Below are 48,550 nucleotides of genomic sequence, written 5' to 3' on the forward strand. Positions count from 1 at the left end.
TGTGGAGTGTTGAGATGTGGAGGCGGAACCCGGAGTTGAACCGAGGTAGACGGATTTGCAATCCGCTGCATAGCCACTCTGCCATTCCGCCAAACATAATCAAAACTGGAGCGAGTAACGAGGCTCGAACTCGTGACCTCGACCTTGGCAAGGTCGCGCTCTACCAACTGAGCTATACTCGCTTTTTGATTTAAAGGACATACTGCCCTCTCAACACGGACGCATTCTACAGAAGTTATGATATGCGTCAATAAAAAAAATGAATGTTTTTAATCGTTTGCTTATTTTTTATCTAAAGCGCTCTATTTATAAACATTTTACTTAAGATTTAATCAATTCTGATCTGGCTGCATAAAGGTATGACAGCATTGATGTCACCGTTAATAACGTTGCAATAGCCAGAAGACCGTAACTCAACATGATCATCCATGGTGCATATTGCCAAATCAAACCTATTATGGCTAACATTTGAGCTGCAGTCTTGATTTTCCCCATACTTGATACAGCCACACTACTTCTTTTTCCTTGTTCAGCCATCCACTCTCTTAATGCGGATATGACAATCTCCCTACTAATAATGATCACCGTTGCACAGGTTACAAATATGTTTTGGTAATAAGTCGCCAGCATTACGAGTGCAACACTTACCATAACTTTATCCGCTACGGGATCTAAGAACGCACCAAACGGCGTCGACTGCTGAAGTTTACGTGCTAAATAGCCATCGAGGATATCCGTTACTGCCGCTAACCAAAATATAAAAGCGGCGGCAAAAAATGCCCATGAATAAGGTAAGTAAAACAAAACTGCAAATACAGGGATGAGTAACAACCTAAACGTTGTCAGTGTGTTTGGAATATTCCACATAACTACTTAGTGAGATCTTTTTTGTATGTTCGCATGAATGATTAAGCTTTGTCATGCAAATGGTTAAATATCTTTTCAGCCGTTTGCGGGCTGATCCCAGGAACTTGCTTTAATTGATGGATATTAGCAGCTTTAACCCCTTGCATACCACCTAGGTATTTGAGCAAAGCTTGTCTGCGTTTTTGACCTACTCCTTCTATTTCTTCTAATAACGATTGAGTCCGTTGTTTTTGACGCTTATTTCTATGTCCAGCTATCGCAAAACGGTGGGACTCATCACGAATATGTTGAATAAGGTGTAATGCGGGTGAGTCCGAAGCAATATTAACCGTTCGTCTACCGCCATCAATTAGCAATGTTTCCAGACCCGGTTTACGGCCTTCTCCTTTAGCAACACCAATCAGTAACGGTGTTTTTTCTAATGTCCAGTTTTCAAAAAAGGCTTCAGCCCTACCAAGTTGACCTTTACCACCATCGATAAAAATCACATCTGGTACTTTCTCTTCATCTTTTAATTTTCCATAACGCTTAGTTAATGCAAAACTCATAGCTGCATAATCATCACCAGGCGTAATCCCTTCAACATTAAAACGCCGATACTCCTTATTATTGGGGCCTTGTCCATCAAATACCACACAAGATGCGACCGTGTTTTCTCCCATGGTATGGCTTATATCAAAGCACTCCATTCTTTTAATATCACTTAGCTGCAATGCATCTTTAAGCAACGCGTATCGCTTATTAATAGAATCTTGCGCACTTTGTTTAACCGCAATGCTATTTGCTGCATTTTTATTTGCTAACGCTAAGTACTGTGCTCGTTCCCCTCGAATTAGTGCTTTTAATTGTACCTTTCGCTGTGAAACCTCGCTCAAAGCGGATGCTAATTCGCTCTGCTCTTGAAGCTCGAAAGGCAAAATAATTTCTTTTGCAATGCGACTAGTGGCACCACTGCCCAGATAATACTGCCCAATAAAAGCAGTCAAGATCTCATCTGTTTGGGAGTCTTTTGGTACTTTGGGAAAGTACGTTTTTGTACCCAGTATTTTATGATCACGGATCATCAACATATGAACAGCGTTCAAACCATTTTGCTGTACAAAGCCAACAACATCCATTTCAGCAAAATTACCGGCTACCGACTGCTGTTCTTGCATCTGTCTCAGCAACGCGATTTGGTCACGTACTTTCGCTGCAAGCTCAAAGTCCAAGGCCATACTCGCCTTTTCCATTCTCAGCACTAACTTTGCAATAATTTGCTGAGATTTGCCGTTTAAAAATTGGCGTGCCATATCGACTTGATCACGATACTCATCATCACTTACTTTTCCCACACATGGTGCGGAACATCGTTTTAGCTGGTGCTGTAAACAAGGCCGGCTGCGTGCCCTATAATATGCATCTTCACATTGACGAACGGGGAAGATCTTTTGCATTAGTCTTAAGCTTTCAGATACCGCTGCACTACTGGGAAATGGGCCAAAATACTCTCCTTTATACTTTCTACTTCCACGATGAAATGCTAACCGTGGATGTACATGGCCACTTAAGAATATGTAAGGGTATGACTTATCGTCTCGCAGCAAAATATTATAACGAGGTTGGTATTTCTTTATTAGATTATTTTCAAGCAGTAATGCTTCTGTTTCAGTATTAGTTAAGGTAATTTCAATGTTGCAAATATTACCTACTAACACACGTGTTTTAGTATCAGGAATATTTGCGCGGAAATAGCTCGATACGCGCTTCTTTAGATTTTTAGCCTTACCAACATAGATAACCTGATGCTCATTATCGTACATACGATAAACACCAGGTTCCGTTGATAATGTTTTTAGAAATGCTTTGTGATCAAAAAAAGCCATTTAAGCAAGCGATCAGTGCGTCGTATCTATGTCAATCATTTTATGGCGAATTGCTAAGTGGGTCAATTCAACATCCCCCCCGACATTTAGCTTTTCAAACATACGATAGCGATAACTATTCACCGTTTTAGAGCTCAAATTCAAACGCTCCGCGATATCCTGTGCTTTATCACCTTTGGTTATCATAAGCATGATCTGTAGCTCACGCTCAGACAGCGACTGAAAAGGGTTTTCATCATTTCGGCCACTAAATTGCGCCAATGCAATTTGCTGTGCAATTTCTGGGGCTATATACCTTTGTCCTGCATTGACTGCACGTATCGCATTGATCATCTCGTCAGGTCCAGCTCCTTTGGTCAAATAACCATGAGCACCAATTTGCATTACTTTACTTGGGAATGGGTCTTCACAATGCACCGTTAACACAATAACCTTCACATCAGGACAATATCGACAAATCTTTTTAGTCGCTTCTAGCCCGCCAATACCAGGCATATTCATATCCATTAATACGATATCTGGCTCACTTTGGCGACAATACGCCACAGCTTCCTCGCCAGTTTTAGCCTCTGCGACCACTTTAAAACCGCGTACATCATCTAATATACGCTTAATACCTGTTCTCACAAGTTCATGATCATCAACTAAAAGTACGTTAATCAATGGCTGACCCTCTTAATTAATTCTTTGATATTTACACATTTTCAATGCAACTTGTTGAGAGTACCACATAAATTTACAAAGCATACTAAACAAAGTTACATCTAGAGATAAAAATACTAAAAAGAAATGAAAAAGACTAGGCTTCATACTCCCAGTCTTAATATTTGGTAATTAGATCTTACGATTTATCTGAAAACCGATTAACCCAAAGCGCAATGACACCATCACCCGTTACATTACACGCAGTACCAAAACTATCTTGCGCAAGGTACAGTGCTATCATTAAAGCCACAGCCGCTTCATTAAAGCCAAGCATCGAAGTTAAAAGCCCTAATGCCGACATCACGGCCCCACCAGGCGCTCCTGGTGCTGCAATCATAACAATGCCCAACATAAAAATAAATGGCAGCATAGATAACAAAGGAGGTACAGTCATATCAGGAGACAATAACATAACAGCCATTGCACAGGTCACTATCGTAATCGTTGAGCCTGATAAATGAATAGTGGCACACAGGGGGACTGAGAAGTTCGCAACTTCTTCTTTTACACCATTCGCTTTACTGGCCTTTAATGATACGGGAATAGTGGCGGCGCTCGACATTGTACCGATTGCTGTAAAATACGCAGGTAGCATATTACGTATTAACTCTAACGGGCTGCGCTTTAATACAATACCACTGACAATATACAACACACTCAACCATAACCAATGCATAACAATAGCTGCAACTAATACTATACCGAATGTACTTAATGTATCAGCAACCGTTCCAGCCACCGCCATTTCAGCAAATACCCCTGCAATATAAAATGGTAAGGCTGGAATAATCACCTTCGCCAAGAGAGCATCAATTATATCCCGCCCTTGGTCCGTAACATCTTTCAAGGTCTGTAAGTTAAGTTGACTTATACCTATTCCAAAGATAAACGCTGTCGCTAACGCAGTCATCACGCCCATTAAAGGTGTAACTTCCAACGCAATTAGGCTTTTTATTTCTGTCGAAGTCGCAGCTTCGTATGTAATCGCACCATCAAAGAATGGAATAAATGCGTTAACTACCAGCACAGCCAATGTACCTGCAATCACTGTTGAACCATATGCAAACCCCACCGTTTTACCAAGTAAATGACCGGAGCCCTTAGGCAGTCCTGCAATACCTGAGGCGATAAAAAATAAAATGATCAAGGGGATGGTGAAGCTAATAAGCTGACCAATAATGACTTTTGCAGTGTAAAGCAACTCTATTAATATAATTGGGAGATAAAAACCCGCTGCAATTCCGCCTAAAATACCGGCGATAAGCTTTAAGATTAACGACATAAAATTTCTCAAACTAGAACGATGATGTTTTTTACCATGTTTTCACATGAAAATGTTATAAATTCGGTGTTCTACGAAAGTAAATTGTGATTACCAGTCATTGCCCCACTCTAATCTCATAAAAATGCACCCTGCCGCGTGTCGATTGTTAATTAGAGTCGTATAATATTTAATAGGGATATACTTATGTGCAATTTCTATGTTTAAAATGATAAAAAAAACGCTTATAGCAGTGCCTATCTTATTGTCGGCGAGCTGTTTAGCTCAAACATCTCCTGATCAACTTCCTTATATTAATCAATCAGCAAAAATTGACGGCAATCTAAACGATCCAGCTTGGAAACACGCCAAAAAAATTACCATTAATAATGTCACTTGGCCATACGAAAATGAGGCTAGCCCAGTTGAAACGTCAGTATTAGTGTACGAAAATGGTACATCATTATTTCTCGGCTTTGAAGCCTCAGACCCAGACCCTTCGGTGATACGAGCATTCTATCGAGATAGGGACCGCGCATGGAGCGATGATCTGGTTGGCATAAAAATTGATTCATTTAACAACAGTCGAAGCGCATATCAATTTTTCATCAACCCACTGGGAGTTCAACAGGACTCAATTGAAAATGAACTCACCAATAGTGAAAGTACGTCTTGGGATGGCATTTGGGATAGTGCAGGACAAATCCATGATACAGGCTACACCGTTGAAGTAGAACTTCCGCTGCGAGTACTTAATTTTGATGATAGTCAAACCATCAAAACAATGGCCATGGAGTTTGTGCGATTTTATCCTAGAAACGAGCGCCTTCGTCTATCCAATATGCAAATCACTCATGCAAATAGTTGCTGGATATGCCAAATGCCAAAATACAAGGGGTTTGAGCAGGCTAAGCAAGGGAATAATCTCGCCATTATTCCCTCTCTTGTTTTAAGTAAATCTGAAACACGAGAGATTGATGGTGCTGATATAGAAGATTGGCAGAACGACAATAATACCGAACCAGGTTTAGACCTAAAATGGGCAATAACACCTGATATGACATTAAACGCAACACTCAACCCTGATTTTTCTCAAGTTGAAACTGATACTGGGCAATTAAGTGTTAATAATAGTTTTAGCCTATTCTTTCCTGAGAAACGCGCTTTTTTCTTAGACAATAGTGACTATTTCTCATCATATTCTAACCTGATCCACACCCGTAACATTGCAGCACCAGATTACGGTGTGAAATTTACGAGTAACAAGCAAGGTCATACTTTCGCTGGGTTTATAGCGAATGATGAACATTTAAATGTTATGGTCCCAGGCAACCTTGGCTCTAACGTCGTCACATTAGAACAAGAAAGTGACAATGCTGCTTTTCGTTACCGGTATGATCTAGATAATACCCTCTCGATTGGTACGACCGCGACACTAAGGCAAAGCGGTGACTATGAGAATAAGCTAATTAGCATTGATAGTAAGTACCAACCAACCTCAAGTGATACACTAAAGGTGCAATTATTTTCATCTGATACCGAGTATTCTCAAGCTTTTATCGATGAACTATGTGATGGTGAAGACGGTGACTGTGACACAATAACCGCCCCCCCCTGCCAGCAATTTAAAGACTGTGATTATAACGAAAGTGTTCTGAGAACATTAAACAAACAAAGTACCTATGGCACAGGTTACCTTGTTAATTATGAGCATAACCAAAAACACTGGCGTGTATTTTCTAGCTACCGCAGTCATGGTGCTGGGCTACGTTCTGACTTAGGGTTTATGTCACAGGTTGATTTTAACAAGTTCGTTGCAGGACTTGAGTACCGTTGGTACGGCGCTGAGCAGAGTTGGTGGAATCGCGCTCGATGGTATTCAGATTGGGATATCACACATAATGATGATGGAGAGTTACTAGAAAAAGAAATCCAAAGTAACTTCGTCATTGATGGGCCGCTTCAAAGTGTCATCGATTTTGGTGTTGACCACCGGAAACGCACTGGACTTAGACACGACAAAACACAACTTCGTATTGATGGAAATACGGATCTTTTCACCGAGAATCGGGTTTGGACCTATATGGAGTTTAAACCCATCTCAGGAGTATTTGCTGGCTTAAACCTACGAACAGGAAATAAAGTTGATTTGGCCAATAATCGTATCGGTCAGGAGTATTTTGCTCGCCCAACCATCCATGTTAATTTAGGGAAACACTTTGAGGTCCGCTTTAGACATACTTATGAAAATTTAAAGGCCGAAGGTGATGATGTATATACGGCCAACCTAACGGATGTTCGGCTCACTTATCAATTTAATATTAACAGTTATCTTCGGTTTGCCATCATTCGCACCGACATTGACCGAAATACACACAACTACATAGATAATGATATCGATGCAACGTATAAAGGGCTAAGTTCACAGCTACTATACTCATACAAAATTAATCCTCAAACGGTGTTTTTTGCTGGTTATTCAGATAATGGCTATCAAGACGACGACCTTGAAACCCTAACCAAAGACAATAAAACCTTTTTCGCTAAATTTAGTTACGCATGGTTAATGTAGGAATAATAAACAGTTTTTTTATTTCGTTTAGCTATAAGCAATTTTAATATATCTTATAGCCATTCTTTACTTCTTTTTTCATTTAAGCCAAGTAAAGTGTGGCAATAAGTAAACCTAAAGTACCTAAGGGAACACAATGTCTAAAATTTTCGCTGATAACACACACACGATAGGTCAAACTCCAATCGTGAAACTTAACCGAGTGACAGGTGGTAATGTATACGCCAAAATAGAAGCACGTAACCCAAGCTTTAGTGTTAAGTGTCGTATCGGTTCATCAATGATTTGGGAAGCTGAAAAATCAGGTTTGTTAACCGAAGGCAAAGAGCTAATTGAGCCTACCTCTGGCAATACAGGTATTGCACTTGCTTTTGTGGCTGCAGCACGTGGCTACAAACTCACTCTAACAATGCCAAATACCATGAGCTTAGAGCGCCGTAAATTGCTTAAAGCATTAGGTGCTAATTTAGTATTAACTGAAGGCGCTAAAGGCATGAAGGGGGCTATCGATAAAGCCAATGAAATTCAGGCTAGTGACCCTAGTAAATATGTTTTATTACAACAATTTGAAAATCCAGCTAACCCCAAAATTCACTTTGAAACTACCGGCCCAGAAATCTTTGAAACGATGGAAGGTAAAGTTGACTACTTTGTTGCTGGAGTAGGCACTGGCGGCACTATATCTGGTACTTCTCGTTATTTAAAGCAAGAAAAAGGCCTTGATGTAAAAGCGATTGCTGTTGAACCAACAGACTCGCCAGTCATTACACAAACACTTGCAGGTGACGAAGTTAAACCGGGCCCACACAAAATTCAAGGTATTGGAGCTGGGTTCATTCCTGGTAACCTAGACTTAGAACTTATCGATGGCACTGAACTTGTTTCAAACGAAGATGCGATTGCTATGGCACATCAACTTATGAAAGACGAAGGTATTTTGGTCGGAATTTCATCTGGTGCAGCTGTTGTCGCAGCTAAACGCATTGCTGAAAAGCCAGAAAATGCAGACAAAAATATTGTCGTTATTTTACCTAGCGCAACAGAGCGTTACTTATCTAGCCCTATGTTTGCTGATGAGTTCTCTGATCAAGAACTTGTACAATAATTACAAATTCACAATAAAAAAACCGGCTTAAAGCCGGTTTTTTTATTCCCCCTACATTTACACACTTCATTCAATGAATAATAAGGAAAATTTACCTACACTTGTTTATATAATTAATGATCACGGCATTCCACTATGCGTTGGATTCTTATTCTTAGTTTTTGCTTTTTTCATCTTTATGCCCATGCAGCAATTAACGTTGGTTACTTTAAAAACGCCAAATACCACCTAGTGCAGGGGTCTAAGCATAAGACCGGCTATCTATACAATGCCGAAGCAACGAAAGGGCAACTACATATTGTCACATTAGACTGGCCCCCCTACATAAGTAACGCATTATGCAACAAAGGGAGGGTGTTTCAATTTGCAGTATCGCTGCTCGCCGAGCAAGGCTATAGTATTTTCATTGAATTTTTGCCATGGGCACGTGCCGTCAGAGCTGTAGAGCTTGGTAAAGCCGATATCTTAATGCCTGAGTATTATATTGAAGATTCGGCCCCCTCTGATTACGTCAAAGACAAAACGCGCCGAGAAGTATTAGCACTGTCCAACTCATTTTCAGGTGGTGAGATTGGTTTTCTCAAGCGTAAAGGCGATCCAGACCGGTTTAGTGGTAATTTAAGCTCTCTTAAAGGTGAGAAAATAGGCGTCGTACGCGGGTACCAAAATACCCCTGAGTTCGATGCCATGATGGACAACAACGAGTTTGCAATCGTAGAAGCTGTTGATGATTTACAGTTAGTCAAGCTACTCGTGGGCGGTAGAGTAAACCTCATTATAGGAGATCCAACGGTATTGCGATTTACCGTAAATTATTCTGACTTATCAAAACCAGAAAAGGTCACTTTATTGAGAAATATTGATGATGAGACAAAACCAATTAAATACAACCATCTTTATTTTGCACTCAGTAAAAATAAACCTAAGTGGCGCACTGTCCTTTCCGATATCAATCGCGCTTTATATATGTTTGAAAATAGTGAAGAAACAAACCGTATAATAGAAATGGGTAGCTCTGAGTGTTTCTAGGAAAAAATATCTGAGATAAAAAACATAAAGGGAGCAGTATCACTCCCCTTTTTATCACAAAGATAGTACATATTACCCAATATCGTCTTGGCCGCTTATCCGTGCTTGCCGCTCTTGCTCTTCTAACATAGCTGCATTGATTTCCTCTAATACAGAGCCGACATCGGCAGCTTGGAAATCATCTTCATATAAACCTGTCAAAGCTGAGTTTTCAGTCAGACTCCCTTCTTCAAATAATGCCCATATTTCTTTTGCATAATTAGTTTGCAGTAAAGCTGGCGCATATTCACCGTAGTAGCGACGCATATTATTTACATCTCGTTCGAACATAGCTTGGGCACTATTGTTGGCCGCAGCATTCACCGCTTGTGGTAAATCAATAATTACAGGGCCTGAATCATCCACTAACACATTAAATTCAGAAAGGTCTCCATGTATCAGGCCTGTGCAAAGCATCAGTCGAATATAATGGACCATCAGAGTGTACTGTCTAATGGCTTCTTCTTCTGACAAACTTATCGCACCAAGTTGTGGTGCTACGTTACCTTCTGCATCAGAAACTAACTCCATAAGTAGCACACCATCGACACAACAATAGGTTGCAGGCACACGTACATTGGCTGCCGCCAAGCGTGACAAAGCATCAACTTCTGCATTTTGCCATATTTCTTCTTCGAGCTGACGACCATAGTTTGAGCGTTTACCCATTGCCCTAGCTTGGCGTCCTCCCCTTACTTTTCGACCTTCTTGATATTGTGCCGCCTTTTTAAAACTACGTTTCATTGCATCTTTATACACTTTGGCACAACGAATATGCTCACCGCAGCGCACAACAAAAACATCAGCCTCTTTGCCGCTCATTAGCCGGCTTATGACCGCATCAATTAAACCATCATCAACAAGTGGTTGTAGGCGTTTAGGTATTTTCACGGGGTCCCTGTTTAGTTTGATTAATAAACTTAGTTAGTGGTTTTGTCGCAAGGCGATACTTACCGAAATTAACAAATACACTAAAAAGTAACTATGACTCCTAGTGCAATACTCATCGTATCATTACTTTATTGCTAAAGGGTAGACATCGTCTCTAATTCTAAAAATAAGTGCGATTTTAGGTAACAAACAATCTCTTTATGGTTTCAAAACCAACACATCTAACGACCTATTTTAGAGGCAATGTAAAAAGGGCCATATTAGGCCCTTTCATGCACTCTTTTCATTGTTATAAATTACTTTGTACTTTTTTAAACAAATCTTGAACCCGCTCATGGGGTTCTCTCGTCATGGAACTCACCAAGATTATCGTCAATGCAGAAACAATAAAGCCTGGAACAATTTCATAAATATGACTACTTAAGCTTTGCCCTGCAATTTCAATTGGCGCATAAATCCAAATTAATACTGTTACAGCACCAGATATCATACCTGCAAGTGCCCCAGCAAAATTCATTCTTTGCCAGAACAAGCTTAATAACACAAGAGGTCCAAATGCTGCACCAAAACCTGCCCACGCATTACTGACCAAATCGAGTATTGAACTGTTTCTATCATAGGCTAAATAAATCGCGAGTATCGCAACTGCAGCAACACTAATGCGCCCAACCAAGACAAGCTCTTTGTCCGTTGCATTTCGATTTATGAATATTTTATAAAAGTCTTCAGTTAATGAGCTCGAACTAACTAAAAGTTGTGACGAGATTGTGCTCATAATTGCCGCTAATATTGCAGCCAATAAAAACCCTGCTATGAGCGGGTGAAATAGGAGTTCAGACAACACTAAAAAAATGGTCTCTGGGTCATTCACAACAATACCATTCTCATGTGTGTAAGCTGCACCAAACACACCTGTCGCAACCGCACCCAGTGCAGCAATGATCATCCAACTCATTCCTATACGACGTGCAGTTGGCATATCTTTCACACTTTTTACTGACATAAAGCGCACTATAATATGGGGTTGACCAAAATAACCCAACCCCCAAGACATCGCAGAAATAATCCCAATTGCGCCACCAGCGCCTATCCACGTAAGCATTTGTGGATTAACCGCCTCAAGCGTAGATGATAGCGGGTTATCTAATAATGAATATGTCACGGCAGGGACCAATATTAATGCGATAAACATAATACAGCCTTGTACGAAGTCGGTTAAGCTAACAGCTAAGAAGCCTCCAAATAAGGTATATAAAACCACAACACCTGTAGTGATATACAGCCCAGATTCATAACTCATCCCAAACGAGTTTTCGAACAACTTACCACCAGCCACCACACCAGATGATGTATAAAGCGTAAAAAACACGATAATCACCAGCGCAGATACAATACGTAACGCATTACCTTTATCTTCAAATCGATTAGCAAAATAATCAGGGATCGTAATAGCATCATTGGCAAGCTCGGTATAAACCCGCAATCGAGGTGCAACCAGTAAATAATTTAACCAAGCACCGATAACCAAACCAATCGCAATCCACGTACTGCTAAACCCTGTCACGAACATTGCCCCAGGCAAGCCCATTAATATCCAGCCACTCATATCAGATGCACCTGCAGATAAAGCGGCAACACTTGGTGATAGACTACGGCCACCTAACATATAACCTGATACATCACTTGTCGATTTACGGTAAGCATATAAACCTATGCCCAACATAACTGCAAAATACAGTACTAATGAAATAATCGTACCTAATTCCAAAGCTATCTCCTTCAATGAGAGCACTCTTGTCAATGATAATTATCCAACAACCGTCTTTCTGATTGTCATTAAATAGAGCACTTTATTAGTTTTGCGTGACTATAACACGTCTACTTCCTCTACCCCAGTACAGCATGGTTACCCTACAAATATCCAGTTGAAAAACCTAAATGAGCCACTAAATTAATACCAAAAGACGAAACAATCATAAAAAAATAATGAATTACTACGCAACATCACTTATATTGAAATTATAGTTGTATTAAAAGAGACCTGTTGTAGATGTATTTTTATGCTGCCCGCCAACCTATTTTAGACATCAATAAAGAATTAGTAGGCTATGAACTGCTTTTTCGTGACGGAGTTGACAATGTTTTTCCAAATATTGACGGGGACGAAGCAACATCTCGCTTAATTGAAGGAAGCCAATTCAATTTTGGATTAGATGATTTAACAGACAATAAGCCCGCCTATATCAACTTTACCCTTGAAACGTTATTAAAAGGCTACCCAACCATGCTCAGCCGAGAGCAGATTGTGGTTGAAATTCTAGAAACCGTGCAGCCAGGAAAGCGGCTGCTGGCCGCCGTACAAGATCTCAAAGATAAAGGCTATACAATCGCCCTAGATGACTATCAACATCAAAAAGTATGGCGACACTTCTATCCATTTATTGATCAAATTAAAGTTGACTTCCTTGCCACATCACACGCAGAAATACTAGAAATTATCGATGCGACTAAAGGCTTCAACAACATAAAACTAGTTGCTGAAAAAGTCGAAACATATGAGCAGTACCAGCAAGCGATTGATTGGGGGTTTAGCTTATTTCAAGGTTTCTTTTTTGCTAAACCTGAAATGGTACAAAGTAAAGCCCTCCCACCTTCAGAAATGGCCCTCGCGGAACTACTGTATGAAACGTCCAGTGTCGATGTCGATTTACAAAGAATAACCGCTGTTTTTGAACGTGATGTTAACTTATCTTATAAACTTTTAAGATATTCTAACTCTGCTGCATTTAAGCGTAGAGCAGAAATAAGTACGATTAAGCAAGCGCTTGTAGTACTTGGTAACGCAGAGTTAAAAAAGTTTCTGTCACTATTGTTCGCTGCACAGGTCTCTGCTGAAAAGCCAATGGAGCTTATTAAGCTATCACTAACCCGAGCTCATTTTTGTGAACTGTTAGCAACCAAAAGAAATGATAAGCACAATATAGGCACCGCATTTCTATCGGGTATGATGTCGCTGATGGACGCCATACTTGACGAAACCATGGACAGTGTGATGAGTAAACTACCTCTGGTTATCGAAATAAAAGATGCGTTACTCAATGGCGATGGAGTGCTCGCCACATACTTATCAATTGCGATGGATTATGAACAAGCGCAATGGGAAAAAGCACAACAAACCTGTGCAGACCTAAAGTTAGACTCGACCTGCTTACCTGAAATTTATAGTGATGCAGTCAATTGGAGTAACGAACAAATGCAAGTCATCGAGCGCTAACGCGCTCATACTTAACCCTCCTCGTATATATGCTTTTTTATGGCCATTGCCCCTCTTAACTGCAACCAAGCAGACCAACCAGTTATATTCTTTAGCGTAACAATACCCTATATTGACCTACATCAAAATTACTGCAAAACCAGTCTTGATGCGACAATCTGTCACACTCCAAACTGACGCTAAACATATAAAATCCATCACAATTTAATGACTGAGACTCAATGATGGAAAAAACTCTAATTAGCCTTGCACTATTAACCTCTCTCAATGCAGCTGCTAACTACGACGATATAGAGCGTATTGTGGTTGTTGCTCCTATGCATTCACCATTAGATATTAAAACTAATCCAAAACTGCCTCGTCAACCTCTTCCTGCGCAAGATGGGGCTGATTTACTCACCAGTATCGCTGGATTTTCATTAATAAAAAAAGGATCGGCTAGTAGCGATCCAGTATTTAGGGGCATGGCAGGATCTCGGTTGAATATCGTCAGCAACGGTGGCCTTACGCTTGGAGGGTGTGGCAATAGAATGGACCCGCCAACCGCTTACATTACCCCACAGTCTTACGATACATTGACAGTGATAAAGGGGCCGCAAACTGTTTTATATGGTTCAGGCAATAGTGCTGCAACCGTGGTATTTGAACGTACGTTAGAACGCTTAGATAAGCCGCGGGTCGATGGGTTTGCCAATATTGTATTCGCTAGTGCAAATCGAAGCGGCCTAAACACGGATATTAAAGCAGGTTCCTCTGAGTATTATGTCCGATTTTCTGGCAGCTATAATCGCGCAGATGATTTTTCAGACGGTGACAATAATGTGATTCATTCACAATATAAACGTTGGAATGCTGACTCCGAGTTTGCTTACACACCTGCCGATGACAAAATAATCAGCATTACTTATGGCCGCAGTGATGGCGAAGCGGCTTACGCTGACCGTATGATGGATGGCAGTTTATTCGATAGGACTCACACCACAATACGCACCGATTGGGCGATTAACCACAATATAATCACCAATGTTGAAGCACAGTGGTATTACAATAATATAGACCACGTTATGGACAACTATAGCTTAAGACCCTTCGTACCTAACATGATGATGAAAACGCCCACAGCTTCGAACCCTGACCGCCGAACACAAGGGGGTAAACTTCTATTTGATGCCAATTTAAATGAGGACCATACCGTCAAATTCGGGGTCGATCACCAGCAAGATCGTCACCGTAATAGAGTCAGTCGTAAACAGTTTGAGATATCATACGACACTCTGCCGCGCTCAATTGATGGAGAATTTGAAAAGACCGGTGTATTTGCTGAATATGAATATAGTTTAGATAAAAACCAACAAGTGGTGACTGGTTTACGTTTAGATCATTGGCAAGCAACAGATGAACGACAAAGTATTTCATCTATGATGAAAACAATGCCAAACCCGAGCGCCTCATTAACCCGTAGAGATAACCTTTGGAGCGGCTTTGCTCGGTTCCAACAGCAAAGTCATGATAGTAGCTACTTTATTGGCTTCGGCCACACAGAACGATTTCCTGATTACTGGGAATTGTTAGGCGGCAGCCGTCAAGGTCCTGACAGTCTAAGTGCATTTCATACAAACATAGAAAAAACCAATCAATTTGATATCGGTCTACTTCACCAACGTACACAATGGCAAGGTTCCGTCTCTGTTTTCTATAGTCAAATTGACGATTATATTTTAACAGACAATCTGTTCAATCAGGGTTCTATGAATAATAAAGTGACCCGCAATGTCGATGCTCAAACTTACGGTTTTGAAGCTGACGTGAGCTATGACCTCACTAAAAATTGGATATCCGGAGCCAGCATCAACTACGTGCGTGCTAGTAACTTATCTGATCACCTGCCTTTGGCACAACAGCCCCCATTGCAAGCTCGATTTACCTTAGATTATCAGCGCCAAAATTGGCATATCGGTGTACTTTGGCGCATTGTTGCTGCCCAACATAGAGTCGCTGTTGGACAAGGTAATATTGCGGGGCAAGACTTCGGAGAATCTGCTGGTTTTGGCACTCTAGCATTGAACGCGAGCTATAGTCAGTCCGACAGCCTTGATTGGACATTAGGTGTCGATAACGTACTTGATAAAACTTACAGTGAACATTTAAGCAAATCAGGCACTGCCGTCAGTGGCTACCCACAAATTGATAAAATAAATGAAGCAGGCATAACACTGTGGGCCAATGTTAACTGGCGTTTCTGATACGCTTTGTATTGACGGTGTTCTTTGCCTTTACCTAATGGTGTGCCTTGATACAATAAAGGCACACTTACTCTTGGGTTGAACACAACATATGCACGATCAACAGGCTCTGCTAAAAGCCATTAATACTAAAATGCCATTTGGCAAGTATGCAGGTACTCCTTTACTCCTTTTACCTGAACCCTATGTTGTTTGGTTTAAGAGCAAAGGCTTTCCTCAAGGAATATTAGGTGAACAACTCGCAATGATTTACGAAGTAAAGTTGAATGGACTTGAGCAGGTACTCATGCCATTACTTTCGTCTAAATAACTCTATTTATTGATCCAGTTTATTTACGGCTTTTTTACTGATTGCTTTTGCACCAGCCGTTTACCCAATTTATGCGGTAACAACGCTCCAACAGCCAAGAGCATTGGTTTACCGTAAATGGCAATCAGTGAGTCGTGCCCCGCGTCATATTTGCCAACCCCTATCGAAATATGCGGTGCCTGTGATGCGCGAATTAACGACCCGAACATCCGGTCCCAAATCGCCAATGCTGAGCCTAAATTTGTATCAAAATGCTGGGGGTTATCACTGTGATGAATTTGATGTTGAGCAGGACTGATAAACCAATTCTCTAGTCTATCACCCCAAGTAAAACGAATGTGCGAATGCCTGAGGTTGGCACCAAAAATATTAAATATAAATACAAATGCATTTGCTCCAAGAATGTCATACATACTGAGTCCGGTCCCAAAAAAATGGTAACCTAAGCCCACCACAATGCCTTGAGTTAACGCCATTCGACATGCATAAAAATAACTTTCAATCGGATGAGAACGATAAATTGTAAATGGTGTCAGGACTTTCGCTGAATGATGTACCTTATGTATTTCCCATAAAAATGGCACTTTATGGAGTGCTAAGTGTAATAAAAATCGAGTCAAATCATCGACGATAAATAACATCAAGGTAAAAACAGCTATAATCACGCCACTTGGCCATGCTAAGTGTAATGGCGCACCAAATAATGCCTCCAACGTGTCAGTAATAAAAATAGCAACCGGTACCATCGTCAATACGATTGGCGCAAATGTCGCAGCTTTAATTAAGGTATTCGTGACAAGAAGTACATAATCTAACCGTGCACTTTGACACAGCCACACTTTTTTAGGAAATAAAAACTTCGCAAAACCGCGACCGGATCGCACCTGTTCGCTCGCTAGGTACACCGGTATTGCCATCACAATCGCACTGAGCAAATAAGGTATGTAGATTCGCTTATTCGCATCAATTAAATAGTGCGGTAATCCTACAATAGCTTGCCACAACTGCTCTAGCATTATACTCCCCTAACATACCTTCAAAAAAGGGCCAACTAAGTGGCCCTATTATAAAATGGTATTACATCTAAATATCAAAATGCGTATTTGTACCCTACTGAAACCTGTCTCGGTTTACCCGGACGTGCTCCATATGGACGTCTGCTGACAATGTCCACATTATCAAATACATTATCTACTTTCGCATAAACGCGACCATATTGATCAAAATCATAGCTAGCAGATAAATCTAATGTCGTACTAGAGGGCACAATTGAACCAGAAAGCGTTTCTCCAGTGCCTGCTACTTCTTGCATTTCATCGACATATTTCACTGAAAAGTTAACTTTCCAGTCGCTGCCTGAGAATCCGATATTGAAGGTGGCTTGATGATCCGCTAAATAGGGTAAGCTATCTCCTGCTTTAATAAGGCCCCACTGAGCAAAACTAGATTGAAATGAATTCTTAAACTCACTTTGTGTATACGTATACACGAAGCTATAAGGGATATCAATATGCAAATTTAATGGGTAGCTTTGTGAGAATTGTACTTCCACACCATAAACATCCACTTCACCACCACTAAATGTTTCACCTTCAATAATACCGCAATTAGAAAACCCGCAAGTCTCTGTTAAATTTTGGTAATCATTAAAGAAAGAAACCACTTCAAACTGTGTAACACCATCATTAAACCGGCCTCCAAACTCATAGTTGATGCTATTTTCCAACTCTTCTGATGCCCGTCTTTTAGGTGACGAAGGCACAAAGCCTTCATGCACACCAAATAAAATTCCAGACTCTTCAGATAATTGATAAAAACCACTGATGCTTGGCAACCAAATATGAGTCGACTTATCTTGCCATAAATCTGCATTTCTCTGATCTTGGTAGTGCATATCCATGAACTCACCCCGAACACCCACACCCAAAGTTAAAGCGTCTAGTGTGATTTTATCTTCAATGTAGACAGACCATGCTTTTGTTGACTCAATATCTTGTGTTGCAGCCCGTACATCTGGCACTGCTTTTTGCGCTATCCCAGACACCATTTCATAGGTTTCTTCAAAATGCTTTCGTTCAATCTCATCTTCATGATATCGAACACCCGCAGCAATATTATGGGTAAATCCAAAAAGCTCTTGCTCAAAATCAGCATCGACTTGGATACCTTGAGAGTAGTATTCTCGATCGTTTGTGCCCATATTAAGAAATTGAGTCGGCAACCCATCAGCTACTGAGTCTATTTTTCCAGATATAACACCATATGCTAACTCGTATGTTTCTGGATCATGTAAAATTTTCTGTAACGACACTGAGCTATTTAGTAGCCCATTCAGTTTTTTCCAAGCTCGTTCATAATCATTTCGATATACCCGAGTGGCTACGCTGAAGTTTTCACCATCAGCAAAGTGAGAAAACATAATCTGCTGATGCTCTGTATCCATCAAAGCGGGTTGCGAAGCTGCGTATCGACGATAAGGTGTATCTGCAAAATCTTGATCAGTTAAACCTAAATACGTTTCATCAGACTCTTCATCTGAATACGACAACTTCAGCCCCAGTGTATGCTCTATGCCGTCTGCTTCAAATTTATAGTTAAATTTTGCCAGCAAATCATTTTTAACAAACCCAGTGTCACCCCCACCATCGAGTTCTTTAAAGCCATCCGCTTTAAGGGTTACGCCTTCCAATAAAAAACCGACATTATTTACTACAGAGCCAAAATGGGCATGCGCTTTCTGATAACCATCCGCACCCACTGACAAGTCAATTGCTCCCTCAGAAAACTCAGGGATTTGTCGCGTTACTAAATTCAGCGCACCCGCAACGGTTTGTGGACCGTGTTTAATGGCCGCAGGCCCCTTAAACACTTCAACAGCTGTCATCCGCGTCGTCATTGGAAAATAATATGCCGCTGGCGCAGAATAGGGTGATGGTCCAATTAACACGCCATCTTCCATAATACTTATTTTTTTACTTCTTTCTGGAGTTACACCTCGAAAACCAATGTTCGGCCTCAAGCCATAACCATCTTCTTCTCGAATATTAATTCCAGGTACAGAGGCAAGAATGCGATGAATATCATTGTATTCAAACTTTTCCAACTCAGCTTCACCAATCAGTGTTGCTGAACCGGCTTCCGTTCTCAACTTATCATAATGGCTGATAATCGTTATGTGCTCTAAACCGTCATCACTGTTTTCGTCAGCCGCATTCGCAAATGGCAGCATGAGTGCCAACGTCACTGCTATAGCTGATTGTGTTAATTTAGTTGAATTAGTTGAATTAGTCATTGTCACCTGCCGATGTTTTAGGAAGTTCTAGGGCGAGTTTATTTATAAAATCATTTTTCAACTGATCAGTTACGTCCTTAACTTTCGCATGGGTAGTTTCAACTTTGTCACTGTCATTATTTAACGCATCATACAAACTTGTTTCAATCGCATTTGTGGCAGCTTTTGCATCATTGATACCACTGACCATCAAGTTACGAGTATCTTCTGCGTTAGATTCAATTAAGAAATCGTCAAAACCGAGTTGTGCTTCACTTCCTATCTCATTACCTAAGAAAAGTTTTTCAAAAGCCATCAAATTTGCTTTTAAATTTTCAAGTGAATGCATTGAAATTGAGTTTTCAACATCTTTTGAACAAACTGACATACCACAAGAGTTTGTAAACTGTCCCAGTGGAATACCCAATTTAAAATCTTTAACTTCTTTGTCTAGGTAAAATAACGCATCAGATATCGCATTAACGGCTTTTAAGGGCGTTGCAAAAGAATTTCCAGCCTCACCAGCATTTTTAAGCTCGTTCGCGTATCCATCTTCAGCATTCCACTGCGATACCAATGATTGTGCATTCTCATTTAGGTCTTTACTGACTTCTGTCGCAAATTGACAGCGTGCAATTCGAACTGACTGTTCAGTACGGGAGTTCCAACCCGCTAATGCTTCATTTTCAACGCTACAGTTATGGGTGTAGGATGTATTAAATAATAGGTGCTCCAACGATAATAAACCTCTGCGTGTAAACGTTCGGTCTTTTAAATCATATGGCCTTGCGCTATTTTGGTTTATTACCCCATCTTCAAAATACGCGGTATCTTGGTCAACACCACACAGGCTTTTAGAAGGCCATGAATAAATAACGTTTCTTAGCGCACTTTCATTTGCCGAAAGCGGTCCCAACAACATCAACTCGGCTTGCTGCCAAGCAGTCATCGCTTCTCTCCAGCTTTGTTTTGCTGAATCGAATCGCGCATCACGTGCGGCAAAGTCTGTCGTTGAGTCATCAATCGTTTGCTCAACCTCACAGTAACTCTTTACGTCATTGTATAAAGATGCTGTTTCACTTTGAAATGCAGTAAAAGTCGGCGTAATAACTTGATCAACAAGTCCTGCGATCATGGCTTTCTCATCAAAAGAAGATGTATCGCCTCCGTTATTATCACCACCGCTGTCTCCACCGTTATTGTTACCGTCATCAAAAGCACTACCTGATTGCCCCGATGTACTCTCCCCACAACCACTTAGACTCATTGTTAAGAGTACCGAAAAAGCCAACGGTATGTATCTTAATTTCGAAACAGAATTCATATTTGTTCCTAATTATTTAAATATAAAAAAAGGCTAGCTCCCTTATAAAGAGCTAACCTTAATAGTAGATTAAATGGTTATGTTACCAACCAAGTACATTGTCTTCATTGAAGTCATATGCCACTTTTAATATCTCACGAGCTTGTTCTAATTTAGTTTTATACGCTGCTATATCAGCCTGAACTAGCACGGGTGCATCTCCAAATAACGTGTGCAATTCAGCAAATTTTGCCGGTCCAACACTGTCTTTCTTAGGATTAAGGTCATTATCTGCAAATGGAGAGAACGGGCTAAACTGGAAATTCAAACCAAAGCCTTTCATTTCACCCCAATGCTTAGCAAGTGACGCGAATTCATCGGCTGTGTATTCACCATCTTCAATATTCGCGTAATCACCTAGTGAATCATTAATATAATGAACCACTGTTGCAGCGATTGCTTTTTCCCACGCTAATGATGCACCAAAGACATGCGCCTTAACTTGCGTCATTTGCTCTGCAGTTAACGCAACACCAACATTGTCGTTAATGATCTTTCTGCCTTGGATGAAGTTAGTCATTGCAACAGCTGTGAAATCTGTCGTGACATTAGTCGCAGCATTAATGATGTTACCATCTTCATCTTTTTGTAATGTGCCTCTATCACGCTTTGCAGCATTTGACGCGTTGCCCCAAACAAATTCTGCAGCTAGGTCGATTTTACCATCCATATTTGCATCGTATTTACCTTGATGTGTATCTCTGCCACCTTTTTTCGCTATTTCGTCATCTGATGCTTCTAAGTAATGACGAGATGCACCAAAGTATCCAAAACCTTCATCATATTGATGCTCAAGAGAGGTATATGACTTACCATCTTTATGCGCTTCAATATTTTGACTTGTTAATCCATCATCAAGATAATCATCTGTACCTTGTGAAAACATTAATGCACCTAAAGTATGCTTTTGCACAAGTTGCACTAAGTCAAGGCCTTCAGGGGTGATATAAGCCTTAGTAATAACGTTACCAGCCGGATCTTTTAGTTGCTCGCCACCAACCATTTTTTGAATTTGTGACTCAAATAAATCAAAGTAGTACTTAACTAGTCCTTCAGGTGTTTTCGCATTTTCACCAAAGTTATTCCAACCAACTAGCCCAGAGCCATCTTCTTTTAACCAATCTTTGTACATTTTCGATGCATCTGCACCAGCGATTTTACCGCTGAGTTCTTTACCTGAACCCGATATTTGAGAAAATGTAGTTTGCGTGTAGCCAGCCGCTAATGCTGCGCTATCACCTAGGTGTGAAATCTCATCATCTGCTACCGCAGCATAGTCACCCCATAAAGCATCTAATCGCGCTCTAGCGATAGTCGGCGCATTAGTGCCTAGTGACTCAATATATTCAGCATTGAATTTGCCCATGTATGACTTAATCTCAGCTGACAATGCATGACGTGCAGTCTGACCTGTATAAGATACAGAAGAGCCACTCTCTCCAGTAAGCTTAGTATCAAACTCATATACATTTACACCTGCCGTTGATGCGGTATCAGCAACAGACAATACTAAATCTTTTTCAAATGTAAGGTCACCCGCATCTGTTACTTTCACTTTTACAGTGATTGTTTCACCTTCAGCTAATTGCTCAAAGTTCATAGCATGATGACCATTCAGCTTTAACGCGCCATCTTCAATTGTGAAACGTACATCATCTGTTGTGAAAGTATGACCTGAGTCTGCATCATCGGCTGCAGTCAAAGTGCCTACTTCTGCACCAACAATATCTTCAGCAACAACGCTAGACGACAAGGTAATGTCTGTCGGCGCGGCATTAGTCGGGGTTGTAGGAGTCGTTGGCGTAGTTGATGATGAATCATTTGAGCTAGAACCACCACACGCAGTTAAACCAAGAGTTGCGGCCAAGATAGATGTTGTAAGAAGAGACTTACGTAAAATCATTTATGATTTCCTCTGAAAATTATTTGTATTTACATTTTCTTATCTGGGACAAAAGTATACACGCATATAAATAGCAATCAATATTATTTGCGTTGCCGAAACAAAGTAAATATGACAATTTGTAAACCTCTATCTGGTAGAAATCATAGATTTACAAAAAAACTGTTGTTCAAACACATATAAAACAAGCAATCTATCTGATATTTATTTCGCTTTTCATTCAAAAAAGAAGGCACTAATTTATGCTAATAACTCATTGCAACATAAACATAATTGCATAAGATTGAATATTACAAGCTACCGCCAGGCATCTTTAACAAAAATATAACCTTGCTTCCAAATCGTTTTGATTTTTCCAGGTTGTGATGAATCATCTTCTAATTTTTTTCGTAGTCGTGAAATGCGTACGTCAACCGTTCGAGTGTCATCTTGATAAGGTTTATCAATGATGGTTTTATAAACATGCTCTCGACTAATTACTCTCCCAGCATTACTTGCCAATAACCACAGTAGTTCAAATTCATGACTTGTCAGGTAAATTTCTTTATCATTCAATGTCACTAGCCGTGCTCGAGCATCGATTACTAGCAGTCCAAATGTCAATAAAGAGTTTGATTTTGACGCCGCAGGACGTAGCAGCGCATTCAGCCTTGCTTGCCACAAACGCGGGGTGGCTGTTTTCGTTATTACATCATCCGCCCCCGACTCCAACAAAAAACTATGGTCAGCTTCGTCTGTTTTTCCCGTAAAAACCATGACAGGTGCGGCAAACTGTGACTTCATTTTATCAATTAGGTCTGTTGGATTATCAAGGGTAAATTGCTCATTGACAACAACACCCGAAATATCTTGAACCCCTTCCCAATCAGGCATATCAGCCTCACTCGAAAAATGAAAAACTTCATATCCTGCTTGCTCAAATATTATTTTTCGCTGTATAAAATATTCCGATTCACGTTCAGCAAACAAAATTTTAGCCATTTCTACACCTAAAGGATTAGTTTTTATTTTAATTTGGCTAGTTTAATGCTTGAAACTGAATGGCAGCTTTACAAGGTGAACAAATTCTCTGCCGTTTTCCATAACACAGCAACAACAGGGTCAGTCAATCGCTTTGTTTTACACACTAAGCCCACTTCTATCGGCTCCATTGGTTCTGACACGGTCAAATATCGAACTTGCTCTTTAAAGGGTGATTGAGCCAGCACTATCTCAGGGATACACGCAATACCAAAGCCTAAGCTTGCTAAGGCGACCATCGCCTCATGCCCTGAAACATGGGCGTATACTTTCGGTGTAAATTGCAACTCAGTACAAAAGGTATCAAGCCTCTCTTTTAATATGCCATGTTCCGGCATGATAAAGGGTAATTGGCTCCACTCCATCACTCCATTGACGTTTGAGTCCAATAAGTCACTCAAAGGGCATGCCATTGTCGGTGCTATAATCACCAAGGGTGAACGTCCAAGTGGCAGATACGATATACCATTGGGTAAATGTGTTGGCTTGACAGCAACAGCAAGGTCTTCTTTATCATTTTGCACATGGGCAATAGAAAATGCTGGATCTCCAGTATTTAAGTTCAACTCTATCGCGGGATACTGCTGTCTAAACTGTGCAAACAAGTCATAAACAAAGCTATAAGTCGCCGTAACAGAACAATAAAAGCTCAACTCTCCACTTAGTGGCTGTCGGCTATCTTGACATTGGCTCTTAAACTGCCGCCACTGCGACAAGGTTGTACGTGCATACTCAACAAACGCTTTCCCTTGAGCAGTTAAACTCACACTGCGGTTATCTCTAATAAATAAAGCAACACCCAGTTCTTGCTCTAACTGCTTAATCTGTCTACTTAATGTAGGGGCACTAATATGGCACTGTTCACTGGCCCGGCCAAAATGCAGTGTTTCTGCAAGTCCCAAAAAATACTTTAATTGCTTATGATCCATACGGCCTCACATTACCTACCCCAGGTAGTATTTCACAATATGAAATACTACAATTCAAATATATCATTTTACGTAATTAATAACAGCGCTTATGCTGGCTTCACACTCTATTTAAATACATTCTTATTTTTAAGGCACTAACATGGCGAATTATTTTAACTCTTTACCACTAAGAGAACAGCTAGCACAACTGGCACAATGTGAATTTATGGACCCTCAAGAATTTAATGAGGGTGTGAGCGTACTAAATGGCAAAAAACTTGTCATTGTAGGTTGTGGTGCACAAGGGTTAAACCAAGGTCTGAACCTAAGAGACTCAGGACTCGATGTTAGTTATGCTTTACGTGAATCTGCGATTGCTGAAAAACGCCAATCTTTCTTAAATGCATCAGAGAATGGGTTTACTGTTGGTACCTATGAAGCCCTTATTCCAAGTGCCGATTTAGTTCTAAACTTAACACCTGATAAACAGCACACTTCGGTTGTTAACGCGGTTATGCCTTTAATGAAAAAAGACGCAACACTCGCTTACTCTCATGGCTTTAATATCGTTGAAGAAGGCATGCAAGTTCGTGAAGATCTTACGGTTATCATGGTTGCACCAAAATGCCCAGGCACTGAAGTACGCGAAGAATACAAGCGCGGTTTCGGAGTGCCTACGCTAATAGCTGTTCATCCAGAAAATGATCCACAAGGCAAGGGCTTAGCCCAAGCTAAAGCATATGCTGCGGGCACTGGCGGTCATCGTGCGGGTGTACTTAAGTCATCATTCATTGCTGAAGTAAAATCAGATTTGATGGGTGAACAAACCATTCTATGCGGTATGTTACAAACAGGCTCGCTATTATGTTTCGATAAGATGGTTGAGCAAGGTATCGACGCTGCATACGCATCAAAACTCATTCAATATGGATGGGAAGTGATCACTGAAGCACTTAAGTACGGTGGTATCACAAATATGATGGACCGCTTATCTAACCCCGCAAAGTTAAAAGCCTTCACATTAAGTGAAGAGTTAAAACAGATTATGCGTCCGCTATATAACAAACATATGGATGACATCATTAGTGGTGAGTTCTCACAAGGTATGATGGCTGATTGGGCTGAAGATGATGCTAAGTTATTATCATGGCGTGCAGAAACGGGAGAAACTGCATTCGAAAAGCAAGCTAATACTGATCAAGAAATTTCGGAGCAAACCTTTTTCGATAAAGGCATTCTTATGGTAGCAATGGTCAAAGCCGGCGTTGAACTCGCGTTTGAAACAATGACTGCCGCAGGGATCATTGATGAATCAGCATACTATGAATCACTTCATGAAACGCCACTTATCGCCAATACGATTGCGCGTAAAAAGCTATACGAAATGAATAGCACTATTTCAGATACTGCAGAATACGGTTGTTACTTATATAACCATGCATGTTTGCCACTCCTTAAACCTTTTATGGAAAACATTGATACCGACGTTATTGGTAAAGGCTTAGATGTGACAAGCAATTATGCTGATAATCAAGAGCTTATCGATGCTAACTTAGCCATTCGTAGCCACCCAGTCGAAATCATTGGGGAGCAACTACGCGGCTACATGTCTGCTATGAAAAAAATAGTTTAAACCAGTTCGCTTGTTAGAAACCGAGCCCATACGCATTCGCTATGGGCTTTTTTCATATCTATGCTTCATTCGTACCTTTTTTAACATTATACAAAAGTGGTAATTTAATGAACAATTGCTACACTTTGTTCGATCGCATTATTGATTATGGTAGAATAGTTCCCTTGTTTTAGAAAAGTGTGGATCAATGCGAAAAACTAGCCTTACAATCACTCAAAAAATCACATTATTAGGTAGCCTAATTGCAATAATTGTTGCAGGGATAATCGGTGCTACTGCGATTTATAGCGCAAAAACGATGACTGAAACACGCATGTTAGAGTCAGAGCTACCTGCAAAAGTCGAAAGCATTAACAAGTCAATCTCAAAGCAAATCTACCAACTAAAAGATGCAGCTAAACAACTCTCTAGTAATGTTTTTATTACTGAGTCAGCAAAGAATGGGCAACTCAGTGAAACGCTATTAGTGAACGAGCTCGGAAGGTTGGTTGACCAATATCAATTGGCCACGGCTTCATGGGCTAACCGAGAAACACGACAGTATTGGAACCAACATGGCTTTCTCAGAGAACTAAATCATCAACAAGATGGCTGGTTCTTTGGCTTTACACAAAGCGGGGCCGAATACTCAATTAGCATTTTCCAAGAATCCCCTGGGGATGTAAAAATGTTTGTCAATCATCAGCAAACAAATGGCGTCGGCCTTGCCGGACTTGCAAAAAGCATTGATGATATGCAACGTATGTTGAGTAATATGCGAATCGAAAAAACCGGATTTGTATTTGTGGTCAATAAAGAAGGTACCATTCAGCTGCACCCAGATGCAGCATTAGTTGCCACCACCACACTCAGAGATTTATACGGCAACCAAGCTGTTGGTAGTTTGCTTTCCAATCAAGACTTCGTCGTTGAGAAACTCAACCTAACCGAGCAGACAACCTTAGTCGCAGCAAGTCCAATTGCTGGTACTGACTTATATGTCATCGCCCAAGTGCCTGAATCTGAAGTCATTGAAGAGATTCTATCCCTGCAGTGGCAGATAATTGCTTTTTCAGTTGCCGTTGCACTCGTTGCGAGTTTGATTAGCTTATTCTTAGCTAAAAATTTAAGTGCGCCGCTATCAAATATGGCACAACTATTTGCACGTTTAGGGAGCGGAGACGCGAAACTAAATTACAGAGTGCCAGAATCTGAGCAACCAGAATTACAGGCTTTAGCTGAGGGTTTTAACCAGTTTATTAATAAAATTGAGCAAGCCATAAAGAAAGTTGCCAGTGAAAGTGGCGATATTCGTAGTGCCAGTGAACGCGTTTTTGAACAAAGCCAAAGTAACTCTCAATCTCTCGATGAGCAGAAGTCACAAACTATTTCAGTGGCTGCCGCAATAAATGAAATGGGGGCAACGGTACAAGAGATTGCTGGAAGCGCAAATAATACAGCTAAATTGACAGAACAGAGCAAAGAAATGTCAAATCAGAGCCACCATGGTGTTCAGCAAAGTCAAACCCAGCTACAAGGGTTGGCTAATGATATTGATGCGATGGCCTCAGAAGTAACGACATTGGCCGAAAAAACGCAATCTATTGCCAATATTGTCGATGTCATTCGCGGAATATCAGAACAAACGAATTTATTAGCGCTCAATGCGGCAATTGAATCTGCACGCGCGGGTGAACATGGCCGTGGTTTTGCCGTAGTAGCTGACGAGGTACGTGCACTCGCCAGTAGAACTTCGCAATCAACTGATGAGATTCAAGCCACAATTACAGAGTTAACGGTTGCATCTGACTCTATTGTCAAACAAATTAGTCAGTCGAAGCATCAAGCAGTACAAAGTGTTGAAACAATGCAAAACTCTGTGGAACTGATGGAAACCATCACCGAAACTGCAAACCAAATTAATGATATGACCACATTAATCGCTGCTGCCACCGAAGAACAAAGTAACGTAGTTGCCGATGTGGGCCGAAGCATTGAACATATCAGCACCATTAGCGATGAAGTTATGAATGAGCAGTTAAATACTGAGCATTCAATTCAAGCGCTTGCAGACTCAGCTAAAATACTAGATGGCTTAGTAGCCAGCTTTGAGCAAGGGTAATTTAGCGGCCTATAAAAGTTCACTTAACCGAGCTTCTAAATGGTGTTTATATCAAGCGATATAAACACCATTTATTCCTGCAACAATTTGTAACCAAACAAACTACTCCTCAGTTATATTTTGAACTATGCTTGATAAATAAGCAGTTTTAAGTGGGAGGTGGTTATGTCCACGCTAAATAAAATAAAATTCGTCAGTCTAATCCCGATATGTTTTTTACTAAGTGCGTGTTACAGCACTGAACAACAAGTATCGACAAATAAAAACTTATTGAACGATACCCTTTTCTCCGAACATCGCGTGCCGAGTGAACGCGAAGTATTTCAGCTTGATGCTAAAATAAAAACACAACTTGATGTGTATTTTAGAGGGGCAACCCCTTCGTTATCACAGACCCAAACCTTGCTTAAATTTTTAGTAGATAATGGTGAATCATCGCTGTCTTATCAGTCAGGTGCTAATTTAACCGCTTCAGAAGCCTACTTTGATCTCAATGCGAATTGCCTTTCATTATCTATTTTATCATTTAGCCTCGCCGAGCACCTTGGTTTTGAATCCCAATTCCAAAGAGTACATATTCCAGAATATTGGGATCAAACATTAGGGTATAGTTTATTAACCGGGCATGTGAACTTGGTTATCACTGAATCAAACTTTGCCAGAAATCGAACAAGAACCAGTGCTGTGTCACTTTATACAGCACCAAAATCGCTCACGATTGATTTTGATCCCAACAGTCGCCAACAAAAATTCCCAACATCAAACATTACTAAGCAAAGAATTTTAGCCATGTTTTATAGCAACCGTGGCGCCATACATATGATTAATGGCGAGCACGACTTTGCCTATAACTATTTTAAGGCCGCGATAAATATTGATGAACATTACTCAGGTGCATGGGGTAATCTTGGGGTGTTATATAGAATCGTTAACCAACACCAACTTGCAGAGCAAACTTATCAACAAGCCCTAGCATTAAACGTAGATAACAAAACTGTGATGGGAAATATGGCGTTATTGTATAGGTTAACCGAACGAGCGCATCTAGCGGATTCAATCGAAAGCAAACTCAGTGCAGAACGCAAAGATAACCCGTACTACCAAATTGTATTAGGGAATGAAGCTTTAGAAGCGAACAATTTAAGTCTCGCGCTTCGTCACTTTAATAGGGCAAGAAGACTTGATACTAAACTGCATAGCAGTTATTTTGGCATTGCAAAAGTACATTATTACCGAGGTAACCTTGAGCAAGCACAAAAGTACTTATCACAAGCTTATAAATTATCTGAATTTAACCATGATCGAAAACGCTACCAAAATAAACTTCAGTGGTTACAAACTGTGGCTAAAAATTAGTGTTTTAGCCTTTTTTACCGCCGCCTATCAAGCTAGTGCGTCGCAATTGCACGAAGATATGCTCACTTTAACAAGCCCAGCACATGCTGGGCGACCCGCAGGTAAAACTGACACCCCAAATATTAGCGGGCAATATATATATAATCGGTTTGAGCATCTGAATTTAGAAACGAAATATCAAGCTTTTCCATTTAAGGCTGGCTTTTTTCGCCATGCTACAGGGCATAATATCATCGCAACGCTACCCTGTAATACACAAACTTGTGGGAACAACCTCGTTATTACAGCCCATTATGACCATTTAGGAGGCCAACCTACGTCTTACTATGCCGGTGCAAATGACAATGCATCGGGTACATCTGCATTACTTTATTTAGCCGAACTACTGAACAACAAAACGCGAAACCGTTCAGTGACGTTTGTCGCAACAGATGCAGAAGAGAAAGGCTTATACGGTGCAAAATACTTTGTAAGTCAACTCAAGGGCACAGATATCGCCTTAAACATAAATCTAGATATGTTAGCCCCAACGTCTAAAAATAGAGTCTACGTGTTACATTCTAAGCACACTTCCAATGCTCTATCTATCCTTAAGACACTCCCTACGCCTGACTTCAACCTGAGAATTGCGAATTCACGTTATAAAATGCAAAGAATGATGGATAACCCTCGAATTGATTGGCATCGTGCCAGTGATCACTATGCATTCGCCAAAGCACGCATACCTTATATTTACTTCGGCATTGGGGAAGATAAAAACCACCACACTAAGCGCGATACAATAACCGCTATTGATTTTGAGCGGTATCAGCTTGTTGTTAATTTCATTAGTGATTTTATCGTTAAATTACTCGACTCACCATTAGAGGCAACCAATTGAATTTTTTGTGCTTTATTGAGTTTTTTAACTTGCCATTCTAATTTACAAGCATCACTTTTAGTACCCACTGGGTATGAGAAAACCAATTGTAGCGGTGCTTTGCCTTTTAAGTTTTTGGCCCCTTTTCCCTCTTGGTGCGCCTCAATACGGGCAGCTACGTCATTAGTCACCCCGGTATACCAATGACCAAATCGTGTTTCAACAATATAAATATACCAGGTTGACTTGGCATCAATCTCAGACATTTCTTATTTTTTCCCTTCTATTGAGAAACTTTTTCTATACACTAAGGTCGAACTTCGACAAGAAGCTTTACCTTCTGCGCTTAATCGGTATCATGCAAATAATTGAAAATAAGGATACACAAATACATGCAGTCTAATAAATCCCTTTCTGTTTGGCTCGTTGCTTTTATAACGACGGTAATGCTGTCTGGTTGCTCTAGCTGGGTATATCGCATCAATGTGCCACAAGGTAACTTTTTAGAACAGTCAGATGTAGAAAAACTACGCATAAACATGACTCGCGAACAAGTGTTATTTGTTTTAGGCAGCCCAATCGCGAAGGATGCTTTTAACAGTAAGACTTGGCACTATGCTTATGTATTCAATATAGACCGTGAATCAGAACAACGTAAATCGCTGACCGTGTATTTTGAAGATGAAAAGCTAACCCGTATTACCGGCGATTATGATGAGCCTAAAGAGTTCAACACTCCTTTAGATGAATAACGCTTTTGATAGTTTAAGATTAAAAAGGGCTTTAGGCCCTTTTTTGTTGTCTTGCGCACCGATAATAGACCAATCACCACAGTTAATGACCTACTCTCTAGGTTCTACCACCGGTGATCTTATTTGCTCTGCCTTCTTCTTTTGCTTTTTCTGCTCGACGTCGACGTGCATCTTTCGGATCTGCAATGAGTGGTCGATAAATCTCGATTCGGTCCCCTTCCTTTACAGCTTGCTTGCCTTTTACTGTGCGATTCCAAATCCCTAATGTTAAATTAGTAGGATCAATATCTGGACATTTATCAAGTATGCCTGATTGTAGTACCACTTGCTCAGCAGAAGTCCCTTCTGCAACATCTACGGTTAACACCACCGCTTTGTGAGGCACTGCAAACACTACTTCAACTTTTATCATGAGCGTGCCCCATATACCGTTTTAGCGCGCTGCGTAAACGCTGTTACCATATTTTTAGCAACTTCATTAAAAATCTTCCCAAAAGCCAATTCCACTAACTTATTTGCAAATTCGAAATCAAGTTTTAACGTCACTTTACAAGCTTGGTCATCTAATTCAATAAACTCCCAATAACCATATAGTGACTTAAATGGCCCATCCACTAACTGCATTTTCATTTGATTGCCATCAAAACTATTTTTTGTGGTAAACCACTTTTTCAGCCCAGCTTTTGATATTTCTAAACTGGCAACCATATCGTTTGAGGTTGCTTCAATAATTTTTGCATTTGAACAATTTGGTAAAAATTCTGGGTATGCGTCAACATCATTAACCAGAGTAAACATTTCTTGAGTGCTATACATCACCAACGCACTTTTTTCTATTTGTGGCATAGTTACTCCATTCTATTTGTCGCGATTTTAGCAAGCTTTTGAAAATTTATCTTGTATGCAGTAAGCTCCTGCGCGAAAATAAGACATAAATTTGAAAAAGCACTATTTTCTGTCCACTTTTCTAGGTAAACTACAGCCATTATGGCAAAGAAAAAATCATCAAAATCAACAACCAATACCATCGCGCTCAATAAAAAAGCGCGACATGAGTATTTTTTACACGATAAGTTTGAAGCGGGTATGGAGCTCCAAGGCTGGGAAGTTAAAAGTATCCGAGCGGGCAAAGTAAACATTTCAGACACCTACATTCACCTTAAAGATGGCGAAGCATTTTTGCTTAGCAGTCAAATTCAACCACTAAACAGTGCTTCAACGCATGTTATTTGCGATCCTATGAGGTATCGTAAATTATTATTAAACAAACGGGAGATTGACCGTTTAGTGGGTGCAACAGAGCGAGATGGTTTTTCCCTTATTGCAACCGCAATGTATTGGAAAAAATGCTGGGTAAAACTAGAGTTTCACTTAGCCAAAGGTAAAAAGATGCATGACAAGCGTTCAGACTCCAAAGATAAAGATTGGTCTCGTGAAAAAGAGCGTCTTATGAAGCATTCAGCACGCTAACTTCAGTTTTCTCTAGTAAGGGAAGATACTGTTCAGATTACAACGCTCAATATATTATTGGGCGTTTTGTATTTTGGGACCTTATATTTCACGCAGTCATGACAGATACCTACCAGCGGTTGCACTACTTGACTCACTCAGAACAAGGTGAATACGTTCTCACTCAAATCGTGCCATCATGTGTTAGTACACCTATCAGCCGATGAATCACATAGAGTAGAACAAGTATAAAACTTCGCTTTACACGGCTCGTACTGTGCATCGTGGTTGGTGTACCTCCTAAAGCAAAACACCATCTATTTGAATTCATTGAGGAGAAGCCACATAACATGTGCCAACACGACAATTGAAAAAGTATCAGCTTTAGTCAGTATTTATCAAAAATCGACATAAAAAAACCTCGCTTAGCGAGGTTTTTTTATATGTTTAAACTTAACCTTTGTACTTTTGCATCACGAGTGTTGCGTTTGTACCGCCGAAGCCAAAGCTATTTGACATCACCGTGTTTAACTCAACATCACGACGTTCGGTCACAATATCTAAGCCTTTCGCTTGTTCATCTAACTCGTCAATATTAATCGATGGTGCGACAAAATTATTTTCTAGCATTAATATTGAAAATATTGCCTCATGTACACCTGCGGCACCTAATGCATGGCCTGTCATCGCTTTTGTTGCACTTATTGCAGGAGATTTCTCACCGAACAGTTCTTGAATCGCGCCTAGCTCTTTAACATCGCCAACTGGGGTCGATGTACCATGCGTATTTAAGTAATCAATCGGGCCATCTACATCTTGCATCGCTTGCTTCATACAGCGTACTGCACCTTCACCTGAAGGCGCTACCATATCATAACCATCTGATGTCGCGCCGTAACCGACGATTTCTGCATAGATGTGCGCACCACGAGCAAGTGCATGTTCCAGCTCTTCAACAACAACAATACCACCCCCACCCGAAATAACAAAACCATCACGGTTTGCATCATACGTACGAGAAGCCAATGCCGGTGTTTCATTATACTTTGTAGACAATGCTCCCATTGCGTCAAATTCCATTGCCAGTGTCCAATGTAATTCTTCACCACCACCAGCAAAAATAACATCTTGCTTACCAAGCTGAATTTGCTCAACGGCGTTACCAATACAGTGAGCAGATGTTGCACATGCTGAACTAATTGAGTAATTGACGCCCTTAATTTTAAAAGGGGTTGCCAAACATGCTGATGTTGTACTCGCCATAGTACGCGGCACCATATACGGCCCAACACGCTTTACACCTTTTTCTCGTAATATATCTGCGGCTTCAACTTGATGCTTAGAAGAACCACCACCTGAGCCAACAATTAAGCCCGTGCGCTCATTAGAGACTTGATCTTCTGATAAGCCTGAATCTTCAACAGCCTGCGCCATTGAAATATAAGAAAATGCAGCTGCATCTCCCATGAAACGGTGTGCTTTACGGTCAACAAAGTCTTTTACGTTAATATCAAGGTTACCTGAGACATTACTACGTAATTTATACTCGGCAAATTCAGGGTTAAAAACGATACCGCTTTTTCCTGCTTGTAGAGATTCTAATACTTCTTGCTTGTTATTGCCGATGCTTGAAACTACACCGATCCCCGTAATTACGGCTCTTCTCATGGGTAAATTCCCTTAGTCATTTACTAAATTGTGGCTATTCTACGCTGAAATGCCCACCGAAGTGGTCAGCTTTCCAGCTTACACACGTACTCTGAATTCTTTTTACTCAAATTACAACGGACTATTACATATAAAACGCGTAAAATGACATTAATATTTTTGCTGTTACTACATATTACTATGATAAAAAATGCACAAATCCATTTCAATGAGATGGGCACGCCAGTCGCCGATAGGTTCGATGACGTATATTTCTCAAATGATGACGGACTCGCTGAGTCTCATTATGTCTTTTTTACTCAGAATAATATAGCCGAGCGATTACAAAATCATGACCAATCTCATTTTACCATCGCTGAAACAGGATTTGGCACTGGGTTAAACTTTCTCAATGCTTGGCTACAATTTAATAATCGACCAAAAAACAGCGCTGTGAATAAACTCCATTTTGTTTCGTTTGAAAAATTTCCAATTAAACACCAAGAACTCGTGAAAGCACTTGCTGCATGGCCATCACTGCAACAACAAGCTAATGCGCTATGTAGCCACTACCCCATTGCACTTGCTGGGTGCCATCGTCTTGAATTTGAGCAAGGCACAGTCGTATTAGATTTATGGTTTGGTGATGTTCATGACTCATTACCCCAATTAAGCTATCAGTCACAAGGGATTGTTGACGCATGGTTTTTAGATGGTTTCGCGCCGAGTAAAAACCCAGATATGTGGCAACAGAGTTTATTCAACGCAATGGCTGATTTATCTCGGTGTAACGCAACGTTTGCGACATTCACGGCCGCAGGGTTCGTCCGTCGCGGTTTACAAGATGCAGGTTTCATCTGCAAGAAAGTCAAAGGTTTTGGCCGTAAACGCGAAATGGTGGTAGGCACACTAGAAAAAGCAACAAAGCAGGAAACCACCCCAGCATATTATTACCATGATACGCGTGCGTTAAACAACGTCGCAATTATTGGAGGGGGTATCGCAAGCAGTTGCTTGCTATATCAATTAGCCAAACGAGGGAAAAAAAGCACTTTTTTTTGTCAAGATAGTAAACTCGCACAAGGCGCTTCCCATAATCGCCAAGGTGCTGTTTATCCGAATTTACAAGCGGATAATTCTCCCCCCAGTGAACTATACGCCCACACATTTTTATACGCTAGACGATTTTACGATGATATACATAAACAAGGGTATCACTTTGATCACAATTGGTGTGGCGTACTATTACAAGCTTTTAATGACAGTAAAACACAGCAACAGAGTAACTTAGTCAACAAAGCTCAATGGCCAACCCCTTTGATTAGGCCTGTAACCCAGTCTGAAGCCTCTGATATCGCGAGTGTAACCTTGCCATATGCGGGGTTATTCATCGAACAGGCCGGTTGGGTGGACCCAGCGCAACTGACACATGCAATATTTAATGCTGCGCAACAACAGGTAAAGTCCGACAGCTATTTTAATACGGATATTGAACGACTAGAACATACTGAAAGCGGCTGGTATTTACAGACAGAGGATAAAAAGTTCGGGCCTTTTTCTGATGTTTTTATTTGTGCAGGTGAACACAGCGATCGCTTTAGCCAAACCGCTGACATAAATATTCATGGCGTGAGGGGGCAAGTGTCACATATTGCTCAAGGCTCTGAATCAAGTAAATTAAGCACAGTATTGTGCCACAAAGGATATTTTACACCTAGCCACAATGGTGAGCATTGTATGGGAGCCACATTCGATAAAAATACCAAAAGCCGAGAAGTCAAAGCGGATGACAATGAAACCAACCATGCACAACTTATGAAATTTTACAGTCAAACTGAATTTGCCCAAGGTTTGGGGGAAATTAACAGCGAGAAAGCCGCCGTGCGTTGTTGTTTTAGCGACCACGTACCAATGCTTGGCCAAATACCAGAGCAACAAGATTTAATCGATAGCTTCCATAATTTAACCAAAGGTAAACATTATGGGTTTGGCACTCCGGTAACGCCTCATCAAGGGCTGCACGTTCTTACGGGATTTGGTGCTAGAGGGTTATGTACTGCGCCCCTCACAACAGAGCACTTAGTCGCCAGCTTATGTAATGAGCCCAGACCACTCAGCGAACGTGTACATCATGTAATACACCCAAATCGATTTATTGTTAGAGATTTAATTCGTAATAAAATTGGTGTTTAACGCTATCATTTCAAAAAGCCGCCTACAATAGGTGGCTTTTACTCTATTGCTCGAATTTAAGATTTTGCAATTTGAATGATCACCCGACGGTTCTTACGGCGTCCTAGCGCATTATCATTTGGTTCAACATGTCGTTTTTCACCAAAGCCGTCGGTGCGAACTTTCTCACTTGGTACGCCCATATCTGACATATACCGCTTGATGGTTTCTGCACGCTTGCGTGACAACACCATATTGGTATTTCTCCCGCCATAGCTGTCTGAATACGCCGAAATATAGATAGACTCTATATTTTCGTCATTCTTTAAATACTCTCCAATCATCTCTAAACGCTTTCTTGAAGACTTAGTCAGCATACTAGAATTCTTTTTATAGTTCATTACTGTAAAGGCTATGTCTTCAAAGCTGTATGGAAGCAAGTTATCTCTACATTGTAGAAATGCCCAATACATCTCACGAAAATTAACAGACGATAACGCCACTGAAATTTGATCACTGCTATTTTGCCAATCTTTATAATAAAATGTGGGATAGTTGCCTTTTTCAAGCTCTGTCAGCATTTCCCATGCGATACTATTATCAAGTTCACCATCGAACTTTTTCAGTAATTGCATTTTACTAATATCACGGACTGGATTACCCGCACGCCATGCCGGAGGCACTGATTGTAAACCTGCAAAGTCGTAACTTTCAGGACGCACAACCATATCTAAATTAAATGTCAGGTCTTTATTTTTACTGGCTGTTGACGTAAAGATTGCATCTCCATAGTAAGGCACTTCATGGTTAAGTTCACAAGAAAGACGAGTTGTTTTATCAAGCGTCCAATGAGACGTATCCGCGTTGGCACTATATTGCCGCATCGCTGCATTCACTTCACTTACTACGCTCAATAAGCAGCCAAAACTGAGTATTAATACATGTAATTTCACAACCTGACTCCAACTTTGTCAAAAAACTGCCAACTTAAGTCGCTATTTACTATGACAAACTAAAAAATGTAATTCGGCTCAACAGTATAAAGCAATTATTATGCCTAAAAAAATAACGACATTCATCCTACGCAGTTAACATCCTCTTGTGTAACTTGTATAATGGCTGATTCACATTCAGCAATCAAAAGTATTATGGCAGAAACAGAGCAAACCTTATTTTCACAGCGCTTCCGTGGCTTCTTCCCTGTTGTTATCGACGTAGAAACAGCAGGCTTTAATAAAGATACCGATGCATTGCTAGAAATTGCAGCTTCAGTACTCAAAATGGATGAGCAAGGTGAACTAAGCTTAGATCATACTTTGCACTTCCACGTTGAACCGTTTGAAGGCGCAAACATTGAGCAGTCCGCCATTGAGTTTAATGGTATAGATCCTTTCTCACCGCTACGCGGGGCTGTTGCCGAAGCTGATGCGATTAAAGAAATTTGTAAAATGGTGCGTAAAGCACAAAAAGCAGCTGGCTGCTCTCGCTCTGTTATTGTGGCCCACAATGCGGCATTTGATCATGGCTTTTTAAACTCGGCCATCGAGCGCAATAACATCAAACGTACCCCATTTCATCCCTTTGTTAGCTTTGATACCACATCACTTGCCGGACTTGCACTCGGTCAAACAGTCTTAGCCAAAGCTTGTCGCACTGCGGGGATCGAGTTTGATAATAATCAAGCACATTCCGCATTATATGATACAGAGCGTACAGCTGAACTGTTCTGTCATATCGTGAATAAGTGGAAAGCATTAGGCGGCTGGCCTCTTCCTCCTGAAGAAGAGTCAGATACCCCAACTGAGCCTGACGCATCATAAAATAAAAAAGCCACTAAATTAAGTGGCTTTTTTACTCATATTATCACTATGGCTAGTGCGTATTATACTCAAGCGTACATGAACCAATAGTGCTATGTTGGCATGCTGCTTTACGGTAATACTGAGAAAATGCTTCGCTTTTTTCAACCCCATGACCTAACTCGTACATCTCAGCCAAATTGCGACATGAGCGGCTCTCTTTATTTGATTTGCATACTTTCACAAACATCGCCACGGCACGTTTCAAATCTTGACTAACACCATGACCATCGCGATAAGCTTCAGCTAAAAAATGACAGCCGGTCATATAATTGTTATCACAGGCAATATTAAATAGTTTACTTGCTAAAGCACTGTCTCTTTTCAAGTTATCGCCATCGCGATGAAGTAACCCCAACTCAACACACGCCTTGCTATAGCCTTTATCGCACGCTTTATTATATAACACCCTCGCTTGTTCAAGGTTTTGCTCCCCCCCATCACCAAAAATATACATTTGCGCTAAATGTGTCATGCTGGGTGTGTATCCTAGCTCTGCTGCCAACTCAAAGTAAGATCGTGCGATTACATCGCTTTGCTCAACAGCAAGCCCGCGTCTAAAGTACTGGCCAGCTTTATTTAAACATTGTTTATTACCTTTATTTGCACACAATAAATACCATGAAATAGCAAGGTCCTGGTCTGCACTCACCACTTCGCCAAACTGATAACTGCGTCCAAGTTCCAATTGAGCCCGTGCTGAATAATTTAATGCCGAACGTCGAAAAGCTAAATACGCTGCCATTTTATCTGGTGTGTCAAAATAGCCAAATTTTAGCGCTAGCCCTTTTAGATAATCTCCATGTGGGTGGTGTTTTTGTGCGGCCTTATCAATCCATTTTTTTGCCTTTAGCCAGCCATCACTTCCCTTTTTATTCGCTCTTAGCAATAGCTCCGCATAGGTTGACTGAGCTCCTGTTAAGCCTTGCTCAGCTAAGAGTGAAAAACCAGATAATGTATTAACAAGTTCATCCTCTTTAACTTCTTGTAAGGCATGTAACTGAATATAGTACTTAGCTTTTAATGAGCCTTCACTCGCAGCCATTTCTATATATTTAGTCTGCTCTTCTAACGCATTGGCATCCGCCACTTTTTTGTATAACCAAGCATATTTTAACCGTCCATCCCCAGGAGATAACCCCTGCTCAGCATCCGTCATATACTCATTCGCCCGAGTTATATTCGGCTCTACCCCAATCCCTTGTTCGTACATTAATGCCAAAGCGATATTGGCGTCCAAATACCCCATGTCTGCGCTGTGGGTGAAGTATGATTCACACTGCGTATTTAAATCATTGACTGGTACCTTATTTAAACACAACACGCCGAGTTTATAATAGGCAATAGGACTATTATCTTGCGTAGCGCGGTTATACAAAGCAACAGCGGCTTCCCACTCTTGTCGATGCGTTAACAATTGTGCCTTAGCCAGCCGCGCACCAGTATCTTTGATTACTAAAGGGTCTATAACTTGTGTTTCAAGTAAATTTGAAATAACACCAAATGGGTACTGCACACCCAGTACACTGTGAATAAACTGATTGTTTTCAAAGTAAATTTCTTTTTGTAGCCCCGTAACAGGATCATTTACCACATATATTAAGTAAATAGCCTGTTTTGCATGCGCCAGTTGCAGGTAGATATCAATGATTTCATGATCAGACCGTTCCATCATGTCAAAAGCATCAGCCCAAGTCATCACTTCATATGCCGAATAGTATTCATTGCCATTGCCGCTAGCCCGTATTCCTGACTCTATCAAAGCCACAGCCGATGCATGATACCGAGCCTGTGCTAGATCACCATACGATTCAAAGCACGATTGAGCAGATAAATGTGGTTTCACAGACCAGAAGTTCGCTCGTGTCAATTCAAACCAATTTATATCTGTACAAAGCACATTATGTTGCGCAATATCAATTAAAATCTGCTTATATTCTTCATCTTTTTGGACCACATCGCGCACGAAAGATGACGCTAAATAAGCTCGCCAAATAGCATTGTAACTCACTCGCTCCGGGTTGTTTCGAAAGGTATCGATAACACTCATATACCTCTGGTTTTTTTGCGCAGCGCTTATGCTTTGTTCTCCTGTGCTTTTACACCCGGCCAACACAGCACATATTAACAACAGCCATAACCTCAACACCGACATATTCGTTCTCTTTAAAATTAGTGACCAAAAGTAGCAACATACGCCACACGTATTATTGAAAAGTTTCAATAATATCATTAATCATGACAATAATTTAATGACTAACAAGTAATCTGTGTAGAAAAATAAAAAGGCCGCTGAATAGCGGCCTTTTGACAAGTAACTCTAGTTATAATGCGTTATAGGAACTGACCTAATGCTTTAACTTGATCAATCATGCGGTTTGAAAAACCCCATTCGTTATCATACCAAGCCATCACTTTAACCAATTTACCATCGGCTTTAGTTTGTGACGCATCAAATACTGATGACGCAGGGTTATGGTTAAAATCAATTGATACAAGTGGTAATTCGTTATATTCGAGAATTCCAGCCATCGCGCCCTCAGCTGCTGCTTTCACAACTTGATTCACTTCTTCTGTAGTGGTATCACGCTTAGCAATAAACGTTAAATCGACCAAGGATACATTCACTGTCGGTACTCGAACCGCCATGCCATCAAGTTTACCTGCAAGCTCTGGCAATACTAAACCTACGGCCTTAGCTGCCCCTGTTTTAGTAGGGATCATTGACTGAGTCGCACTGCGCGCTCGGTACAAATCTTTGTGATATACATCACATAAGTTTTGGTCATTCGTAAATGCATGAATAGTCGTCATACTACCTTGTTCAATACCAATAGCATCATTCAATGCTTTTGCAACAGGAGCTAAACAGTTCGTCGTACATGAAGCATTTGAAATAATGGTGCTTGAAGCTGATAACACGTCACTGTTTACACCGTGAACAACGGTTGCATCTAGGTCAGTACCAGGTGCTGATACGATCACTTTTTTAGCACCTGCTTCAATGTGCTTTGATGCAGTCTCGCGTGAAGTGAAAATACCCGTGCACTCTAATACAATATCGACATTTAGCGATTTCCAAGGCAAATTTTCTGGATCTCGCTCTTGCGTTAGGGCTATTTCATCATTACCAATAATGAGCGTGTTATCTGCAAGCGTCACTTGCTGATTAAAGCGCCCATGTACAGAGTCAAATTGCGTCAGATGCGCATTAACATTCGCTGGTGCTAAGTCATTAATAGCAACAATTTTTATTTGTTCGTTCTGGCCAGACTCATAAAGCGCTCGTAAAACATTGCGACCGATACGGCCATAGCCATTAATTGCGATGTTGATCATAACTGAGATTCCCCTTGATTATTTAACTTCACTTGCTTGTTTTGCAAGCGCTTCAATGGCTTGCCAGTCTTTGTTAGCGATAAGCTGCTTATCAAGCATCCATGTACCACCAACACAAATTACGTTCTTCAACGCCAAGTACTTCGGCGCACTGTCTAATGAAATCCCACCTGTTGGGCAAAAAGTGACCTGAGGTAGCGGGCCACCTATTGATTTAAGCATTGGCACACCGCCAGCTGCTTCTGCTGGGAAGAATTTCAAAAATTTAAACCCATGAGAAGCTAATTGCATGACTTCACTTGGTGTCGCGGCTCCTGGTAAAAAAGGAATATCACTGGCTTTGGCTAATGCGAGTAGCTCATCATTTACGCCTGGGCTAACCATAAAGTCTGCACCCGCTGCCACTGATGCTTCAAATGATGCTTTATCTACCACTGTTCCAGTGCCAACGTAGGCTTCTGGGACCGTCTCTTTCATAATTTTTACTGCTTGCGCTGCAACTGGTGTGCGCAATGTTACTTCGAGTGCTTTTAAGCCACCGTTATACAAAGCTTGTGCAAGTGGCGCGGCATCTTCTAAATTGTCAATAACCACTACAGGCACGACTGGTGCCGATGATAAAATCTGTTCAATACTCATGTTAGTCCTCATACCCAATGCGTTTATTATTGATCTAGACCAAAGGCACTTGCGCCTAGGTCTGCACTGCTAACAATGTTTCTAAAGCCAGTGAATAACTCTCTACCAGTACCAAATGTTGCTTCTGGTTCACTCAATTGCAACTCTCGTGCTGAGAGCTCTTCGTCTGACACATGTACAAATAGCTCGCCTTCAGGGGCATTTAACGTCACCAAATCACCCTCATGAATTTTAGCAATAATACCGCCTTCAACCGCTTCAGGTGCTAAGTGAATGGCTGCAGGCACTTTACCTGATGCACCAGACATTCGACCATCAGTCACTATCGCAACTTTGTAGCCTTGATCTTGCAATGTTGCCATCACCGGCGTTAATTTATGAAGTTCAGGCATGCCCTTCGCTTTCGGACCTTGCTCTTTTATCACGGCGATAAAATCTTGGTTTAACTCGCCATCTGCATATGCTTGTTGTAATGCAGCTTGTGAACTGAACACCTTCGCTGGCGCAGTCACTGTTTGATGCTTTTCATCTACTGCTGATACTTTAATTACCGCTTTACCAATATTACCTGTCAGTAGTTGTAAACCACCTTGTGGACTGAATGGATTGCTTACAGGGCGCAGTACATCTTCGTCGAGTGAATTCTCAGGACATGGCACCCACTTAACTTTGCTAGGGCCTGTACTGTTTGTCATAATTAAACTCGGATCTGCGGCAAGCATTGGCTCTTGCGTATAAGCATCAAGCCCTTCACCAACAATGGTTTTCACATCGTTATGTAAGAAGCCACCATCACGCAGTTCACGCATTAAAAAGCCCATACCGCCGGCTGCTTGAAAGTGATTTACGTCTGCCGATCCATTCGGGTATATACGAGTAAGAAGAGGCACAACTTCAGATAAGTTGGCCATGTCTTTCCAAGTAATTTGCACACCGGCTGCACCAGCCATCGCAACCAAGTGAATAGCGTGGTTGGTAGACCCACCAGTTGCTAGTAAACCAATAAGGCCATTAATAACGGTTTTCTCACTCACTACATCAGCTAAGCAATTGGCATTTTTGCCATCAATAAGCTGTTCCAACATCTGCTCAACTGCATTACCAGTTAAGCCATCTCTAAGCTCTGTGTAAGGATTAATAAATGAGCTACCCGGTAAATGTAGGCCCATTATTTCCATTAACATTTGGTTGGAGTTTGCCGTGCCGTAGAAAGTACAAGTACCTGCACTATGATAAGAGGCGCTTTCCGCTTCGAGTAATTCTTCTCTGCTGACTAAGCCTTGTGCAAACTTTTGGCGAACGCGTGCTTTTTCTTTATTTGGGATACCCGACTGCATTGGGCCAGCTGGTAAGAAGTAAACTGGCAAGTGGCCAAATGACAATGCACCAATCAAAAGGCCTGGGACAATTTTGTCACACACGCCAAGGCAAAATACCCCGTCAAATACGTCATGTGATAATGCAACTGCGGTTGACATGGCAATCACATCTCGAGAAAACAATGACAATTCCATGCCATCACGGCCTTGGGTAACCCCATCACACATCGCCGGAACACACCCTGCAACTTGCGCTGTAGAATCATACTTTTGGGCTATGTCTTTGATAATGTCAGGGTAGTCTTTGTAAGGTACGTGGGCAGACAACATATCGTTATATGAATTGATTATGCCCAAGTTCGGTTGCTCGTCTACTTTTAGACGATCTTTATCTGAACTAGAACATGCAGCCATAACATGAGCAATGTTGCCACATCCTAGGCCTGAGCGTACGCGTGTTTGTTTTTTTGCTTGTTGTATGCGAGCTAGGTAGGCTTGACGCGTTGTTTTACTGCGTTCGATAACACGTTCTGTGACTTCTTTAATTCGAGGATGCAACATCATAAAATTCGACTCGTCTCTATCGTTAGAGGAAAAAGGCTCAGCAGATTTAAAGACTCCACTTTAATACCGTACTGAGCTTCTTTTGATTTACCCGTTCAAAGGTACGCTACCAGGTTGTCTCTCACCTCAACCTGACACCGGTGTCACTGTATTAAGCCACGCTTATGACACCGGTGTCAACCTTTAACCTTAAATTTAGATTAAAAAATTAAAATGACCACCAATAAATTATTGGCCAATATGAATAAGAAATGGAGAAGTAAAAAATAAACTAATTAGCAATGAGTAACTTAAAAAACTCACTCGTAAACGAAGATTTACTAACGCGCCTATTTTACAATGTGTGACTTATTGAGTACTTAAAGAAGGGGCAATATACCTATCATAAGCACTCGCTCACTAGGGATCAAGACTATAAACAAGCAGGTATATTCACGTCACGTTGAATGCAGTACAGTGAAGTGCGGTATCATACATTAACTTGTACGTGTACTAGCTCAGGCCCGTTCCAAACTAACCCCCGATGTTCATCTTTGTGATGTAGGTCAGTGTTTATACTAAACTCGGCAGCAAAAACTTCAATATACTCATCACTCTCTGAGCCAATAATTTTCATTACTACAGAAGGTCTAAACCACATCACTCTCTTTAATCGCTCTGACGTATGCCAAAACCAGCACAAAAACTCTTATATAAACAAAAAAACCAATAGTCAGCTAAAACTCAACTTTTAAGCTAGCCCCTTTCCTTATATTGCTCTAACGCAGGTCAGAGTCCATTTCACACCCAACAGCGAATTATTCCAATAAACACATACCTTATCACACGAATCGCCTTGTCGAAGTGGATCAATTAGGCAGGCCCCGCACTTCCTTATACTGACAGAAACAGATCTAAACCCCACATCACTTTGCGCTTATAAGCGCCAACAACAAAAAAGCGCCTTATCGGCGCTTTCTTTCAAACAGACTTTAAACTCAATTTACATTTAAGTACCCTTTAAGTACTAAAGTGCTGCGTGATTTTCCCTTCGTCGAGCTTGACCATGTTGGGTGGGTAAATACGCGTAAATTGCTTACTATCAACAGCAATAGTTAGCTCAATACCTGGATGCATCAACTCATTGACCTTTATCCGGCTCGTTTTAACAAGACGTGCCAATTTTTGCTGCACTAGTCGCATATTTCGCTGATTGCGCTTGTAATGCTGATTCAATTGCTGTTCGCTCATTTCTAACTTTTTCAGAAATGCATCTCTTTTAGCTGTTTTCGGCGATTTATTGGCCTTTATTTTAGCCCGGGTTATTTCCACAACCTTATCTGATAAACGTTTTTCAAACGTCTTAAACTCTTCTTGTTTTTCTTTTAATTCATGCCAGTTTTGGGCAATTGAAATACGTGTTCGGGTCCCTGAAGGCGCACCTAATTCACCTGTTTCAATTCTAAGTGCATTTAAAACGTTGCCGCCGATGAGCTTACCGCGTGGTTTTTCACCTTTACCAATGCGTATTAAACGCCGAGACATTAAATCACAGTGCAATACTTGGCGATCAACCAATAAATCCTGACTTGTTTCGATATGGCAATACTGAGCATAACCAACTGATACTGTACGTGAAGCCTTAATATGACAAGAGAAATCTTCCCCTTCACTGCGCTTTCTGCCAATTGCACCTTGCATAATGGTAATGGCACTCGCACTTTCAAGTATTGATGACTCAACGAACCCGATAACCGTGATGTCGCCGGTCGCTTTTACGCGCATACCATCTTTTACATCACCGCTGACAATAACACTGCCATCAAATTCAACGTGGCCGGTGGTCACATCAACACAGTCGTAACACAATACATCATCTACACGCATACCTCTTGGCACAGCAACAGGCACACCTTTGGCATCAGCAATCAATACGTTGGGATCTTTAGGGTGAAGTTTGGTGCCTTCCATAACTTGTAATTCAAAATCGCGGCCTGGCTTAGGATCCAAATCATCCCCAAATACCGTATATCCTTTTTCACCTGGGGTTGCCGGAACGCGTTTCATCAAGGGGCTGCCAGGGCTAACTGTAATAATGGCCCCTAAGTCCCGCATGTCTACTTTGCCGCCGTCTTTTGTTTGCGGGCTCAACACTCTGTCTTGCGCTGTCATACACAAACGCACAAAACGCGCATCGGTACCATCTTTTGCACGCACACCATGGGCAACTATTTCTTCATACACCATACCTGCTGGCTGTTCAAACTGTTGCCCTAAGAATTGCTCCAACACATCTTGATTAATACCCCGCTTAACACCAGCATCTGCCAACGCTTTCGCAGCCTTATCAACCGAGACCATTTTACCACCACAAGCAACCGTGATCCGAGCTTCCGCCACCATATTGGCATCGTCAACACGAATTGCGATTGACGCATCAATCGCTTTAGCAACAGCTAATGAATCTTGATCGCCTATTTCTGTAGCAGAAAACAGCTTACCTATATTAGCATGAATTATTTCACAATCTGCATGTTCAGATTGCTCCAATAACTCAACTAATTGAGAGGCACTCGCCGGAAAACCCGACTCAATAGGATGAGACAACAAATAGACATAGCCTAAGTCTTCATCAAAACGAAACAACGACATGAACTTTTTCCCAAAGTATGTGCATAGAATTCTTATTCTTATCATGCAAAGCAACAGCTCCATTTGAGCACAATGGACCCATAATGTTAAGCAGTAACTGTTACGAATTGCTACAAATTATGAATGATTGTAAATGCGACTTACGAATAACTTGCACATAAATTCGCCAACCAGTTCATATTAAATAAGTTATCGGCAAAAGTAGCTTGAGCTTGAGCATTACTTTCCGCTATACTGGCGCTCTTCACTGAATGAACATATTCAGGGGCTGATTAGGATTCGACGGGATTCCAGAAGCCTAAGGTGCATGTCGAGGTGCGGCTGGCCTCGTAAAAAAGCCGCAATTAATGTAATCGCAAACGACGATAACTACTCTCTAGCGGCTTAATAGCCCGCTAGCACTCCTCCATGAAATTCTTGTGGTTCTGGTTCTGGAGTGTCACCCAACACAAGATCGCTACGGAAACCCTGGCCGGGGTTGAAGGGCTAAAACCAAGCGGCCTCGCCTTTACTTATCGTGTACGTCCGAGATTTAAAGGTTAACCAAAAGACGATACTAAACATGTAGGACCGAAGGTCGACGCTTTCCGGACGGGGGTTCAAATCCCCCCAGCTCCACCACTTTAAAGTGTTATAAAACAGCCTGTTAGAGAGAAATCTTTAACAGGCTTTTTTGTGTTTGCTACGCAGTGTCCACATCTTGACCACATTACTTTTTTAAAGACCTAAAACCAACAGAAAATACGAGTTTTTAAATTAAACTCTAGTATTCCGCTCTCCTCTATTAAATCCAAGGCGGTCGACATCAAGTAACCTAAAAAATTAAGCCAGTAATTTTTCACATTGCTTGTAATTAGCACGCCGTTTAATTTCTAGGCTCGCACAATAATTATCAAGTTTGTGAGGTCGCCCTACTGCGCCGTGAAATACTTTGGTAAATTGTGTGGTGAGCTTTAACCAGTTCTCTGGGGCAATGTTCAGCCTGTCTAAAATAGGAGAATTAACTGGCCTGATGTGGCCTCGCTTGTCTGCTCGCATACATCGACCTGTTAGCTCGACCAGTTCTAAATACGATTTTAATTCAAAAGGTAAACCTTTGGGCATATGCTTTCGGGGGCTACCTGCAAAACGCGCTAAGTGTTTAGGCTGCTTGCCTTCTTTGGCATGTTCACAGCGTATTTTAACGCTCGTGCAGTCTGACGTTTCGGGTGTGTCAGCCATTTTCGCTCTGATTGGGTTTAAATCAACATACGCCATACACGCAGCCAGTGCAGCTTCATCAAGTAAAGCTTGAGATTTAAAGCGCCCTTCCCAAAATCGGCCTGTACAGTTATCTTCTTTATTCGCTTTTCGGGCTATGCTTTCATTCAGTACCCGCATAAACCAACTAATACTCGATAAACGTTCCCTAAATTGTTCAATATCTTTATTTAAAAAGTATTGCTGCGCTGAGTCTAGCCGCTCACCTTGAAGGAACTTATGAGACAGTATGGTGCCTTTAAACAGCTTATGCCATCTGATGATAATCGCTTTATCACTCAGCCTATTAGCCTTGATATCATCTACATAAAGTACAGTGTGAGTATGGTTACTCATCACCG

Annotated in this window: 38 protein-coding genes, 2 tRNA genes and 1 other RNA gene; 15 read left to right on the forward strand and 26 right to left on the reverse strand. The window is 41.0% G+C overall.

The genetic code is table 11. The features are described from left to right. Nucleotides 1-17 precede the first annotated feature (17 nt). From J8L97_RS12470 to J8L97_RS12495, 6 genes are all read right to left on the reverse strand, one after another. Nucleotides 18-91: transfer RNA gene (locus J8L97_RS12470), tRNA-Cys, on the reverse strand. A 15-nt stretch (nucleotides 92-106) separates the two neighbouring features. Next, nucleotides 107-182: transfer RNA gene (locus J8L97_RS12475), tRNA-Gly, on the reverse strand. A 139-nt stretch (nucleotides 183-321) separates the two neighbouring features. After that, on the reverse strand, nucleotides 322-867 hold the full coding sequence (pgsA, locus tag J8L97_RS12480; RefSeq protein ID WP_192507981.1) for a CDP-diacylglycerol--glycerol-3-phosphate 3-phosphatidyltransferase: 546 nt from the start codon (nucleotides 865-867) through the stop codon (nucleotides 322-324). 41 nt (nucleotides 868-908) lie between these two features. Further along, a complete protein-coding gene (gene uvrC, locus J8L97_RS12485) occupies nucleotides 909-2,732 on the reverse strand; it encodes an excinuclease ABC subunit UvrC (protein WP_211050134.1) in 1,824 nt (607 codons plus the stop codon). A 12-nt stretch (nucleotides 2,733-2,744) separates the two neighbouring features. Beyond that, complete coding sequence (uvrY, locus tag J8L97_RS12490; protein WP_192507983.1) at nucleotides 2,745-3,395, reverse strand: UvrY/SirA/GacA family response regulator transcription factor; 651 nt, start codon at nucleotides 3,393-3,395, stop codon at nucleotides 2,745-2,747. Between the two features lie 178 nt (nucleotides 3,396-3,573). After that, entirely contained in the window at nucleotides 3,574-4,719 is a 1,146-nt protein-coding gene (locus J8L97_RS12495; protein WP_211050135.1) for a dicarboxylate/amino acid:cation symporter, read from the reverse strand. A 208-nt stretch (nucleotides 4,720-4,927) separates the two neighbouring features. On the opposite strand from J8L97_RS12495, the gene J8L97_RS12500 reads away from it, so the two are divergent. From J8L97_RS12500 to J8L97_RS12510, 3 genes are all read left to right on the forward strand, one after another. Then, nucleotides 4,928-7,270, forward strand: coding sequence for a DUF5916 domain-containing protein (locus J8L97_RS12500; RefSeq protein WP_409455161.1), 2,343 nt, complete (start codon nucleotides 4,928-4,930; stop codon nucleotides 7,268-7,270). A 136-nt stretch (nucleotides 7,271-7,406) separates the two neighbouring features. Continuing rightward, a complete protein-coding gene (gene cysK, locus J8L97_RS12505; RefSeq protein WP_192507986.1) occupies nucleotides 7,407-8,375 on the forward strand; it encodes a cysteine synthase A in 969 nt (322 codons plus the stop codon). 135 nt (nucleotides 8,376-8,510) lie between these two features. Continuing rightward, nucleotides 8,511-9,404, forward strand: a complete 894-nt coding sequence (locus J8L97_RS12510) for an ABC transporter substrate-binding protein (protein ID WP_211050137.1) — start codon at nucleotides 8,511-8,513, stop codon at nucleotides 9,402-9,404. A 72-nt stretch (nucleotides 9,405-9,476) separates the two neighbouring features. Here J8L97_RS12510 and J8L97_RS12515 read toward each other — a convergent pair whose 3' ends face one another. Together J8L97_RS12515 and putP are read right to left on the reverse strand one after the other, a co-directional pair. Next, on the reverse strand, nucleotides 9,477-10,334 hold the full coding sequence (locus J8L97_RS12515; protein ID WP_211050141.1) for a PA4780 family RIO1-like protein kinase: 858 nt from the start codon (nucleotides 10,332-10,334) through the stop codon (nucleotides 9,477-9,479). Between the two features lie 289 nt (nucleotides 10,335-10,623). After that, the gene (gene putP, locus J8L97_RS12520; RefSeq protein WP_210996681.1) at nucleotides 10,624-12,102 is read right to left on the reverse strand and encodes a sodium/proline symporter PutP; all 1,479 of its coding nucleotides are present in this window, start codon (nucleotides 12,100-12,102) and stop codon (nucleotides 10,624-10,626) included. A 282-nt stretch (nucleotides 12,103-12,384) separates the two neighbouring features. Between putP and J8L97_RS12525 the strand changes: the two genes are divergently transcribed. The 3 genes from J8L97_RS12525 (at nucleotide 12,385) to J8L97_RS12535 (ending at nucleotide 16,161) form a co-directional block, all read left to right on the forward strand. Continuing rightward, nucleotides 12,385-13,608 (forward strand): EAL and HDOD domain-containing protein, encoded by a 1,224-nt coding sequence (locus J8L97_RS12525; protein WP_211050143.1) that lies wholly within the window; start codon nucleotides 12,385-12,387, stop codon nucleotides 13,606-13,608. A gap of 221 nt (nucleotides 13,609-13,829) precedes the next feature. Next, nucleotides 13,830-15,851, forward strand: coding sequence for a TonB-dependent copper receptor (locus tag J8L97_RS12530; protein WP_247688665.1), 2,022 nt, complete (start codon nucleotides 13,830-13,832; stop codon nucleotides 15,849-15,851). Between the two features lie 91 nt (nucleotides 15,852-15,942). Continuing rightward, a complete protein-coding gene (locus J8L97_RS12535) occupies nucleotides 15,943-16,161 on the forward strand; it encodes a DUF3820 family protein (RefSeq protein ID WP_192507991.1) in 219 nt (72 codons plus the stop codon). A gap of 23 nt (nucleotides 16,162-16,184) precedes the next feature. Here the strand turns inward: J8L97_RS12535 and J8L97_RS12540 are convergent, their stop codons facing one another. The 6 genes from J8L97_RS12540 to ilvY form a co-directional block, all read right to left on the reverse strand. Continuing rightward, the gene (locus J8L97_RS12540) at nucleotides 16,185-17,177 is read right to left on the reverse strand and encodes a sterol desaturase family protein (protein WP_211050145.1); all 993 of its coding nucleotides are present in this window, start codon (nucleotides 17,175-17,177) and stop codon (nucleotides 16,185-16,187) included. Between the two features lie 74 nt (nucleotides 17,178-17,251). Next, a complete protein-coding gene (locus tag J8L97_RS12545; protein ID WP_211050147.1) occupies nucleotides 17,252-19,453 on the reverse strand; it encodes a TonB-dependent receptor domain-containing protein in 2,202 nt (733 codons plus the stop codon). Continuing rightward, nucleotides 19,446-20,756: an imelysin family protein gene (locus J8L97_RS12550; RefSeq protein ID WP_211050149.1), complete on the reverse strand. Its 1,311-nt coding sequence runs from the start codon at nucleotides 20,754-20,756 to the stop codon at nucleotides 19,446-19,448. The genes J8L97_RS12545 and J8L97_RS12550 overlap by 8 nt, the downstream gene beginning before the upstream one ends. 82 nt (nucleotides 20,757-20,838) lie before the next feature. Further along, nucleotides 20,839-22,698 (reverse strand): DUF4856 domain-containing protein, encoded by a 1,860-nt coding sequence (locus tag J8L97_RS12555; protein WP_211050150.1) that lies wholly within the window; start codon nucleotides 22,696-22,698, stop codon nucleotides 20,839-20,841. Between the two features lie 297 nt (nucleotides 22,699-22,995). Beyond that, entirely contained in the window at nucleotides 22,996-23,679 is a 684-nt protein-coding gene (locus J8L97_RS12560) for a response regulator transcription factor (RefSeq protein WP_211050152.1), read from the reverse strand. Nucleotides 23,680-23,747: 68 nt separating this feature from the next. After that, nucleotides 23,748-24,647 (reverse strand): HTH-type transcriptional activator IlvY, encoded by a 900-nt coding sequence (gene ilvY / locus J8L97_RS12565; RefSeq protein WP_192507997.1) that lies wholly within the window; start codon nucleotides 24,645-24,647, stop codon nucleotides 23,748-23,750. A gap of 142 nt (nucleotides 24,648-24,789) precedes the next feature. On the opposite strand from ilvY, the gene ilvC reads away from it, so the two are divergent. The 4 genes from ilvC (at nucleotide 24,790) to J8L97_RS12585 (ending at nucleotide 30,599) form a co-directional block, all read left to right on the forward strand. Next, nucleotides 24,790-26,262 (forward strand): ketol-acid reductoisomerase, encoded by a 1,473-nt coding sequence (gene ilvC / locus J8L97_RS12570; RefSeq protein ID WP_192507998.1) that lies wholly within the window; start codon nucleotides 24,790-24,792, stop codon nucleotides 26,260-26,262. A gap of 187 nt (nucleotides 26,263-26,449) precedes the next feature. Beyond that, nucleotides 26,450-28,363: a methyl-accepting chemotaxis protein gene (locus J8L97_RS12575; protein WP_211050154.1), complete on the forward strand. Its 1,914-nt coding sequence runs from the start codon at nucleotides 26,450-26,452 to the stop codon at nucleotides 28,361-28,363. A gap of 165 nt (nucleotides 28,364-28,528) precedes the next feature. Then, a complete protein-coding gene (locus tag J8L97_RS12580; RefSeq protein ID WP_211050156.1) occupies nucleotides 28,529-29,719 on the forward strand; it encodes a tetratricopeptide repeat protein in 1,191 nt (396 codons plus the stop codon). Then, entirely contained in the window at nucleotides 29,661-30,599 is a 939-nt protein-coding gene (locus J8L97_RS12585; RefSeq protein ID WP_211050157.1) for a M28 family peptidase, read from the forward strand. Before J8L97_RS12580 ends, J8L97_RS12585 begins: the two co-directional genes overlap by 59 nt. On the opposite strand, the gene J8L97_RS12590 is transcribed toward J8L97_RS12585, so the two are convergent. Further along, a complete protein-coding gene (locus J8L97_RS12590) occupies nucleotides 30,527-30,844 on the reverse strand; it encodes a GIY-YIG nuclease family protein (RefSeq protein ID WP_192508002.1) in 318 nt (105 codons plus the stop codon). The genes J8L97_RS12585 and J8L97_RS12590 overlap by 73 nt on opposite strands. Nucleotides 30,845-30,970: 126 nt before the next feature. Between J8L97_RS12590 and J8L97_RS12595 the strand changes: the two genes are divergently transcribed. Beyond that, nucleotides 30,971-31,330, forward strand: coding sequence for an outer membrane protein assembly factor BamE (locus tag J8L97_RS12595; RefSeq protein WP_192508003.1), 360 nt, complete (start codon nucleotides 30,971-30,973; stop codon nucleotides 31,328-31,330). A 97-nt stretch (nucleotides 31,331-31,427) separates the two neighbouring features. On the opposite strand, the gene J8L97_RS12600 is transcribed toward J8L97_RS12595, so the two are convergent. Next, nucleotides 31,428-31,742 (reverse strand): RnfH family protein, encoded by a 315-nt coding sequence (locus J8L97_RS12600; protein WP_192508004.1) that lies wholly within the window; start codon nucleotides 31,740-31,742, stop codon nucleotides 31,428-31,430. Next, nucleotides 31,739-32,176, reverse strand: coding sequence for a type II toxin-antitoxin system RatA family toxin (locus tag J8L97_RS12605; protein ID WP_192508005.1), 438 nt, complete (start codon nucleotides 32,174-32,176; stop codon nucleotides 31,739-31,741). The genes J8L97_RS12600 and J8L97_RS12605 overlap by 4 nt, the downstream gene beginning before the upstream one ends. A 141-nt stretch (nucleotides 32,177-32,317) precedes the next feature. On the opposite strand from J8L97_RS12605, the gene smpB reads away from it, so the two are divergent. Beyond that, complete coding sequence (gene smpB / locus J8L97_RS12610; protein ID WP_192508006.1) at nucleotides 32,318-32,800, forward strand: SsrA-binding protein SmpB; 483 nt, start codon at nucleotides 32,318-32,320, stop codon at nucleotides 32,798-32,800. 432 nt (nucleotides 32,801-33,232) lie between these two features. Here smpB and fabB read toward each other — a convergent pair whose 3' ends face one another. Further along, nucleotides 33,233-34,447, reverse strand: a complete 1,215-nt coding sequence (gene fabB / locus J8L97_RS12615; protein WP_192508007.1) for a beta-ketoacyl-ACP synthase I — start codon at nucleotides 34,445-34,447, stop codon at nucleotides 33,233-33,235. Nucleotides 34,448-34,627: 180 nt separating this feature from the next. On the opposite strand from fabB, the gene mnmC reads away from it, so the two are divergent. Beyond that, a complete protein-coding gene (gene mnmC / locus J8L97_RS12620; protein ID WP_211050167.1) occupies nucleotides 34,628-36,619 on the forward strand; it encodes a bifunctional tRNA (5-methylaminomethyl-2-thiouridine)(34)-methyltransferase MnmD/FAD-dependent 5-carboxymethylaminomethyl-2-thiouridine(34) oxidoreductase MnmC in 1,992 nt (663 codons plus the stop codon). A gap of 56 nt (nucleotides 36,620-36,675) precedes the next feature. On the opposite strand, the gene J8L97_RS12625 is transcribed toward mnmC, so the two are convergent. Beyond that, a complete protein-coding gene (locus tag J8L97_RS12625) occupies nucleotides 36,676-37,551 on the reverse strand; it encodes a flagellar protein MotY (RefSeq protein WP_192508008.1) in 876 nt (291 codons plus the stop codon). 195 nt (nucleotides 37,552-37,746) lie between these two features. Between J8L97_RS12625 and rnt the strand changes: the two genes are divergently transcribed. Next, nucleotides 37,747-38,418 (forward strand): ribonuclease T, encoded by a 672-nt coding sequence (rnt, locus tag J8L97_RS12630; protein ID WP_210996765.1) that lies wholly within the window; start codon nucleotides 37,747-37,749, stop codon nucleotides 38,416-38,418. A 52-nt stretch (nucleotides 38,419-38,470) separates the two neighbouring features. Here rnt and J8L97_RS12635 read toward each other — a convergent pair whose 3' ends face one another. The 6 genes from J8L97_RS12635 to J8L97_RS12660 form a co-directional block, all read right to left on the reverse strand. Then, the gene (locus J8L97_RS12635) at nucleotides 38,471-40,612 is read right to left on the reverse strand and encodes a tetratricopeptide repeat protein (RefSeq protein ID WP_211050159.1); all 2,142 of its coding nucleotides are present in this window, start codon (nucleotides 40,610-40,612) and stop codon (nucleotides 38,471-38,473) included. A gap of 179 nt (nucleotides 40,613-40,791) precedes the next feature. Continuing rightward, entirely contained in the window at nucleotides 40,792-41,796 is a 1,005-nt protein-coding gene (gap, locus tag J8L97_RS12640) for a type I glyceraldehyde-3-phosphate dehydrogenase (protein WP_192508010.1), read from the reverse strand. Between the two features lie 18 nt (nucleotides 41,797-41,814). Continuing rightward, a complete protein-coding gene (gene eda / locus J8L97_RS12645; RefSeq protein WP_210996696.1) occupies nucleotides 41,815-42,435 on the reverse strand; it encodes a bifunctional 4-hydroxy-2-oxoglutarate aldolase/2-dehydro-3-deoxy-phosphogluconate aldolase in 621 nt (206 codons plus the stop codon). A 26-nt stretch (nucleotides 42,436-42,461) separates the two neighbouring features. Beyond that, on the reverse strand, nucleotides 42,462-44,315 hold the full coding sequence (gene edd, locus J8L97_RS12650) for a phosphogluconate dehydratase (RefSeq protein WP_211050168.1): 1,854 nt from the start codon (nucleotides 44,313-44,315) through the stop codon (nucleotides 42,462-42,464). Between the two features lie 472 nt (nucleotides 44,316-44,787). After that, on the reverse strand, nucleotides 44,788-44,958 hold the full coding sequence (locus tag J8L97_RS12655) for a hypothetical protein (protein ID WP_211050161.1): 171 nt from the start codon (nucleotides 44,956-44,958) through the stop codon (nucleotides 44,788-44,790). Between the two features lie 359 nt (nucleotides 44,959-45,317). After that, nucleotides 45,318-46,949, reverse strand: a complete 1,632-nt coding sequence (locus tag J8L97_RS12660; protein WP_211050163.1) for a DUF342 domain-containing protein — start codon at nucleotides 46,947-46,949, stop codon at nucleotides 45,318-45,320. 264 nt (nucleotides 46,950-47,213) lie between these two features. Between J8L97_RS12660 and ssrA the strand changes: the two genes are divergently transcribed. Further along, nucleotides 47,214-47,570, forward strand: a transfer-messenger RNA (tmRNA) gene (gene ssrA / locus J8L97_RS12665). A gap of 201 nt (nucleotides 47,571-47,771) precedes the next feature. Here the strand turns inward: ssrA and J8L97_RS12670 are convergent. Then, the coding region (locus J8L97_RS12670) for a transposase (protein WP_211050165.1) at nucleotides 47,772-48,550 on the reverse strand (779 nt) is incomplete at its 5' end.

The sequence above is a fragment of the Pseudoalteromonas sp. MMG012 genome (genome assembly GCF_018100875.1).
GTDB lineage: Bacteria > Pseudomonadota > Gammaproteobacteria > Enterobacterales > Alteromonadaceae > Pseudoalteromonas > Pseudoalteromonas aurantia.

Bases quoted from the DNA above. Each gene is read 5' to 3' on its own strand.
- ilvY (WP_192507997.1), bottom strand. From the start codon at position 24,647: ATGGATCATAAGCAATTAAAGTATTTTTTGGGACTTGCAGAAACACTG.
- J8L97_RS12575 (WP_211050154.1), top strand. From the start codon at position 26,450: ATGCGAAAAACTAGCCTTACAATCACTCAAAAAATCACATTATTAGGT.
- rnt (WP_210996765.1), top strand. From the start codon at position 37,747: ATGGCAGAAACAGAGCAAACCTTATTTTCACAGCGCTTCCGTGGCTTC.
- J8L97_RS12595 (WP_192508003.1), top strand. From the start codon at position 30,971: ATGCAGTCTAATAAATCCCTTTCTGTTTGGCTCGTTGCTTTTATAACG.
- J8L97_RS12540 (WP_211050145.1), bottom strand. From the start codon at position 17,177: ATGCTAGAGCAGTTGTGGCAAGCTATTGTAGGATTACCGCACTATTTA.
- J8L97_RS12560 (WP_211050152.1), bottom strand. From the start codon at position 23,679: ATGGCTAAAATTTTGTTTGCTGAACGTGAATCGGAATATTTTATACAG.
- J8L97_RS12545 (WP_211050147.1), bottom strand. From the start codon at position 19,453: ATGACTAATTCAACTAATTCAACTAAATTAACACAATCAGCTATAGCA.
- J8L97_RS12655 (WP_211050161.1), bottom strand. From the start codon at position 44,958: ATGTGGTTTAGACCTTCTGTAGTAATGAAAATTATTGGCTCAGAGAGT.
- uvrC (WP_211050134.1), bottom strand. From the start codon at position 2,732: ATGGCTTTTTTTGATCACAAAGCATTTCTAAAAACATTATCAACGGAA.
- ilvC (WP_192507998.1), top strand. From the start codon at position 24,790: ATGGCGAATTATTTTAACTCTTTACCACTAAGAGAACAGCTAGCACAA.
- edd (WP_211050168.1), bottom strand. From the start codon at position 44,315: ATGTTGCATCCTCGAATTAAAGAAGTCACAGAACGTGTTATCGAACGC.
- J8L97_RS12600 (WP_192508004.1), bottom strand. From the start codon at position 31,742: ATGATAAAAGTTGAAGTAGTGTTTGCAGTGCCTCACAAAGCGGTGGTG.
- J8L97_RS12585 (WP_211050157.1), top strand. From the start codon at position 29,661: ATGATCGAAAACGCTACCAAAATAAACTTCAGTGGTTACAAACTGTGG.
- J8L97_RS12525 (WP_211050143.1), top strand. From the start codon at position 12,385: ATGTATTTTTATGCTGCCCGCCAACCTATTTTAGACATCAATAAAGAA.
- smpB (WP_192508006.1), top strand. From the start codon at position 32,318: ATGGCAAAGAAAAAATCATCAAAATCAACAACCAATACCATCGCGCTC.
- cysK (WP_192507986.1), top strand. From the start codon at position 7,407: ATGTCTAAAATTTTCGCTGATAACACACACACGATAGGTCAAACTCCA.
- J8L97_RS12660 (WP_211050163.1), bottom strand. From the start codon at position 46,949: ATGTCGTTGTTTCGTTTTGATGAAGACTTAGGCTATGTCTATTTGTTG.
- J8L97_RS12500 (WP_409455161.1), top strand. From the start codon at position 4,928: ATGATAAAAAAAACGCTTATAGCAGTGCCTATCTTATTGTCGGCGAGC.
- J8L97_RS12580 (WP_211050156.1), top strand. From the start codon at position 28,529: ATGTCCACGCTAAATAAAATAAAATTCGTCAGTCTAATCCCGATATGT.
- gap (WP_192508010.1), bottom strand. From the start codon at position 41,796: ATGATCAACATCGCAATTAATGGCTATGGCCGTATCGGTCGCAATGTT.
- pgsA (WP_192507981.1), bottom strand. From the start codon at position 867: ATGTGGAATATTCCAAACACACTGACAACGTTTAGGTTGTTACTCATC.
- J8L97_RS12635 (WP_211050159.1), bottom strand. From the start codon at position 40,612: ATGTCGGTGTTGAGGTTATGGCTGTTGTTAATATGTGCTGTGTTGGCC.
- J8L97_RS12530 (WP_247688665.1), top strand. From the start codon at position 13,830: ATGATGGAAAAAACTCTAATTAGCCTTGCACTATTAACCTCTCTCAAT.
- J8L97_RS12555 (WP_211050150.1), bottom strand. From the start codon at position 22,698: ATGATTTTACGTAAGTCTCTTCTTACAACATCTATCTTGGCCGCAACT.
- J8L97_RS12510 (WP_211050137.1), top strand. From the start codon at position 8,511: ATGCGTTGGATTCTTATTCTTAGTTTTTGCTTTTTTCATCTTTATGCC.
- J8L97_RS12495 (WP_211050135.1), bottom strand. From the start codon at position 4,719: ATGTCGTTAATCTTAAAGCTTATCGCCGGTATTTTAGGCGGAATTGCA.
- J8L97_RS12550 (WP_211050149.1), bottom strand. From the start codon at position 20,756: ATGAATTCTGTTTCGAAATTAAGATACATACCGTTGGCTTTTTCGGTA.
- mnmC (WP_211050167.1), top strand. From the start codon at position 34,628: ATGATAAAAAATGCACAAATCCATTTCAATGAGATGGGCACGCCAGTC.
- fabB (WP_192508007.1), bottom strand. From the start codon at position 34,447: ATGAGAAGAGCCGTAATTACGGGGATCGGTGTAGTTTCAAGCATCGGC.
- J8L97_RS12605 (WP_192508005.1), bottom strand. From the start codon at position 32,176: ATGCCACAAATAGAAAAAAGTGCGTTGGTGATGTATAGCACTCAAGAA.
- J8L97_RS12535 (WP_192507991.1), top strand. From the start codon at position 15,943: ATGCACGATCAACAGGCTCTGCTAAAAGCCATTAATACTAAAATGCCA.
- J8L97_RS12590 (WP_192508002.1), bottom strand. From the start codon at position 30,844: ATGTCTGAGATTGATGCCAAGTCAACCTGGTATATTTATATTGTTGAA.
- eda (WP_210996696.1), bottom strand. From the start codon at position 42,435: ATGAGTATTGAACAGATTTTATCATCGGCACCAGTCGTGCCTGTAGTG.